Genomic DNA, 56,837 nt, shown 5'->3' on the forward strand with positions numbered 1-56,837 from the left:
TGGCCAAAGCAAACGAGGAGAAGTCGGGAGACAAGCTGGCGGGCATCGCCGCCGAGAACGCTGAGGAGCGGGTGGCGGCCAAGGTGGTGGTAGCCAACCTCACCCTGGCCGACCTGCGCAGCCACCCCGCCGTCCCCTATGAGGAGGACGAGGTCACCCGCATCATTCAGGACGACGTGAACGAAAAGATCTATGACCAGATCAAAAACTGGACGGTGGCCGAGCTGCGGGAGTGGTTATTGGCGGAAAACCACGACGGCGACGCCATCCGGTGGGTGAGCCGTGGCCTGACAGCCGAGATGATTGCCGCCGTGGCCAAGCTCATGAGCAATATGGACCTGATCTACGCCGCCAAGAAGATCAAGGTCACCGCCCACTGCAATACCACCATCGGCCTGCCGGGCACCCTGTCCTGCCGGCTCCAGCCCAACCACCCCACCGACGACCCGGACGGCATCCTGGCCTCCCTGCTGGAGGGCCTGACCTACGGGGCGGGTGACGCGGTGCTGGGCCTGAACCCGGTGGACGATTCGGTGGAAAGTGTGCGCCGTGTGCTGGACCGGTTCCACGAGGTGAGAAACCGCTGGAACATTCCCACTCAAATCTGCGTGCTGGCCCACGTCACCACCCAGATGGAGGCGGTGCGCAAGGGGGCCCCCTGCGACCTCATTTTCCAGTCCATCGCCGGGTCCCAGAAGGGCAACGAGGCCTTCGGCCTGGACGGCAAACTCATCGAGGAGGCCCGGCAGCTGGCTCTGAAGGAGGGGACCGCCGTGGGGCCCAATGTGATGTATTTTGAGACAGGCCAGGGCTCCGAGCTGTCCTCCGAGGCTCACCACGGGGCGGACCAGGTGGTGATGGAGGCCCGGTGCTACGGCTTTGCCAAGCGGTTCCAGCCCTATCTGGTAAACACGGTGGTGGGCTTCATCGGGCCGGAATATCTGTATAATTCCAAGCAAGTAATACGGGCTGGATTGGAGGACCACTTCATGGGCAAGCTCACCGGCATCCCCATGGGGTGCGACGCCTGCTACACCAACCACATGAAGGCCGACCAGAACGACATTGAGGATCTGGCGGTGCTCCTCACCGCCGCCGGGTGCAACTACTTTATGGGCATCCCCCACGGGGACGATGTGATGCTCAACTACCAGACCACCGGCTTCCATGAAACCGCCGCCCTGCGGGAGATGTTCGGCCTTACCGCCATCCCTCCCTTCCAGCGGTGGCTGGAGGACATGGGCTTTGTGGAGAATGGCAGGCTGACCCCCCTGGCGGGGGACGCGTCGGTGCTGCTGGGGTAAGGAGGTTTCTGCTTTGAATGAACAAGAACTGCGCTCCATGGTGGAGCGGATGGTGCTGGAGCTGGCAGGGAAGCCTGCTGCCGTGACCACGACCCGGCCCAACCCCCGGCAGGAGGATGTGAGCCAGGGCTGCCTGGAGGATATCACCCAGATCGACCTGCGGCGGCAGTATCTGGTGGACAATCCCCGCAGCGGCCAGGCCTTTCAGGATCTGAAATTAAAGACCCCCGCCCGGCTGGGGCTGGGGCGAGCGGGGGCCCGGTACCGGACCATCTCCATGCTGCGGATGCGGGCCGACCACGCCGCCGCCCAGGACTCGGTGTTCTCCCATGTGCCCGACGAATTTGCGGTGAACAACGGCTTCGTGCCCGTCCAGACCCTGTGCCAGACCAAGGACGAGTATCTGACCCGGCCCGATAAGGGCCGCCGGTTCGATGAGGAGAACCAGGCTATCATCAAAAAGACCTTTGGACAGAACCCGAAAATTGCCCTGGTGGTGGGGGATGGCCTCAGCTCCGCCGCCATCGAGGCCAACGCCGTGGACTGTCTCCAGGCGGTGCGGGCGGGCTTGAAGGCCTACGGCCTGGAGGGCGGCCCAGTGCTCTATGTGAAGTACTGCCGGGTGGGGGCCTCCGACCATATCGGCGATCTCACCGGCGCCGAGGTGGTGTGCATGCTGGTAGGGGAGCGGCCCGGCCTGGTGACGGCGGAATCCATGTCCGCCTACCTGACCTACAAGCCCCACATCGGCATCCCCGAGTCCAAGCGGACGGTGATCTCCAATATCCACAAGGGGGGCACCACCGCCGTGGAGGCGGGGGCCCACATTGCTGAGTTAATCAAGACCATGCTGGACAAGAAGGCCAGCGGAATTGATCTAAAGGGGTGATTCTATGACAGGCGATCTGATCCCGGTCAAGGTGCTGGCCACCCGCACCATCGCCAACGTCAGCGAGACCTTGGCCAGAAAGCTGGGCCTGCCCAAGGGGTACCGCTCCATCGGCCTCATCACCGCCGACAGCGACGACATGACCTACTGTGCCCTGGATGAGGCCACCAAGGCGGCGGTGGTGGAGGTGGTGTACGGCAAATCCCTGTACGCCGGGGCGGCCAATGCCTCCACCGCCCTGGCCGGCGAGGTCATCGGCATTCTGGCCGGGCCCAACCCGGCGGAGGTCCAGTCCGGCCTGCGGGCCTGCGTGGACTTTATGCGCAGCGGGGCAGGGTTCCGCTCCGCCAACCAGGACGACTCTGTCATCTACTTCGCCCACACCGTCTCCCGGACGGGCACCTACCTGTCCAAGACGGCGGGGGTAAAGGAGGGAGAGGCTCTGGCCTACCTGATCGCTCCGCCCCTGGAGGCTATGGTGGGACTGGATGAGGCCATGAAGGCCTCCGATGTGGAGCTGGTGGCCCTCTTCGAGCCCCCCAGCGAGACCAACTTCGGCGGCGGCCTGCTCACCGGCACCCAAAGCGCCTGCGACGCGGCGGCAGCCGCCTTTGCCGAGGCGGTGAAGGCCATCGCGGCTCATCCCAAGGAGGTGTGATCCTATGGAATTTGATAAAGACCTGAGATCGGTTCAGGAGGTCCGGCACCTGCTGGCCCAGGCACGCCAGGCTCAGAAGGCCCTTGCCGTCATGACTCAGGAGCAGCTGGACGCCATCACGGCGGCCATCTCCCGGGCCGGGGCCCAGCACGCCAAGCGGCTGGCCGACATGGCGGTGGAGGAGACCGGATTTGGCCGGAAAGAGGACAAGGAGATCAAAAACCGCTTTGCGGCGGTGACCTTATACGAGGCCATCCGGGACCAGAAGACCCACGGTATCCTGGCCGAGGACAAGGAGCACCGGACGGTGGACATCGGGGTGCCGGTGGGGGTGGTGGCCGGGCTGGTGCCCTCCACCAATCCCACCTCAACGGTGATCTACAAGGCCATGATCTGTATGAAGGCGGGCAACCCCATCGTGTTCTCCCCCCATCCGGGGGCGGCCAACTGCATCCAGGAGACGGTGAATGTGATCCGCCGGGCGGCGGAGGAGGCAGGTGCCCCGGCGGGTGCCATCTCCTGCATCACCACCCCCACCATTGAGGCCACCAACGCCCTCATGCGCCACGACATCACCCGGCTCATTCTGGCCACCGGCGGCGCGGCCATGGTGAAGGCGGCCTACTCCTCCGGTACCCCCGCCATCGGCGTGGGTGCGGGCAACGGTCCGGCCTATATCCACCACACCGCCAACGTGGAGCAGGCGGTGAAACGCATCCTGGACTCCAAGACCTTCGACAACGGCACCATCTGCGCCAGCGAGCAGAGCGTCATTATGGAGGCCCGGATGGAACCGGCGGTGAAGGCCGCCCTCCGGGCCCAGGGGGCTTACCTGCTGGATGAGGAGGAGACCCGCCAGCTCTCCCGCTTCATCCTGCGCTCCAACGGCACCATGAATCCGGCCATCGTGGGCAAGAGCGTGGCTACCGTGGCCCAGCTGGCGGGCCTGGATCGGGTGCCCCCCTCCGCCCGGGTGCTGGTGGCCCGGGAGACCGGGGTGGGCAAGGGCCACCCCTACTCCAGCGAGAAGCTGGGCCTCATTCTGGGCTGCTTCGTGGAGCGGGATGAGGAGGCGGTGCTCAACCGCTGCATTGAGATCCTGGAGTGGGAGGGCGCGGGCCACACCTTCTCCATCCACACCGAGGATGAGACCGTGGCCAAGCGCTTCGCTGCCGCCGTGCCCGCCAGCCGGGTACTGGTGAATACCCCCTCCGCCCTGGGCGGCATCGGGGCCACCACCTGCCTGTTCCCTGCCCTCACCCTGGGCTGCGGCGCGGTGGGAGGGTCCTCCAGTTCCAACAACATCGGGCCCCTGGATCTCATCAACATCAAGCGGGTGGCCTGGGGCGTGAAGGAGCTGGAGGAGCTGCGGGGCGGCAGTCCTGCGTCCGCCTCCTGCACGGTGGACGAGGCCCTGCTGAGCCGCCTGGTGGAGCAGATCATGGGGAGGCTGAGATAAGATGAGCGAGGTCAACGCCGATGGCGTGCTGCTGGACCCCCATGAGGCCATCCTGCAGGAGGCCCAGAACCTGACCAATTCCCTGCTGGCAGAAAAGCCCCAGGGCCTGGAGGAGGATATGGGGTCCCCCGTCCGCTCCGGCAACGGGGAGGAGGCGGGGGAGGCCGGAGGAGCCCCCCACATGCCGGTGGAGGCAGCCCTGGCCGCGCCGGAGCACAAGGGAGCGGGCAGCGGCAGCTACGCCGCCCAGCATCCCCCGGAGGCCACCAAAAAGAAGGCCCGGACGGGCCGCGGCAGAGCAAGCAAACCGGCTTCCGCCCAACCGGCGGAGCCTATGAAACAGACGACTGACAGGAGGAAACAGAACATGGCTAATACAAACGCGCTGGGTATGGTGGAGACCAAGGGACTGGTGGGGGCCATTGAGGCCGCCGACGCCATGGTGAAGGCTGCCAACGTACAGCTGGTGGGCAAGGAGCAGGTGGGCGGTGGCCTGGTGACCGTCATGGTCCGGGGAGACGTGGGGGCCGTCAATGCCGCCACCGATGCTGGGGCTGCCGCAGCTGAGAAGGTGGGGGAGCTCATCTCCGTCCATGTCATCCCCCGTCCCCACGCCGAGGTGGACCACATCCTGCCCCACGCCGGCGAGAGTATGAGCGAGTAAATGGAGCTGCTCACCCGTGAGGATGTCCGCCGTATGTCGGACAACGGCACCCGGGGGCCGGTGGTGGTCAATCAGGACCAGAAGCTGACCCCCGGGGCCCGGGACTGGCTGGCCGCCCACAAGATCCAGGCGGTGTTTCCTGTAGGGGGCGATGCCCACATCGCCCCGCCGTCCACGCCCCAGTACCGCACCCTCTTTGGGGCCACCCTCAACGAAAAGCCGGAGCACATGACCCACCTCAAGGGCAACATCCTGGTGCGCAAGGACCATCCCCGCATTGCCTTCCGGGGGATGATCGACGCCCTGGAAGGGGAACTGCTGCTTGCCCAGCAGGCGGCGGAAAGTTATCCCAAGCTGGTGGCCGAGCTGGGGGAGGCCCTGGACCTGGTGCGGCGGCTCATCCGGTGCGACGTGCTGGACGAGCCGGTGGGGGAGCTGCACCTGTGCGGCTATGACGCCGGGCAGCTGCGGGAATACTCCCACTACCCGGACAAGCACCTGGGCCAGCCCCACTTCCTGCCCGCCTATACCGACGGCCCCGCCCTGCTGGCGGTGAACAAGGTGCGTACCCTGGTGCGGCAGACCGAGCTTTCGGCCTATGCCGCTTTTAAGGACGTGGAGGGCAACGTGACCCGGGGGGACATCATCCTGGCCCTGAACCGGCTGTCCTCCCTGATGTGGATTCTCATGATCAAGCTAAAGGCGGGACAATATGAACACGCTTAATACCATCAATATCGAAGCCCTGGCGGAGCAGATCGTCAGCCGCCTGACGGTGGAGGTGGAGGCCAGCGGCCGCCATGTCCACCTGAGCCGGGCCCATCTGGAGGCCCTCTTCGGTCCCGGTGCCCAGCTCACCCGGGTGAAGGATCTGTCCCAGCCGGGACAGTTCGTGTGTGCCCAGCGGGTGACCCTGGAGGGGCCCCGTGGGTCCATCCCCAACGTGGTGGTGCTGGGCCCCGAGCGGAAGGAGAGCCAGGTGGAGATCTCTCTCACCGACGGGGTGGCCCTGGGCATCACGCCTCCGGTACGGCTGTCGGGGGACATCGGGGGCACCCCCGGCGTCACCCTGCGGTACGGAGACCGGGCGGTGAGACTGGACCACGGCCTCATCGCCGCCAAACGCCACGTCCACATGACCCCGGCCGACGCCGCCCGCTTCGGGGTGGAAAACGGCCGGGAGGTGCGGCTCAAGTGCCTCACCGACCGGCCCCTGACCCTGGAGGGGGTGGAGGTGCGGGTGTCACCCCAGTTTGCCACCTTCGCCCATATCGACTACGACGAGGCCAACGCCTGCGGGTTTCATAAGGGTGACCGGGCGCTGATTTTGCCGTGAGGCTGGAGTGGCGGGGACGTACCCTGGTCATTACCTGGCTGCCGGTGGGGGCAATGGGGCGGCTGGCCGCCCTCTCTCCCGCCAGTCCGGGGGAGACCGAGGTGCTGGCCGCTCTGCTGGCGGGGGCCAGGGTGTGCCTGGAGCGGCGGGCGCTGGAGTACCGGCTCTACCGCCGCACCGCCCCGCCGTCAATCTATCGCCGCTGCCTGGCTCTGGAGCGGCAGCTGAGGGAGATGGGGATCTGTGTTGCTGGGACAGGTGGCCGGTAAGGTGTGGGCCACAAAAAAAGCCCCCAATCTGACCGGACAGACCTTTCTGACGGTGCGGGTGGGGGACAGTATGCTGGTGTGCGCCGACTGCGTGGGAGCAGGGGAGGGCGAGACCGTCCTTATCGCCACCGGCGGAGCAGCCCGCATTGCCGCCGGGGCACAGGTGCCGGTGGACGCCGCCGTCATTGGGATCATTGATCCATAGGGAGCGGCCGATCTGCCGCCCCGTTTTCAAAAAGGGAGGGACAGCAAATGTCCATCAACGAGATCATCGTCTATCTGATGGTGCTCTTCATGGCCCTGGGTGCCATCGACCGGATTCTGGGCAACCGGTTCGGCCTGGGGGAGAAGTTTGAGGAGGGCATCATGGCCATGGGCTCTCTGGCCCTGGCCATGATCGGCATCATCTGTCTGGCCCCGGTGCTGGCCAACCTGCTGCGGCCGGTGGTGGTGCCCTTCTATCAGGCTCTGGGAGCCGACCCGGCCATGTTCGCCGGTACTATCCTGGCCAACGATATGGGGGGCGCGCCCCTGGCCCAGGAGCTGGCCCTGACCGAAGAGGCGGGGCAGTTCGGCGGCCTCATCGTAGGGTCCATGCTGGGCCCCACCATCGTCTTTACCATTCCGGTGGGCCTGGGCATCATACAGCCGGAGGACCGGCCCGCCCTGGCCACCGGCGTGCTGGCCGGCGTCATCACCATCCCCATCGGCAGCTTCGTGGGCGGCCTGGTGGCGGGGTTTCCCCTGATGATGGTGCTGCGCAACCTGCTGCCCATCGTGCTTTTCGCGGTGCTCATCGCCCTGGGCCTGGCCTTTGTGCCCAGTGGTATGGTGAAGGGCTTCCAGGTCTTTGGCCGCATTATCGTCATCATTATCACCATTGGCCTGGCTGCCGCCATCATTGCGGCGCTCACCCCCCTCACGATCATTCCCGGTCTCAATTCCATTGACGAGGGCATCGGTATCGTGGGTGACATTGCCATCGTGCTGGCGGGGGCCTTCCCCCTGGTATACGTCATCACCAAAGTGTTCAAAAAGCCCCTGATGAAGCTGGGGAGCCTGCTGGGTATGAACGACGTGGCGGCGGCGGGCCTGGTGGCCACCCTGGCCAACAACATTCCCATGTTCCAGATGCTCCACGACATGGACCGCCGGGGCAAGATCATCAACGTAGCCTTTGCCGTGTCGGCGGCCTTTGTATTCGGCGACCATCTGGGCTTTACCGCCGGCTTTGACTCCACCATGATCTTCCCCATGATCGTGGGCAAGCTGGTGGGGGGCGTCACCGCCGTGGCGGTGGCCATGTTCCTCACCCGAAAGGAGACCGCTCATGGACAAGCATAAGCTGGAAGAGATCATCCGCCAGGTGCTGCTGGAGCAGCTGGGGGGCGGGGTGCAAGCGGTACGAGTGCCTGCCCTCACCGTCACCGAGGCCCACCGGATGAACACCGGCAATCCCGGTGACAAGGTGTACACCCGGGATCTGTTCACCCTGGAGCAGTCCCCCCGGCTGGGGGTAGGCATCATGGAGATGACCGACACCACCTTCCCCTGGACCCTGAACTATGACGAGATGGACTATGTGGTGGAGGGGCGGCTGGACATCCTGTGCAACGGCCGGCATGTGTCTGCCGGGCCGGGGGAGCTGATCCACATCCCCAAGGGAAGCGAGATCCAGTTTTCGGTGACCGGCCACGCCCGGTTCCTCTACTTCGTCTACCCCGCCGACTGGCAGAACCAGCAGTAAAAAACGTCCGGCCCTCAGGGCCGGACGTTTTTTTAGAATTTGATCTTGGTGAGGAAGGAGATGACGATGATGACCACTGCCAGGACCCGGGTGACCTGCACAGCCCGCTCCGGGCCGTAGCGGCGCTGGAAGGAACGGGGCGGAATGGGGAAGATCAGGAGAAACACGCCCAGAACTGCGCCGGACACACTGGCCAGCAGACCGCTTTTGATGGTCTGCATATTGATCATGAGCAGCACAAAGAAAAAGGTAAACCAGATAAAGAAGAGCTTGGGAAAGGTCAGATTCTTAAAATGTTTGTTCACGCTTGCTATACCCCTTTTGCCTATCATACTCCAGACGGGAAGGCGCGTCAACCGCTGTGTTGTCCGGGCGGGCATAGCGGGGGACAAACCTGCATATACATGCCACAGCTACTGAAAACAGGCAGGAGTGTGGATGGATATGCAGACAGGATGGAACGAGAACCGGGCACTGCTCCGGGGTACCGCCGCGGCGGATCCGGTGTGGTCCCATGAGACCCACGGCGTTGTGTACGACACCTTTCCCCTTACGGTCCTCCGGCTGTCCGGATCGGAGGACACCATCAACGTCATCGTCCCCCGGGAGATGCTGGAGGGGTGCCCGGTCACGGCGGGGATGCCGGTGGAGGTGGAGGGGGAGGTACGCTCCTTCAACAACAAGAGCGGCACCGGCAGCAAGCTGGTGATCACCCTCCACGCCAAGAGTCTCCGGCCGGGGGAGGGACCCAACGAAAACCGCCTCACCCTGGCGGGGGTGCTGTGCAAGCCGCCGGTGCTCCGGCGTACCCCTCTGGGCCGGGAGATCTGCGATCTTATGCTGGCGGTCAACCGTAAATACGGCCGGGCGGACTACTTACCCTGCATCTCCTGGGGGGCCCTGGCCCGGTGCTGCGGCGAGCTGGAGGTGGGGGACGGCGTGCGGCTGGAGGGCCGCCTCCAGAGCCGGGCCTACACCAAGTTGGAAAACGGCGAGAGCCGCCAGCGCACCGCCTTCGAGGTGTCGGTGATGCGTCTGGAGGGGGTGTAGTGCTGAGAAAGGGAAGAATGGGCGGACGCCGCGGCTGCGCGGCGTCCGCTTCAGTTTGTCGATTCACTCTGCCCGCCAAAGGATTCGGAGGGAAAGATAGTGTGAAAGAAAACCGTCAGGGTTGTCTTTCGCGTCCAGTCAAACACTGATTGAACCTTTTTAAAGGTTCAATCGGTTCCCCAGCTTGTCGAAAAAGCTTTTTCGACAAGCTGGGGAATTGGCGGTATTTGGCCCGGTCCATTCCCTTGACTCTGACGGGAAACATGATATAATACCGAACCGATATGGATTGTCGGGAAATAAAAACGGCCCATATTGCTCAATTTTGATACATTTTGGAGGAAATTACCCATGCAAGCAAAGAAACCGTTAGCCCTGCTGCTGTCCCTGTCCATGGGACTGTCCATGGGCAGTCCCGCCCTGGCGGCTGCCCGTGAGACCAAGCTGCCCGATGTGAGCCAGAGCTGGGCGTCGGAGTCCATCCACCGCTGGCTGGAGGCCGGTCTGGTGGAGGGGGACGATCAGGGCCTCTTCCGGCCTGCGGCCAACCTGACCCGTGGGGAGCTGGCCACCATTTTCGTCCGGCTGCTGGGCTTGACCGAGAAGGCGCCCAACCGCTATGCCGACCTGAAGGGAGACGAGTGGTATGCCGACGCCATTTTGAAGTGCACCGCCGCCGGTATCCTGGAGGGTGACGGGGCCAACTGCAACGCCACCCGCACCATCACCCGGCAGGAGACCATCGTCATGTTTGCCCGGGCCATGGGGGTCCGGCAGGACCGCACCCCCGATCTGAGCCAGTTTGTGGACGGCAAGGATGCCGCCGACTGGGCCGCCGGCTATCTGGCTCCCCTGGCGGAGCTGGGCATCCTGTCCGGTGTGGAAGACGGCTCCCGCCTGGCTCCTCTGGCCAACATCGACCGGGCCTCCACCATGGCCCTGCTGGATAAGGCGGTGAGCGACTACATCACCGGCTCCGACCAGGTGAATGCCAAGGATGAGGACCGCTTTGTGGTGGTCAATGCCGGTTCCGCCTCCCGGAGCGGCGCCCAGGTGGAGGTGTCCGGCCAGACCGCCGGTCTGGTGGTGGCCCCCGGCAGCGCCGGGGCCAAGGTGACCGCCCGGGATCTGACCGCCGGTACCGTGAAGGTGGACGCCCCGGTGGACCTGATTCTGGCCGGCAGCAGCGCCGCCGGTTACATGAGTGTCAACGAAGAGGCCAGCCTCACCGTGGAGGCGGACGCCTCCGTGGAGGAGCTGGAGCTCAACGCCGCTGCCCGGGTGGACAACCAGGGTACCATCGACTACGCCGGCGTCAATGCCGACGGCGTGGTGCTGGACGGCAATCTGCCCGGTGAGCTGGATGTGGCCGCCGGTGTGGACCAGCCCACCGACAGCGAGGGCAACCCTGTGGGCGGCTCCGACGAGGGCGACGGCGACAACAACGGTGACGGCGATAACGGCGACGGTGACGGCGACGGCGAGGTGCCTCCCGCTCAGTCCGGCCCCGCCATCTCCCAGGTGACGGAGGAGGAGGGCAAGGTGACCATTCGCTTTGACCAGGCCCTGTACACCAAGGAGGAGGGCGAGCTGACCAAGATCGGCAGCTCCTCCGCCCCCGAGGGTGACGCTGTGAACAATGAGGCCCTGGAGGCTGCGGGCTATGCCATCTCCGGCAGCGTCCAGATCACCAACCTGTATGTGGACAACGAGACCGAGTTTGTGTGGACCTTTGACTTCAACAGCGCCAAGCTGGGCGACGGCATGCGCTACGACAAGGAGCTCTTTGACGCCGAGGGCAACTCCGCCGGTTACCTCACCGCCCGCCGCCACGTGGCTCTGAAGGACGATGAGGGCCGTACCCCCTACTACGTCTGGACCGTGGCCTTTGAGCAGGAGGCCCAGGCCGACATCTCCGCTCCCGTGCTGGACAAGGAGAGCGTGACCCTGCTGGGCGACGACGATACCCTGACCCTCACCGTGCCGGTGTCCGACGACGGCCAGCTGGCTTATCTGGAGATCGACCACAGCCTGGAAGCCAGCTTCCCCGAGTTTACCGTGGAGGCCAAGAGCTATGACTTCCTGGACGAGGAGAGCGGTCTGGGCTACTCCGTTCAGTTTACCGACACTGTGGGCGAGCAGAAGTGGGAGATCATCCTGAACCCTGCCGCCACCGCTCTGCTGCGGCAGGCCGCTGACGGCAGCCCCATGACCTTCTACTTCTCCGTGAAGGATCAGGCGGGCAACCAGTTTGGCTCCATGTACTTTGTGGAGGAGGAGATGACCGTCTCCGACGTGTCCGTGCCTCTGGACACCACCGCCCCCACTGTGGTGGACTTCGCCATCGACGGCCAGAGCGTGGAGAACGGCGCCACTGTGAACTTTGATGAGGGCGCGGAGTTTACCACTCTCACCGTTACCCTCAGCGAGGCGGTGGAGGCCGGGGAGGAGACCCAGCACATCACCATTGACGGCCATGAGTTTGGTACCTTCGTCATTGATGAGACCGACCCCACCAAGCTCCATATCACCGTCACCAACCACAACGGCAACCAGTATGTGGAGGGCACCTTCCAGTTCGACCTGGCCGCCGGCGCCCTGAAGGACGCCTCTGGCAATGAGAACGAGGAGCAGTCCTACACCATCCATTTTACAAAGAACCCTGTTGAATAAGTGACACAAAGCCCCCCTTCCGCCAATAAGATGGTGGGAGGGGGGCTTTTGATGCAAGATACGGCGTTGCGGGAACAGATCAAAACGGCGGACCGGTCCCTGTTTTTTCTGGCGGTGCTGCTGGGGGCCATCTGTCTGTCCTGGCTGGCCCTGGACAGACAGCGGCAGGGGCTGTGCTCCACCGGGCAGGCGCCCGATGTGACGGGGATCCGGCTGGTGAGCTCGGTTCTGGTGGTACTCTCCCTGGGTTGGTTTTTCTGCCTGGGGGTGCAGGGCAGGCAGGAGAGCACCCGGAGCGGAGAGGTCAACTTCTGGGCCTCCCTGCTGGTGCTGCTGGCCGCCCTGCTGCGGCTGTGGGATCTGCAGCAGGAGTAAAAAGCGGCCGCGCTGGATCATTAGATCAGCGCGGCCGTTTTCCTGTTAAAAGGGGGCGTCCTCCACCCGCATCTCCTTGGCGAAGAACGTATAGGTGCCGGTGGCCACCGTCTGACCCTGATCGTTGGTCAGGACGGCATCATAGACCAGAATGGTCTTGCCCAGCTTCTTGGGGGTGGCCAGGCAGTGGATATAGCTGCCGGTGCCGGGGGCCAGGTACTGCATGGAGCAGTCCAGGGTGACGCAGATCTGGCCGGAGGTGAAGGCGGCGCAGCCCGCCACCGTGTCTGCCAGGGCCACCAGAGCACCGCCGTGGACGATGCCCATGGGGTTCAGGCTCTCGGGCCGGATCTCCATGGTGCCCTCGGCCTCCCGGCCCTCGATGCGGGTGACGACAATATGATTGTAGGGAGCAAAGTGGCCCTCGCCGTTGACCACCCGCTGAATATCACTGAAGGAAGCCATCCAGAATCTTCTCCTCCGCCTCCTGCTCCGTCAGACCCAGGGTCATCAGCTTGAGGATCTGGTCTCCGGCGATGCGGCCGATGGCGGCCTCGTGGATGAGCTGAGCATCCACATGGTTGGCCACAATGGCGGGGATTGAGGAGATCTTGGCGGTGCCCATGATGATGGAGTCACACTGTACGTGCCCGAAGCACTTGGTATTGCCGGTCATTTTGGGGTAGAACACCTGGACGGAGTCGTCCTGGGCCACGGACCGGGAGATGACCCGGCCGGTGGCGTCCTCGCCGTCCAGAATGATTTCCATGTCGCTCTCGGCGGTCTGCTGGCCGTGGGTGAGCAGCTTTTCGGTGATGACGGCCTCGGCGCCCTTGCCCACCACGATGCGGGTTTCCCGCTTGGTGGAGTCCACGCCCCGGATCTGGGTGGACTCCATGTTCAGGGAGGCCCCCTCCTCCAGGTAGACCACGGTCTGGGGGTTCATGATCCGCTTGCCGGTGCCCTCGCCGTCGCCGTAGTGGCGCTCCACATAGCGGACCTTGGAGTTCTTGCCGATGTGGAAGGTGTGGACGCCGTCGTGCTGGCTGGTCTCGCAGCCAGTGTTGTGGATGCCGCAGCCGGCCACGATGTCGATGTCGCAGTCCTCGCCGATGAAAAAGTCGTTGTACACCATCTCGGAAAGACCGGTCTGGCTGATGATGACGGGGATATGGACCGACTGGCCCTTGGTGCCCGGCTTGACGGTGATGTCGATGCCCGACTTGCCCGGCTCCTCCTTGGTGGTGATCTCAATGTTGGCGGTGTTGTTCCGGGAGTCCAGCTGTCCGTTGCGGCGGATGTTGTAGGCCCCCTGAGGGGTCTTCTCCAGGTCCGCGATCTCCTTGAGGAGCTTCCATTCCGCTTGATCCATCTTACTTCGCTCCTTCCGACAGATAACTGCAAGAGGTCCTGGTGTTGGCCAGGATCTGGGGGAAGATCTCATCCTTGGGGCCGTGGCGATGCACCTTGCCGTCGGCGATCATGACAATCTCGTCAGCCAGGTCGATGATGCGCTCCTGGTGGGAGATGACGATGAGGGTGGCCTCCCGCTTCTGGTGGATGAGCTTGAAGGTCTCGGTGAGCTTGGCGAAGGACCACAGGTCGATGCCGGCCTCGGGCTCGTCGAAGATCATAAGACCGGTTTTGCGGGCCAGGATGGTGGCGATCTCAATGCGCTTGACCTCGCCGCCGGACAGGGAGGCGTCCACCTCACGGTCGATATAGTCCCCGGCGCACAGGCCCACCTTGGTGAGGTACTGGCAGCCCTCCTCCCGGGTCAGCTTTTCGCTGCCGGCGGCCAGGGCCAGCAGATCCTTCACCTTCAGGCCCTTGAAGCGGGGGGGCTGCTGGAAGCCGTAGCTGATGCCCAGCCGGGCCCGGCCGGTGATGTCCAGATCGGTGATATCGGTGCCGTTCCAGCGGATGGTGCCGCCGGTGGGCTTAACCAGGCCCATGATAGCCTTGGCAAGGGTGGTTTTGCCGCCGCCGTTGGGGCCGGTGATGACCACAAACTGGTGGTCCTTGACAGAGAGGGAGACGTCGTTGAGAATGCCAAGCTCCTGGCCTTCCTCTCCCTCCACCTGATAGCTGAGATGATTGATCTCCAGCATAGACGGTCTCTCCTTTGTATATGGTTCATTCCATGAGCTATTATTTTATCACGGGGGGATGGAAAATACAACCCTGAGCGGGGCAAATCTTACCGGGACGGCATAGAATGGGGGGAAACGATACCGAAACAGGAGGCAATGCGTATGGATCAGGAATGGCTGCCCAACTGTGACCGGGAGGTATTTGCCCGGGTGTGGAAGCGGGTGATGCCCGACCGGCGGGAGGACTGCCCCTTTGAGGTGGTGGAAGCAGCTCAGCAGTCTCTGCCCGCGGTGGTGGTGCCTGACCCGCCGGTGGCGGAAGAGGAGGGCGCGGTCTGCCTGGGAAGCGCTTCGGCGGTCCACGGCCCCCAGCTCCAGCAGTACATCGATCAGGAGCTGGCGGCCCACCGCTGCTGCCAGACTCTGGCCCGGCGGGTGCCGGGCAGCGGCGGGCGGATGCTCTCCACCATGGCCGCCGAACAGCGGCGGCAGGCAAAACGGCTGAGCACCGCCTATTTTCTCATCTCCGGGGTACGGTACTGGCCTGCCGACCGGAGCGGAAGTCCTGTCAACGGACCGGTGACCGCCGCCCTGCGGGAACAGTTCCAGGCCATGCAGCGCTATGCGGCCTGCTACCGGGCGGCCGCTGCCGGTACCGCCGACCCCTGCCTGGAGGCTCTGTTCCACCAGTCGGCGGAGGAGGCGGAGGCCCACGCCTGGGTCATCCGCAACGTGCTGGAGCAGATGTAGCAATCAGTCCCGGCGGAACACGTGGATGCGGAAGGAGGCCTGTACCGTCAGCACGTCCAGGGCTGCCAGCCGGGCGGCTCCCTCCTTGGGGGTCTTCCAATAATAGGGGGTCATCTGGAACAGGTGGGGCAGGTCCTCCCCTGCCACCTCCATGAGAGAATCCACCGGTACCACCTCCAGGTAGGAGAAGCCCTCATAGGGGATGTCCTGCTCCTGGTTGGGGTAGGGGGTGTCGTAGAGCACCTGCTTGAGCTCCCACAGGTGGTTGGCGGCAGGCACTACATAGAGGAAGAGCCCGCCGGGGCGGAGCACCCGGCGAAATTCCTCCAGGGCCAGGGGGGAGAAGCAGTTGAGCAGCAGGTCCACGCTCCGGTCCGCCACCGGCAGGTGGTAGGCTGAGGCCACGGCAAACTCCCCCGCCGGGACCCGCTTGGCGGCCAGCCGCACCGAGGGCTTGGACAGGTCGATGCCCGCCAGTTTCACCTCCCGGCCCGCCCTGGTAAGGGCGGCATGGATACCGGCGGTGTAATAGCCCTCCCCGCAGCCCGAGTCCAGTACCGATACCTGTGCTCCGGTGTATTTCAGGGCCAGGGCACACAGGGCGTCCCTCAGGGGGGCGTAGTACCCCCTGGACAGGAACTGATTGCGGGCAGTGACCATGCCTTTGTCGTCCCCGGGGGACTTGGAGTGTTTTTTGTTGGCGGGGAGCAGGTGGACATAGCCCTCTTTGGCCACATCAAAGCAGTGGCCGTTGGGGCAGGTATAGGAGCGCTCCGCCCGGTCCAGGGGGGAGGCGCAGAGGGGGCAGGTAAACAGGCTCAAAAGAACCCACTCCTTCCAGAGGGAATACCAGTATCATATCAGTTTGCCGGGAATAAAACAAGGGCCGCGCCAATGGCGCGGCCCTTTGCTGTGGGGGATTTACTTGGTGGTGATGGTGAGAATGCCGTCGGTGACGGTCCAGGTGGCCCCCAGGGCATCCAGCAGAGGACCGGGGGAGACGTAGTAGTTGCCGCCCAAGGTGGTGTTGTGGAGCAGCGCATCCATGGTGCAGTAGGTGTCGCCCACGTAGCCGGAGATCTGAATGACAGGCAGGCCGTCGGGAGCGGGAGCTTCCACGGAGAGCTTGTTGGTCTCAAAATAGGGCTGGCCGGCGTCAAAGTATACCGTCTTCAGCCAGCCCACGTTGAACTGGGCGTCGGTGCCGCTGAGGGCGGCGGCCAGGTTGCGCAGGCGGTAATAGGTGTTGCCGTCGGCACCGGTGGCGGTGGGCACCAGCTTGGCCACCCCGTCCACGGTGACGCCCGCCTTGGCCGCGGCCTGGGCTGCCAGGGCGTCATAGTCGGCCAGATTGTAGCTGGCGGCGTAGGGGGTGTCTAGCAGACCGGCGTTGATGTAGCCGATGAGCTCGGCCCGGCGGGGATCATCCTCATTCAGGTCCACGCCCACGATCTTCCAGTTGTTGTCCACCTGGGGCGCCACGGGGGAGTGCTCTGCGAAGTAGGCCACGATCATGTCGCGGATGGAGTTGGAGGACTCCCACTCCTTGGTGCCGGAAATCAGGTTCTGGCCCTTCAGGGCGGAGGAGTAGCGGTAGTTGTTCACCGCCAGGGTGAGGATCTGGTCGTCCTTGAGGGGCTCGCCCTTGAACATGACGTTCTGGATGCGCTCCCCCTTGGGCTGGGACAGGTCGATCTCGTAGTCCACACCGGCGAACATATCATAGAGGTAGTCGGGGTACTCGGGGTCGAAGGAGATGTTGATGTCCCCCTCCTTCCACTGGTTGTAGCACTCGGCGGACCACTCCATGTAGGCTTTCAGCTCGGCGCCGGTGACGGTGACCCGGTAGAGGGTGTTGTCAAACTTGTAGATATCGAAGATGTTGCCGTAGTTGATGTCCCCGGCGGGCAGGTCGCTGGTGTTCTTGAACAGGGCGGCGGCGGACACGTCGGCCCCGGAGTTCTCCAGCTGAATCTGGTTGATCAGGTCCATGACGGCGGTATCCTCCAGCTTGCCCTGGGGCAGACCGGCGATCTCGTTCTCCGGCTGGAACTTGGCGGTGGTGGTGCCCAGTGGGGGGAGGGGCTCGCCGCTCTCATCGGTGCCGCCGGCGATGAAGTCGATGGTCTCCTGATGGGCCTTGGCCACCAGAGGGATCTCCCGGATCTCCTGGCTGGGGGTCACGCCCGCCATGTCCACGATCTCCACGGAGGAATCCACGATGTTGTTGTCCTTGTCCAGAGTCAGGTCGAAGCGGGCGATGTCACGGCCGCCGTTGCGGGCGCCGCCGATGACCACGCTGCCCTGCTTCTCGTTGACCACCACATGGTCGTGGGCCACCTGGAGCACGTCGATCTCGGGATTGTCGTCCAGGATCTTCTGGGCGGAGTCGGAGCCGCCCTCCTCGTCAAACTCGGCGTACATGCCCATGTGGGCGGACACCACGATCACATCGGCCTGGTCGCCGATCTCGTCGATGGCCTTGCCCACGGCCACGTTGGCGGCCTCAAAGGTGGCATCCTCGATGCCCTCCTTGCCGCCGTCCCAGATGGGCACGTCGGGGGTGACCACGCCGATGACGGCCACCTTCACGCCGCCCTTCTCCACCATAGTCCAGCCGGCGCCGGTGACCGGCTTGCCGTCGGTGCCGGTGACATTGGCGGCCAGTACGGGGAAGTCGGCCTGACCCAGGATGGTCTGCATGGTGGGGATGCCCCAGTTGAACTCATGGTTGCCCAGGGTCATGGCGTCATAGCCCATGTAGTTCATGGCGGTGATGACCGGGTGGGGCTCTTCCGGGGTCTTGTTGTACAGGTCGTCGGTCATGATGGTGCCCTGGATATCATCACCGGCGTCGATGAGGATGGTGTTGGGGTTTTCAGAGCGCACCTGCTGGATGTAGGTGTACAGACGGGCCATGCCGTTGTTGTCGGTCTCCTTGTTGTCCTCATAGGAGTAGCCCCAGATATTGCCGTGCATATCGGAGGTGCCAAGGATGGTGATGTGCTTCTCACCGTCAGCAGCAAAGGCGGCGGGCATCAGGGATATCAGCAGCGCCCCGGTTGCCAGCAGAGAGAGCAGCCTGCGGAAATGGCCTTTCTTCATAGGTAATCCTTCCTTCCAACCCATTTTTTACCGAGTAGTTTACTCGGTTTTCGCCTTCATAGTAGCACGGCGGGACGGGGAAGTCACCATTTTTTCAGGTTTTTTACAGAATATTTTCAAACAGGCATCCTTTTGCCGGTTTATGGTTTGTTTTTTTCTTATTCTATGGTATACTGTACACTTACGAAGATTTTCCCGGCGCAATCCCGGGCTGAACAAAAAGGAGTACGACATGATCACTGTTTCCGATCTGACCCTGGCATACAGCGGCCAGCCCCTCTTTTCCCATGTGGACCTGCAGTTCACCAAGGGCAACTGCTACGGCATCATCGGCGCCAACGGCGCCGGCAAGTCCACCTTCCTGAAAATCCTCTCCGGTGATCTGGAGGCCACCTCCGGTGAGGTGTCCATCCTGCCCAAGACCCGCATGTCCGTCCTCAAGCAGGACCAGAACGCCTACAACGCCTATTCCGTCATGGACACCGTCATTATGGGCAATAAGCGTCTGTACGACATCGGCAAGGAGAAGGACGCCCTCTATGAGAAGGAGGAGATGACCGAGGAGGACGGCATCCGGGCCTGTGAGCTGGAGGAGGAGTTTGCCGAGCTGGGCGGCTGGGAAGCCGAGAGCGACGCCTCCCGCATCCTCCAGGGCCTGGGTGTGGGCACTGAGTTCCACCAGACCTCCATGGAGACCCTGGACGCCCGGCTGAAGGTGAAGGTGCTGCTGGCCCAGGCCCTGTTCGGCAACCCCGACATCCTGCTGCTGGACGAGCCCACCAACAACCTGGACATCAACGCCGTCAACTGGCTGGAGGACTTCCTGCTGGACTTTGAGGGCACCGTCATCGTGGTCAGCCATGACCGCCACTTCCTCAACACCATCTGCACCCACATCGTGGATATCGATTACAACAAGATCAAGCTGTATGTGGGCAACTACGACTTCTGGTACGACGCTTCTCAGCTGATGCAGAACCTGATGAAGAACCAGAACAAGAAGAACGAGGAGAAGGCCCAGGAGCTGAAGGAGTTCATCTCCCGGTTCTCCGCCAACAAGTCCAAGTCCAAGCAGGCCACCGCCCGCCGGAAGCTGCTGGAAAAGATCACCCTGGAGGAGATCCCCGCCTCCTCCCGCCGCTATCCATGGGTTGCCTTCTCTCCCGACCGGGAGGTGGGCAAGGACATCCTCTTCGTCACCGACGTGTCCAAGACCATCGACGGGGTGAAGGTGCTGGACAAGGTGTCCTTCATCGTGGGCCACGGGGACAAGATCGCCTTCGTGGGCGACAACGAGAATGCCCAGACCGCCCTCTTCAAGATCCTCACCGGCGAGATGGAGCCCGACGAGGGCACCGTCAAGTGGGGCCAGACCGCCACCTTCTCCTACTTCCCCAAGGACAACACCGAGTTCTTCAAGGACTGCGACGACAACCTGGTGGAGTGGCTGCGCCAGTGGTCCTCCGATCCCCACGAGGCCTACCTCCGGGGCTTTTTGGGTCGGATGCTCTTCTCCGGCGACGAGGTGTATAAGCCTGTCAAGGTGCTCTCCGGCGGTGAGAAGGTGCGGTGCATGCTCTCCCGCATGATGCTGTCCGGCGCCAATGTGTTGCTGCTGGACCAGCCCACCAACCACCTGGACCTGGAGTCCATCGCCGCCCTGAACAACGGCCTGGAGGCCGTCAAGTGCAACGTGCTGGTGGCCTCCCACGACCATCAGCTCATCCAGACCGTGTGTAACCGGGTGTTCGACTTCACCTCCGATGGTCAGCTCATCGACCGCAAGATGACCTACGACGAGTATCTGGAGAGCCAGAAGGCGGACGTATAACAATAAAAACAGCGGGACGGCCCAGCCGTCCCGCTGTTTTTATTGCTCCATGCTTTTCACCGGGCGGAGGCGGTAAAAGAGCAGTCCCGCCAGGTCGGCTAGGCCCCACCCGATGGGCACCGCCCACCAGATGCCCTTCAGGCCGATGGCCGGAATGGGGGCCAGGAGATAGGCCAGGGCCACCCGGGTGCCCAGGGAGATCACCGTCAGCACCACCGACACCCCCGGCCGCCCCAGTCCCCGGAACAGACCGTAGAATAAGAAGAGGATACCGATGCCGCAGTAGCACAGCCCCTCGATGCGCAGGTACTCCACCCCGATGGCGATGATCTCGGTCTGGCCGGGCTCCACAAAGAGGGCCATCAGGGGGGCGGCGAAGAGGCACACCAGCAGGGAGCTGATCACGCAGAAGAGGATGGACACCCACACGGCGGAGCGGATGCCCCGGCGGATGCGGTCGGCCTTGCCCGCCCCGGTGTTCTGGGCCACGAAGGTGGAGAAAGCGCTGCCGAAGTCCTGGACGGGCAGGTAGGCGAAGGCGTCGATCTTGACGGCGGCGGCAAAGGCAGCCATCACGTTGACTCCGAAGGAGTTGACCAGTCCCTGGACCATCAGGATGCCGAAGTTCATCACCGACTGCTGCACGCAGGTGAGCAGGGAGTAGTGGATGATGCGGCCCAGCTCTCCCCGCCGGAAGACGCAGTGCTCCCGCCGGAGGCGGAGCAGGGGCAGGCGGAACCAGCCGTACAGGGCGATACCGGCGGCGGATACCCCCTGAGCCACTACGGTGGCCCAGGCCGCCCCCGCTACGCCCCAGTGCAGGCCCAGCACGAACCACAGGTCCAGGCCGATGTTGAGCAGGGTGGACAGGGCCAGAAAGACCAGGGGGGTGGCCGAGTTGCCCACCGAGCGCAGCAGGCAGGCAAAGTAGTTGTATAAAAAGGTGAAGCATACCCCCAGCAGCACCACCCGCAGGTAGGCGTGGGTGTCCTCCCAGGCCTCCGCCGGGATGCGCAGCAGGGTCATCACCGGCTCCAGCAGCAGAAGCACCCCCACATTGAGGACCACCGCCACCGTGCCGATAAAGAGGAAGGAGAGAAAGAGGCAGCGTTTGAGCTCATCCTCTCGCCGGGCCCCGTGGAGCATGGACCACAAAGCTCCGCTGCCCAGGCACAGCCCCAGCAGCACCGAGGTGAGGAAGGTCATCAGCGTGAAGGAAAACCCCACCGAGGCCAGGGCAGAGGGACCCAGGGCCCGGCCCACGATGAGGGTGTCGGCAATGTTGTAGCACTGCTGCAGCAGGTTGCCGGCAATCATGGGTCCGGCAAAGCACAGCATGGGGCGGGTGATGCCGCCCCGGGTCAGGTCGATCTGCATGGTGATTCCACATCCCTTTCCTGGGCATGATAACAGGCCGGGGGAAAAAATACAAGTGCGCCCTTGCCTTTTGGGCGTGGAAACGGTAAGATAGAGGGTACAAAAAAACCGTGCCTTTTCTGTGAAATCGTGCTATACTACATATTTGAACTCACTTCATCCGGAAAGGATGCTGACAATGCGAAAAGAGATTCTTCTGCCTGCTGTGGCGGTGGTGGGCGGCCTGGCAGGTTTCGGCCTGCGCTGGTGGGAGCTGGCCACCGCCTTTGAGCCGGACACCGGCCTGCCCATTGCCGGGGCGCCTGCCACCTATACCCCCATCGCCTTCTCCGTGGTGATGGCGGCTGTGCTCCTGATCCTGAGCCTGACGGTCAAGTACCCCCAGTTCCAGGGCTACGGCCAGGCCTTTGCCGCCAAAAACAACACCCTGTACGCCACCGTGGGGGTGCTCTCCGGCTTCCTGCTCATCGGCGCCGGCGGCCTGATGGTCTATGATTTTGTTACCGGCGGCAATCCCGTCTACACCCGCCTCATTGTGGCGGTGATGGCGGTGGCCTCTGGTGTGTGCGTCATGACCACCGTGCGGGACAACTTTAAGGGTACGGGGGGCGGCAAATACAGCGTGCCCCTGCTCATCCCGGCCTTCACCTTCTGCGTGTGGCTCATTGCCGCCTACCAGGTGCGGGCGGGGGACCCGGTGCAGCTGGACTATGTGTACGAGCTCTTTGCCATCATCGCCGGCCTGCTGGGGCTGTACTTCATCGCCGGCTTCTCCTTTGACAAGGGCAAGTGCGCCCCCGCGGTATTCTTCTGCCTGCTGGGTGTGTATTTTTCCATCACCACCCTGGCCGACCAGCACGACTGGGGCACCCTGCTGCTCTATGCCTTTACCATCCTCTACCTGCTGACCTCCAGCGCGCTGCTGCTGTACAATGCCGCCCGGCCTCTGCCTGTGGAGCCGGTCGAGAACGATACGGAGGGATCCTCTGATGTCTGAGAAAAAGAAATTCTATATCACCACCCCCATCTACTACCCCTCGGATAAGCTCCACATCGGCCACGCCTACTGCACTGTGGCCACCGACGCCATGGCCCGCTACAAGCGGCTGTGCGGCTATGATGTGATGTTCCTCACCGGTACCGACGAGCATGGCCAGAAGATCGAGGACAAGGCCAAGGCCGCCGGCGTCTCTCCCAAGGAGTACGTGGACAATATCGTGGAGGGCCCCCAGGGGGTCAAGGACCTGTGGAAGCTGATGAACATTTCCAACGACCGGTTCATCCGTACCACCGACGATTACCATGTGGCCGCCATCCAGAAGATCTTTAAGAAGATGTACGAGAAGGGCGATATTTACAAGGGCAAGTATGTGGGCAAGTACTGCAAGCCCTGCGAGTCCTTCTGGACCGAGAGCCAGCTGGTGGACGGCAAGTGCCCCGACTGCGGCCGGGAGGTCCAGGACGCCGAGGAGGAGGCCTACTTCTTCCGGCTGAGCAAGTATGCCGACCGGGTCCAGGACCTGCTGGAGAACACCGACTTCCTGGAGCCCCGCAGCCGCGTCAATGAGATGGTGAACAACTTCATCAAGCCCGGCCTGGAGGACCTGTGCGTCTCCCGTACCTCCTTCCAGTGGGGCGTGCCGGTGGACTTCGATCCCGGCCATGTGGTGTACGTGTGGATCGACGCCCTCTTCAACTACACCACCGCCCTGGGCTTCATGAACGACAAGTACGACGACTTTAAGAAGTACTGGCCCGCTGACGTCCACTTCATCGGTAAGGAGATCGTCCGCTTCCACTCCATCATCTGGCCCGCCATGCTCATGAGCATGGAGATGCCCCTGCCCAAGAAGGTGTTCGGCCACGGCTGGCTGCTGCTGGACGGCGGCAAGATGAGTAAGTCCAAGGGCAACGTGGTGGACCCCTACCTGCTGGCCCAGCGCTATGGTGTGGACTCCCTGCGCTACTTCCTGCTGCGGGAGTTCCCCTTCGGCACCGACGGCAACTTCTCCAACGAGACCCTCATCGGCCGCATCAACACCGACCTGGCCAACGATCTGGGCAACCTGGTGAGCCGCACCACCGCCATGGTGGGCAAGTATTTCGGCAATAACCTGCCCGCCGGCTGCGGCGCCACGGAGGACGAGAAGGACCTGGCCAACATGCTGGCTCAGTCCCGGGGCAGCGTGGACCTGGCCGCCAACTTCCCCGAGGACGATCCCCGGAAGTTCGACGTGGAGCTCATCGCCCTGGCTGCCGGGCTGCGCAATACCTACGAGGACAAGATGGAGCAGTACGCCTTCCAGGATGCCCTGATGGAGGTCTTCAAGCTCATCGGCCGGGCCAATAAGTATATCGACGAGAACAAGCCCTGGGCTCTGGCCAAGGATGAGGCCCAGCAGGACCGTCTGGCCCACGTGCTGTACAACCTGCTGGAGTGCGTGCGTATTTCCGCCGTGCTCCTCACCCCCTTCATGCCCGAGACCTGCGAGAAGATCTTTGCCCAGATCGGCGCCGGCGACAGCCAGCGCACCTGGGAATCCGCCGCCGTGTGGGGCGCCCTGTCCACCGATGCCCAGGTGAGCAAGGGGGAGAACCTGTTCCCCCGCATCGACGCCGCCAAGGAGCTGGAGGAGCTGGCCGCTCTGGAGGAGGCCGCAAAGGCCGAAGCCGCTGCCAAGGCCGAGCCCGAGTATATCACCATCGACGACTTTGCCAAGGTGAAGTTCGTCACCGCCAAGGTGCTGGCCTGTGAGGCGGTGAAGAAGAGCAAGAAGCTGCTCCGCTTCACCCTGGACTGCGGCGAGGGGCAGACCCGTCAGATCCTCTCCGGCATCCATGAGTACTATGAGCCCGAGGACCTGGTGGGCAAGACCGTGGTGGCCTGTGTCAATCTGGCTCCCCGGAAGATGATGGGCCTGGAGTCCAACGGCATGCTCATCTCCGCTGTGAAGGAGGGGGCCGAGGGCCACGAGGAGCTCCACCTGCTCATGCTGGACGACAAGGTGCCCGCCGGCTGCACCCTGGGCTAAACGCTCCCAAAAGACCAGGGGTCTTTTGGGAATAAGATGCATGACAGACAGGGTTCGATTTTTATAAAATTGTCACCCTGTCTGTCATGAGCAGTGTTCTTTCCGAGGCGCATGTCCCCGGAAAGAACAGATTCTGATTTGTTTTCACCGCCTGCGGGCGGTGAAACTCTGTGAGACAAGCAAAAAAGAAGGCGCTGCGTAAGCAGCGCCTTCTTTTTTGTGTCTTTACCGCTGATCCAGGGGCACGAAGGGCCGCATGGGGGCCACCGCCTTGTAGGCGGGGCGGATGATGCGGTTGCCGGGCTGGTAGACCTCCTCGATGCGGTGGGCGCACCAGCCCACGATGCGGGCCACGGCAAACAGGGGGGTGTACAGCTCCTGGGGGATACCCATCATCTTGTACACCATGCCGGAGAACAGGTCCACGTTGGCGCACACCACCTTGTCCTCCCCCTTGACGGAGAGCAGGACCTCGGGGGTGAGGCGCTCCACGGTCTCGTACAGCTCGAACTCGTCCAGCATGCCCTTGGTCTCGGCCAGCTTCTTGGCAAACTTCTTCAGAATGACGGCACGGGGATCGGACAGGGTATAGATGGCGTGGCCCATGCCGTAGATAAGGCCAGACTTGTCGCCGGCCTCCTTCCGCAGCAGCTTGCCCAGGAAGGCCCGCACCTCGTCCTCGTCCTTCCAGTCCCGCACTGCGTCCTCGATGTAGCCAAACATCTCCATGACCTTCTTGTTGGCGCCGCCGTGGCGGGGACCCTTCAGGGAGCCTACGGCAGCGGCGATGGCGGAGTAGATGTCGGTGCCCGAGGAGGAGAGCACCCGGCAGGTGAAGGCGGAGTTGTTGCCGCCGCCGTGCTCGGCATGAAGCACCAGGCACAGGTCCAGCAGCCGTGCCTCCTGCTCGGTGAACTGGTTGTCGTGGCGGACGGAGTAGAGGAAGTTCTCCGCCACGCTGAGCCCCGGCTGGGGCCGGTGGAGGTAGAGGGACTCATCGTCGTAGTAGTGGCGCTTCACGGCAAAGGCGTGGGCCACGATAACGGGTACCCGGGCGATGAGCTGGATGGCCTGCCGCAGCTGATTGGGCAGGGACATGTCGTCGGGATTATCGTCATAGGAATACAGGGCCAGCACCGACCGGGCCAGCTTGTTCATCACGTCGGGGCTGGGGGCCTTGATGATCATATCCTCGGTGAACATATGGGGCAGGGTGTGGTTGTCACTGAGCATCTGCTGGAACCGGGTGAGCTGTTCCCGGGTGGGCAGGGTGCCGAAGAGGAGCAGATAGGCGGTCTCCTCAAAACCGAACCGGTTCTCGCTGACGAAGCCGTCCACCAGCTCCTCCACGTCGATACCCCGATACACCAGCTTGCCGGGGGCGGGGAAGCGCTCCCCGTCCTGCAGATAGTAGCCCAGCACGTTGCCGATCTGGGTCACGCCGGCCATGACGCCGGTACCATCAGCGTTGCGCAGGCCCCGCTTGACCCGGTAGCGCTCATAGTAGGCGGGGTCGATCTGGTTATGTTTCTTATATTCCTCGCATAGACTCTCAATGAAGTCCATGGACGTGTTATTCTCCAGACTTTGCATTTTTGGCCTCTCCTTCTCCCAAATTCTTTTACACGGTATTGTACAACCATTTGGAAGGACAGTCAATATGGAAATTGCCAGATCAAGAAAATGAAACAAAAAATATGAGAACTTGCAAAAAGGAGGTGGCGCGGGTGAAACAGGTGGCGGTGGCCGCCCTGGCGCTGCTGTTGGCGCTCTTCCTGCTGCCCCTGGTGCTGGTGCCCCAGGGAGAGGGGGAACTGCCGGTGGAGAGCGGCAGTCTGCCCATTGACCGCACCGTGGTCACCCCGGGGCCCTCCCTGGACAGCGCCCGGCAGGTGAAGGTGAAGCTGGCGGACGGAACGGTGGAGGCCATGGCCATGGACGACTACCTCTGGCGGGTGGTGGCGGCGGAGATGCCCGCCGCCTTTGAGCCGGAGGCCCTGAAGGCCCAGGCGGTGGCGGCCCGTACCTATACCTTTTCCAAAATGGAGCGTACCACCGCCGCCCATCCGGAGGCCGACGTGTGTACCGACGTGAACTGCTGCCAGGCCTACCGCACCCAGGAGGATGCGGCGGTCAGCTGGGGGAGCAACGCCCAGATGTACACCGAAAAGATTGCCGCGGCCGTGGCGGATACCGACGGCGTGGCGGCCCTCTATGACGGCAGCCCCATTCAGGCCGTCTTTTTCTCCTCCGCCGACGGGCGGACGGTGGACGCGGTGGAGGTGTGGGGCAATTCGGTGCCCTATCTCACCGGAGTGGACAGCCCTGAGGGGGAGGAGGTGCCCAACTACCACTCCACCGTCACCGTGACGGCGGAGGAATGTAAGACTACCCTGCTGGCCAAGTACCCCGGGGCGGACCTGTCCGGCGACCCGTCCGGCTGGTTTTCCAATACGGTGTCCAACTCCGCCGGGGGGGTGAGCAGCGTGGATGTGGGGGGCGTGACGGTCAGCGGGCAGGACCTGCGCACCCTCTTCTCCCTGCGCTCCACCAGCTTTACCGTGACGGCGGGGGCGGAGGGAGTGACCTTTTCCGTCACCGGCTACGGCCACGGGGTGGGCATGAGCCAGTACGGCGCCAACGCCCTGGCCCAGGAGGGCAAAAGCTATGAGGAAATTTTAAAGTGGTACTACACCGGCGTGGAAGTAACACAATATACCCCTGAGCAGTCCTGAAAGGATCGCTCAGGGGTATTTTTTATGCTGTCAGGTGCTTGATATTGGCCTCGTTCAGCTCATACCACGCCGCGTCCGGCTTTTGGGCCTGGGCCTCCAGGGCGGCCTCATACTGGGTCTCGGAGACGGGCTGGTGGTCCACCTCATAGGCGGTATCCCCTGGATCCAATGTACAGCGGATATGGGTCTCCAGCATAAGGCCCTCCTCTGAAAAGCGGGCGGAGGCCACCCCCTCCTCTGTGCCGGTCAGGCTGGAGTAGGTAAAGGTACCGTCGGTTTTCAGCTGCCAGAAGGTGCGCCAGTGGCTGGGATAGCCCCGGATTTCGTTCCCCTCCTGACGTAAAACCACATAGCCCCCCATGTCGTTTGCCACGTCGGTGACCTGGAGGACGACCTCCCGGCTGCCGTCGCCGTCCAGATCCAGCACGGCAAACTCCGTCACGGTGGCATAGGAGCTGTAGGGGCTGAAGGCCAGGGGAATATCCGGGAGAAGGGTGGGAACTTCCTGGCCAGAGCCGTCCACACAGAGGAAGGGTGTGTTGCCCAGCAGGACGTCCTGATAGGCACGCACCCCGCTGCCTGCAAATGGGGTGTAGGGGAGGGAGACGCCGGACTTCATCCAGCCTTCCCCAATGGCAATGGCCCCTTCGCCGTCCTCCGGCTGGGACACCCGCTCCAGCTCTACCAAAAAGCCCTCCGCCGATGGGTCAAACCGGTACTGACGCCACACGGTCCGTCCCGCGCCGCTGGAGCCGCAGTTGCAGAAGATGCCGTCCTCCCGTACCACATAGAGGTTCCGCTCCCAGCCCTCCACCGCCAGGACGGGCTGGCCGTCCACCAGGGTGTAGACGGCAAAGACATAGCCTTCGTCCAGATTCCAGAACTCGTTGCCTACCCAGCCCAGCAGCAGCTCCTCCGAGCCGTCCCCGTCCAGATCCCGGCGGGAATAACCGATCTGATGCTCCTGCCCCCAGTAGGGGGCAATCATGGCAGATACCAGGTCCGGGTAGGCGTCAGGCTGCTGCTGGAGAAAGGCCGATTCATACTGGATCAGAAGGGACTGATACGGGTCAGATTCCCCGGTAGTAGCCTGGGGCTGAGGATCTATGTCGACCACTGTGCAGGCACAGCAGACCACCGCCAGACCCAGAGTCAGAGAGAGGCAGAACGCCGCCCGGCCCGGCCTGCGATAACCTTTGATGCCCAGAAGCCGGGCCTTTAGCCGCTTCCCCTCCTGGCAGAGGGGGGCGGCCATCCAGGGAAGGGCCCTTCCGGGCCGGGCGGCCAGCATTAGCAGCATATCCCCGTAGGCCATCCGCTGCTGGGGCTCCAGGGAGCGGATCACCGCCTCGTCGCAGGACAGCTCGCAGTCCAGGGCGATCTGCCGCCCCATCCAGTGGACCAAGGGATTGAACCAGTGGAGGCTGGTGACCAGCACCGTCAGCCACTTGTAGAAAATATCCCCCCGCCGGGCGTGGGTCAGTTCATGGCGGAGTGCGGCGGACAGAGCCTGCCCCTGGAGGGGCGGCCCGCCCTGGGGCAGGACGGTCACCGGTCGGAAGGCCCCCAGCAGTATGGGGGCCTCTACCTGGCTGCTCTGGGCCAGTCTCACCCGGCGGCCGGGGTGTAGTTCCTCAAACAGGGCAAGCGCATCTGCCGTAGGCGGGGTAAGGGAGCCGCAGACCCGGTGGGAAAAGCGGGCGTAGGCGACTATATGCCAGCAGAAATAACACACGCCACCCGCCAGCCACAGGAAGAACAGTATGCCGGTCAGGGAAATGGCCGGGGCGGACGGCTGGACGGTCTCCGGCTGTTCCGCCGTGACCGGTTCCGACGGCGGGACGGCGGGATCTGTCTGTTGTATCTCTGTCTGCTCCTGACGGTCAGGGATCAGGGTTTCCTGCTGGATGGTCTCCCAGACGGGCTGAGGGGGCTGGGGCAGAGCTATGCCGTAGCCCAGGGGGATCAGAAAGCGGAGCAGCACCGCCAGCCAGAGGTAATAGGAGAAGGCCTTGGGTACTCTGTTGCGCAGTACGGGGCGGAGCGCCAGCAGCAGCACACACAGCAGGGAGCCGGACAGGGAGAGGGAGAGCAGGGTGAGCAGAACCTCTTTCATGTGGACTCCTCCTGATGGAACAGGGCGGACAGCTCGGCGATCTCGGCCTGGCTCAGCTGGCCGTCGGACAGCAGGGAGGCCACCAGCTTTTTGGCGCTGCCGTTGAACACCTTGTCCACCAGATGACGGGCCGACCAGCGGCCGTATTGGGCCTGGGTGATGACTGCCCGGTACATTCCCCGGCGCTCCAGCGTGACCGCCCCCTTTTCACAGAGGCGGCGCAGCAGGGTCTTGACGGTGGAGTCCTCCCAGCCGCATTGGGCGGACAGGGTGCGGCGGATCTCCGACAGGGGCGCCGGCTGGGGGAGACTCCACAGCACCTTCATGACCTCCAGTTCGGCGTCCTGGATCTTATCTGCACCAGTACACATAGCGACCTCCTAAAAAAGTTTACTGTTGTAGCCTAACATAAGGCTACAACAGTAAACTTTATTTGTCAAGAGGTCTTATACGCGGGTTGGACCATTTCCGACTCCGCCTTTATCTCCGGGAAACCCTGCGCCTGTCGGTAGGCGGTGAGCCAGGCCGGTTCATGGTAACCGTCGTAGCCGTCGGGGTAGGTGCCCAGTACAGAATCCAGGCTTCCGTCCTGGTGATAGAGGAATTCAAAATAGCTGTAGTTGTCCGGCGTGCCGCCCACCAGCACGTCAGGGATGAGGTCGTTGCCGTCCCTTACTGTCATCTGGCCGCCGGTGAGGTAGGTGGTGCGGCTGAGGATGCCGGATGCCGCCAGAGCCCCGATGGTCAGGATGACGGCCACAGCTGCGGCGGTAAGCAGATTGCGGCAGTGGTTCACCGTCACCTGAGCCAGCCAGGCCTTTTCCTTTCCCGGGGCGGGCGGGGCTTCCATCAGCTTGAGAAAGACCGACTGGCACACGTCCTCGGCATCCTGGGGCGAGCGGGTGTAGCTCAGGGCCAGGCCGTAGACCATGGACCGGTACCGGTCAAACAGGGGGAGAAACTCCGCTTCGGTCATCCCAACACCTCCTTTTTGCTGCGTATCGTGGCCACGCAGATAAGACAGGACAGCACCCCAAAATCTGACGGGAGAACCTGAAAAATTTTTAGCTTATCCTGGGGATGGACGTTGTCAAAAATGAGACTCTTTGGTATAATATCAAATTGGAAAGGTGTGTGCCATACCTTCCGAAATATGACGTAAAGTGAGAGATCGCACATGAACACACGGTATGACGTTGCTATTCTCGGCTGCGGCGAGGCCGGTATTTTCGCCGGGTATGAGCTGATGCACCGCAATCCCGGACTGAAGGTGGTGGCCCTGGACCAGGGGGCCGACATCTACACCCGCAGCTGCCCCATCGTGGCGGGCAAGGTAAAGGAGTGCATCCACTGCAAGGTGTGCGGCACCATGTGCGGCTTTGGCGGCGCCGGCGCCTTTTCCGACGGCAAATATAACTTTACCACCGCCTTTGGCGGCTGGCTCACCGACTTCATGCCCCGGGAGGAGGTCATGAGTCTCATCGACTACGTGGACTCCATCAACATGAAGCACGGCGCCACCGATAAGGTCTTCTCCACCGACACCCCGGCGGCTCGTGCTCTTGAAAAGCGGGCTCTGGAGCACGACCTTCACCTGCTCCAGGCCCGGTGCAAGCACCTGGGTACCGAAAACAACCTGCGCATCCTCCAGAGCATCTATGAGGAGTGCCGCAAAGGGGTGGAGTTCCGGTTCCACACCGCCGTCACCAAGATCGAGGATCTGAAGGGGGAGGGCTACCGTCTCATCACTGAGAAGGGGGACGAGATCGACTGCACCTGGCTCATCGCCGGCCCCGGCCGCTCGGGCGCCGAGTGGTTCTCCAACCAGTGCAAGGAGCTGGGCATCCAGCTCATCAACAACCAGGTGGACATCGGTGTGCGGGTGGAGCTGCCCGCCAAGGTCTTTGAGCATATCACCGACGTGGTGTACGAGTCCAAGCTGGTGTACCGTACCAAGCAGTACGGCGATCAGGTGCGTACCTTCTGCATGAATCCCTACGGCCATGTGGTGGCGGAAAACGTGGAGGGCATCAATACCGTCAACGGTCACTCCTACTCCGACCCCGCCCTCCAAAGTGAGAATACGAACTTCGCTCTGCTGGTGTCCAACCGGTTCACCCAGCCCTTCAACGAGCCCTACCGTTACGGCAAGCACATCGCCTCCCTGAGCAACATGCTGGCCGGCGGCGTGCTGGTCCAGCGCTTTGGCGACCTGGTCAGCGGCATCCGCACCAACGAGCACCGGATGAGCAAGTCCTTCGTCCGGCCCACCCTCACCGCCGCCGTCCCCGGCGACCTGTCCCTGGCTCTGCCCAAGCGGCAGCTGGACGATATCATTGAGATGATCTACCAGCTGGACAAGATCGCTCCCGGTACCGCCAACTACGACACCCTGCTCTACGGCGCGGAGGTCAAGTTCTACTCCGCCCGGCTGGCCCTGTCCGGTGAGCTGGAGACCTCCCTGCCCGGCTTCTTTGCCGTTGGCGACGGCGCGGGCGTCACCCGTGGTCTGGCCCAGGCGGGCGCCTCCGGCGTGAAGGCGGCTCAGGTGATTCTGAACCGGCTGAAGTAAGCCCGCCCGGAGCCTACACAATGCGAAGCATTGCCGCCGGCGGGATTCATTTCCGCCGTGCGAATTAAATCATCAGGGCTCCCGCGGGGCCTTGGCCCCGTGGGAACGACGGTGCGGGCGTCACCCGTGGTCTGGCTCAGGCGGGCGCCTCCGGCGTGAAGGCGGCTCAGGTCATTCTGAACCGGCTGAAATAAGATCAATAAAAAAACAGCTGCAAGCCCATGGCTTGCAGCTGTTTTTTTATTGATCGTTTATGCAGCGGAGGCGTCGGCGCGGACCAGCTGCTTCTGCTCGGGCTTCTTCACCAGGAAGGCCAGACGCTTGCAGAAGAACCGGGAGATAAAGCCCACCGTCAGAGCGCACACCACGGTACCCTCCCGCAGGCCGTAGATGGCCCCCAGGTCCAGCAGGGACAGCAGGGTGGCGGCAGCCACCATGGTCAGGTCAAAGCCGGTCTTGGTCTTGCCGAAGTCCCAGTGGAACTCCTGGCTGCACACCCGGACAAAGCCCTCGCAGGGGAGGATAAGCACATTGGGAATGACCTCCAGAGCCACGCCCAGACCCAGGCAGGTGCAGCCCATCAGCAGCACCACCCAGTGCCCGGCATAGGACTGGGGGATCAGCCCGGACAGCAGGGACATCCACAGGTCGATGCAGCAGGAAAACACAAAGGTGGCAGGGATCTGGAGCAGCTGGATGGGCTGGAACTTCTTGCGCAGCACCAGGATCTGGCCGCCCAGCATGACGCAGTTCACCACAAAGGTAAAGGTGCCCAGAGAAACGCCGGGGAACACATAGGTCAGCACATAGGCCAGACTGGACACCGCGGAGGTACCCATGCCTGCCAGGGTGATCAGGGAGATGCCCAGTGCCGAGCAAAGGACACCGGCGAAGAAAATGAGGTAGCGCCGGAGCAGTCCGGTATGAGACATGTGGTTCGCCTCCAAAAAATTATTTTTTAGCACTAAAAATAGTTTAGCACCATAAAGGAGGCGGTGCAAGAGACATGTTACCCAAAATAAAACCTATTTTTTTGTGGAATAAACAGGGAAGATCTGTCTGAGGGTGCCTTTTGCAAGGAAAAACGGGACGCCCGTGGGCGTCCCGCTGCAGGTGCGGATAGATTCAGGTTGGGTCGGGCTCCTCCACCGGGGCGGGGGCGGTGCGGGTGACGGTGGCCCACTCCACCCGGCGCTCGGACAGCTCCTCCACCCGGATATGAAGGCCGTAGATGTCCACCTCGGGGTGGCTGCCGTCCTCGGGGATCACCGACAGCTGGGCATACACCAGACCGCCCAGGGTCTCCGATTCCTCCTCCTCCGGCATTTCCATGCCCAGGGCCTCAAAAAGCTCCTCCAGCTCGGCGCTGCCCGCCACACGCCAGCGGTTTTCGCCCAGAGGGATGATCTCCAGGTCCTCCTGGGGATCAAATTCGTCGTAAATGTTGCCCACGATCTCCTCCAGCAGGTCCTCCATGGTGACCAGACCGGCGGTGCCGCCGTACTCGTCCACCACGATGGACAGGTGGACCTTGCGGCTCTGCATGTCCCGGAACAGCAGGTCGGTGCGCACCGACTGGGGCACGAAATAGGGGGGACGGAGCAGCTCCCGCAGGGGCTTGGGCTGGGGCTTCCGGGCGTTGATGAGCCACTCCCGGGTGGAGAGGATGCCGATGATGTCGTCGGCGTCCTCCTCATAGACGGGGAACCGGGACAGGCCGGACTCCTCAATGGTTTTTTCGATCTCCTCCTTGGCGTCCTCCGCCCACAGCATGACCATGTCGGTGCGGTGGACCATCACGTCGGCGGCGGTCATGTTGTTGAACTCGAAGATGTTTTCGATCATTTCCTTCTCTTCGGTCTCAATGGCGCCCTTTTCCTCGCTCAGGTCAATGAGCATCCGCAGGCCCTCTTCGGACACCTCATCGTCGTCCTCGTTGGGGTTGATGCGGAACAGCCACAGAATGCCGTTGGTGGAAACCGTGAGCAGCCAGATGAGAGGCTGCATCACCGCAGCCAGAAGACTGACCACGCCACAGGAAAATCGGGCCACTTCTTCACTCTTCTTCATGGCCACCCGCTTGGGAACCAGTTCACCGAAGACCAGCGTAAAGAAGGAGAGAATGACGGTGACCACAATGACAGACAAGGTGTGCACCGTGCCGACGACAGGCCCAGTCAGGTCAAAAACGGATATTACCCATTGGGCGAGGGGCTCGGACAGATTGTCGGCAGCAAAGGCGGAACCCAGGAAACCGGCCAGGGTAATGCCGATTTGAATGGTGGAGAGAAAGCTGGTGGGGACCTCAATGATCCGCAGCAGTTTGGCGGCCTTGCGGTCGCCGCCCTCCGCCTGCTTCCGGATAAAGCCTTCATTTAAGGAGAGCACAGCGATCTCGGTAGCGGCAAAATAGGCGTTGATGGCAATAAGTATAACCTGAAGGAATAACTGAGGCCATATGGGTGACAAAACAAACTCCTCCTTGGATGTATAGATAATGGAACTAGTATAACACACTATTGAAAAAAATCTATAAGGATAAGGAAAAAAGTTGGTATCCGTGTTATAATGGGGGCTGAAACCCAGGGCGGGCGGCGGGCCCGCCACAGTAACGGCTCCCGGATAGGGAGCCGCCGGAGTGTGAGAGAGATGGGAGAACCGATGGGACGCCGGTGGCTGGAGCACCCGGCCGCCTTTGCGAAATGGCTGATCTTCGGCGGGATCAGCGGTCTGCTGTGCGGCGGTGTGGCCACAGCCTTTTACTATGCCTTTTCCGCCGTCACCGACCTGCGGCATGAAAACCCCTGGCTGCTCTGGCTGCTCCCCCTGGGCGGCCTGGCCATTGTGCTGCTCTACCGGGCGTGCGGCATGGAGGGGGACCGGGGCACCAACTTTGTGCTGGTGGCGGTGCGGGAGAATCAGCCCCTCCGCCTGCGCACCGCGCCCCTGGTTTTTGTGTCCACCATGATCACCCACCTGGTGGGCGGCTCCTCCGGACGGGAGGGGGCGATCCTCCAGATCGGCGGCTCCATCTCCTCCAAGGTGGGCCGGCTCATGCGTCTGGACGACAAGGACAGCCGCATCATCACCATGTGCGGTATGTCGGCCGCCTTTTCCGCCCTCTTCGGCACCCCGCTGACCGCCGCCATGTTTGCCATGGAGGTCACCAGCGTGGGGGTGCTCTATTACGCCGCCATCGTGCCCTGTGTCCTGGCCTCCATCATCGGGCTGTGGGTGGCCCAGGCCTTTGAGGTGCCTCCCACCGCCTTTACCCTGGAGGGCATCCCCAACCTGAGCCCATTTACCCTGCTGCAGGTCATCGGCATGGGCATCCTCTTTGCCCTGCTGTCCATTTTCTTCTGCCGGATGATGCACGCCGCCCCCAAGCTGTACGACCGCTTTCTGCCCAACCATCTGGTGCGGGCGGCTGTGGGCGGCGGCCTGGTCATCGCCCTGACCTACCTGGTGTGGCTGTGGAATCCCGGTACTTACGACTACAACGGCGCCGGCGAGGCCATCATCCACGCCGCCATCGGCGGACAGGCCCGGCCGGAGGCCTTCTTCTTCAAGATGCTCTTCACCACCGTCACCCTGGGGGCGGGGTTCAAGGGCGGCGAGATCGTGCCGGTGTTCTTCACCGGGGCCACCTTCGGCTGCACTGTGGCCCCCATCCTGGGCCTCCACCCCTCCTTTGGGGCAGGGCTGGGCATGGTGTGCGTGTTCTGCGGCGTCACCAACTGCCCCATCACCTCCCTGCTGCTCTCCCTGGAGCTCTTTGCCGGGGACAGCCTGGGTATGTTCACCGGCCAGAGCCTGTGCCTGTTCGCGGGGTGTCTGGCGGTGTCCTACATGCTGTCCGGCTATTATGGGCTGTACAGCGAGCAAAAAATCGTTTATAGTAAACTGCGGCCTGAATTCATCAATAAAAAGGCCAACGAGGACCATGAGTAAAACAAAGAGCAAGGAGAACCACCATGCTGCAATTCAATCACTTCAATTTCAACGTCCTGGACCTGGAGCGGTCCCTGGATTTTTACCGTGAGGCCCTGGAGCTGACCCCGGTGTCTGAAAAAAACGCCGCCGACGGCTCTTTCAAGCTGGTGTACCTGGGGGACAGGGAGACCGGCTTCCGGCTGGAACTGACCTGGCTGCGGGACCGGACCGAGCCCTACGACCTGGGGGAGCAGGAGTTCCACCTGGCCTTCCTCACCGACCGCTACGAGGAGCTGCTGGAGCGCCACAAGGCCATGGGCTGCGTCTGCTTTGAGAACCCCGCCATGGGCATCTATTTCATTGAGGACCCGGACGGCTACTGGATCGAGATCGTGCCCGCCGCCCACAACGGATGAGCGGAGCGGCTACCTGACTGATTAAGGAGGCAACTGCGTGCTTTTTTCCAGTTCCATTTTCCTGTTTCTCTTTCTGCCCCTGGTACTGCTGATCTATTACCTGCCCCTGCGTAAATTCCGTCAGGGGCAGAACGTCTTTCTGCTGGTGGCCTCCCTGGGCTTCTACGCCTGGGGAGAGCCCTGGTTCGTGCTGGTGATGATGGGGTCCATTGTGGCAAACTACGGCTTCGGCCTGTGGGTGGACCGCAACAAGCGGACCGGCCGCAGCTGCCGTCTGCCCATCATCGCGGCGCTGGCCGCCAACTTTGGAATCCTGTTTGTATTCAAATATCTGATGTTTACCATGGGTATTCTGAATGGCCTGGGGATGCACCTGGTGGTGCCGGTGATCGAGCTGCCCATCGGCATTTCCTTCTTCACCTTCCAGGCCCTGAGCTATGTGCTGGATGTCCACCGGGACCGGGGGGAGGTGCAGCGCTCCCCTCTCAAGGTAGGGCTGTACATCTCCTTCTTCCCCCAGCTCATTGCCGGACCCATCGTGAAGTATGAGACGGTGGCCCAGCAGATTGACCACCGGCAGGAGAACTGGGCCGACTTTTCCGCCGGGTGCGCCCGCTTTGTGGTGGGCCTGGGCAAGAAGGTGCTGCTGTCCAATCAGCTGGCGGTGGTGGCCGACCATGCCTTCGGCAGCAGCGCCATCACCCCCGGCTTTGCCTGGCTGGGGGCCCTGTGCTACACCTTCCAGATCTATTATGATTTCTCCGGCTACTCGGACATGGCCATCGGCCTGGGCAAGATGTTTGGGTTCCACTTCCTGGAGAACTTCAACTATCCCTACATCTCCACCTCCATCACCGAGTTCTGGCGGCGGTGGCACATCTCCCTGTCCACCTGGTTCCGGGACTATGTGTATTTCCCCCTGGGGGGCAGCCGGGTAAACTCCAAGGCCAAGCACCTGCGCAATCTGTTTGTGGTGTGGCTCTTTACGGGCATCTGGCACGGGGCCAACTGGACCTTTATCTGCTGGGGCCTGTTCTACTTCGTGCTGCTGGTGCTGGAAAAGTTCTGCGGCCTGGGCCGGGGCTGGCCGGTGTGGCTCAAGTGGCTCTTCACCTTCCTGATGGTGAATTTTGCCTGGGTGCTCTTCCGGGCGGACAGTCTGACCCAGGCGGGACAGTACCTGCTGTCCATGTTCGGCCTGGGGCAGCCGGGGCGGCCGGATCAGGCGCTGCTCTACCTGCGGGAGAACTGGGCGGTGCTCATCGCCGCGGCGGTCTTCTCCACGCCGGTGGCCCTCAAGGTGCGGAAGTGGGCGGACGCCCGCAGGCCGGTGCTGCTGGACCTGGGCTATGCCCTGGTGCTGGCCGTGATTTTCGTGGTGTCCGCCAGCTTTATCATCAAGGGCACCTATAACCCCTTCATCTACTTCAATTTCTGATAAGGAGCCAAGGCATGAATCGACGCAATACCATAACGGCGGTGCTCTTTCTGCTGCTGATGACAGGGGGACTTCTGCTGCTGGCCACCTCTTTTTTCGGCCGGGAGGGCAGCTTTGAAACCCTGCTGAAAACCTTCGTCAGGGAAAAGGACCCCTCTGCGGTGCTGGAGGGGGCTGAGTCCGCCATCAACCAGGACCTGGACCGGGATCATCTGTTCATTCAGCTCTACGGCGGAGTACAGCGGATCACCGGCCGCCGGGTGGTGGAGGACATGGTGGAGGGCAACACGGTGGCCAAGCTGACCACCGGAGCCATCAACTTTGTTAATGTGAACGCGTCGGACTACACCCCCGACAGCGCCCAGCTCCACGCCCGGCAGACTGCAGACTTTGCCGAACAGCTGGAGGAGGCGGACATCCCCTACCTCTATGTCACCGCGCCCCAGAAGATCCAGCGGGGGACCCAGATGCTGCCCACGGGGCTGATGGAGTTCGGCAATGTGTGTGCCGACACCTTCCAGGCGGAGCTGGAGGCCCTGGATGTGCCCTATGTGGACCTTCGGCCCATGTTTGAGAGCAACGGTATCTATTCCGGCTGGTTTTTCAACACCGACCACCACTGGAAGCCGGAGGCCGCCTTCTTTGCCTGGCAGAATCTGGCCCAGATCCTGGATGAGCGGTACGGATTCCATACCCCCACCTACCTGACCCAGCCCTCCAACTGGACTACTACGGTGCTGGACGACTTTTTCCTGGGCAGCCAGGGCAAGCGGGTGGGCTCCCTCTACGCGGGGGTGGACGATTTCACCATCTATACCCCCAAATTTGAGACCAGCCTCACCTACAGCAGCCCCACCAGCAACTTTGAACGGACAGGCTCCTTCAATGAATCGGTGTGCTTCCCCGAGCGGGTGGAGGAGAAGGACTGGTTCAACGGTAACCCCTATACCTACTATTCCGGCGGAGACTATGCCCTGGCCACCATGACCAACCATAAAAACCCCAACGGCCCCAGGATCGTGCTGCTGCGGGAGTCCTTCTCCTGCGCCCTGGCTCCCTTCCTGGCCCTGTCCTGCTCGGAGCTGACCACCATCGACCTGCGCCATTTCCAGGGCGACCTGATGGAGACCATTGAGGGGCTGGAGCCCGATCTGGTGATGACCCTGTACACCGCCAGCACCACAGGGCTGGACAACATGTTTGCCTTTGAGGGGACGGAATAAGAGATTGGAAATGACGGAACTGAGGCCGTCGGTCAGACGGCTGGACTATCACTATATGGCCATGCAGGCGGGGTTTTGGGCCATGTTTGCCGCCATTGTGGCCTACCAGACCGCCCTGCTGCTGGAGCGTGGCTTCTCCAACAGCGAAGCGGGACTGATGACGGCGGTGCGCTGTCTGGCGGGTATTGTGTTCCAGCCCCTGCTGGGGGGCTTTGCTGACCGCCATCCCCGGCTTCCCCTGAAGCATATCGTCACCATCTCCATGGCCCTCTCCCTGGTTGCCGGGGTGTGGTACTGGCTTTCGCCGGGCATGGGCCTGTGGGAGACCACCCTGGTGTGGGTGGTCATCGGCGGACTGGAGGTGTCCTCCTATCCCCTGATGGACGCCATGGCGGTGCAGTTCATCAACGAGGGGGTGCCCATCCGCTACAGCCTGGGCCGGGGCATCGGCTCCCTGGCCTACGCGGTGGTGTGTGTGGTGCTGGGCTTCCAGGCCGGACGTCTGGGGCTGGAGAGCACCCTGGTGACCCATCTGGTGCTGGTGGTGCTGGAGATCCTGCTGGTGGCTACCTATCCGGCCTACCGGGGCAAGGTCCGCCAGACGGGGGAGGAGGGGCCCAAACCCCAGTCCGCCCTGTCCCTGCTGCGCAGCAATCCCCGGTTCACCCTTATGCTGGCCGGTGTATTTTTAGGCCTGACCGGCATCATGCCCCTGTCCAACTTCCTGGTGAACATCGTCACCAGCCGGGGAGGCAGCGAGGCCGATCTGGGCATCGCCCTCTTCCTCATGGGGGCCTCCGAGCTGCCCACCGCTTTCTTCTTCCAAAAGCTGCTGCGGCGGCTGGGCAGCGGAAGGCTGCTGCTGCTGAGCATGATCTTCGGCACGCTAAAAGGGGTGCTGCTGCTGCTTACCTTCAACTGCCTGGGCGTGCTGGTGGTGCAGCCCATCCAGGTGTTGGGCTACGGCCTGTTCACTCCGGCGTCGGTATATTTCGTCAACGAGTCGGTGCCTGAGGCCGACCGGGTGCGGGGCCAGACCGTGATGATGGTGGCCTCCAACGGCCTGGGCGGCATGATGGGCGGCGTGCTGGCCGGCTGGACCCTGGATCTGGGGGGCGCCAACCTGATGCTCGTCGCCTGCATCGCCTCCGGCTGTCTGGGGGCCCTCCTCTGCCTGGCCTCCCTTGGGCTGGGCGGCGGAAAGAAAAACCGGGCAGTACAGGCGGAAAGACCCTGAAAAAGCAAAACAGACGCAAAAAAAGCAAGAAAAAAGGACTGTCTCCAAGTTGCGAGATAGTCCTTTTTTGCTGATTTTTGAGAACTTTTTCTAAAAAATTATGATGGAAAACTCCGGAAATCGGGCAAAATGAAAATTACCTCTATGCAAAACGGAAAGATTGGTGTATGATAGTCCCGGTTTTGAAGAGTCATATTTGTATACCTGTTATGGAGGTAGGAAATGAGAAAGACAAAAATCATCTGCACCTTGGGCCCCGCCGTGGACAATGAGGAGACCATCCGTCAGCTGATCCTGGGCGGCATGGACGCTGCCCGCTTCAACTTCTCTCACGGTACCCACGCCGAGCAGCTGGCCCGGCTGACCATGCTGAAGTCCGTCCGGGATACCCTGGGCCGCCCTGTGGCCACCATCCTGGACACCAAGGGACCCGAGATCCGTATCAAGTCCTTTGTGGGCGGTCCCATCACCCTGGAGAAGGGCCAGAGCTTTATGCTGAGCACCGACGAGGTGGAGGGCAACGAGAAGCAGGTGTCTGTTACCTATCTGAATCTGCATGAGGAAGTGGGCCCCGGCTGCCGCATTCTGGTGGACGACGGTCTGATCGAGCTGCTGGTGGAGAAGGTGGAGGGACACAACATCTTCTGCACCGTGGAAAACGGCGGCCCCCTGTCCAACAATAAATCCATCAACATCCCCGATGTGAGCATCATGCTGCCCTCCCTGACCGACAAGGACAAGGACGACCTGAAGTTCGCCGCGGAGAACGACTTTGACTTTATCGCCGCTTCCTTCGTCCGGAAGGCCAGCGACGTGGAGGATATCCGTGCCGAGCTGCGCAAGCACGAGGGCGGCGAGAACATCCGCATCATTGCCAAGATCGAGAACCGGGAGGGCGTGGACAACCTGGAGTCCATCCTTGAGGCCGCCGACGGCGTCATGGTGGCCCGGGGCGACCTGGGCGTGGAGATCCCCGCCCATGAGGTGCCCATCCTCCAGAAGAGAATGATCAAGGCCACCATCCGTCAGGGCAAGCCCGTCATCACCGCCACCCAGATGCTGGACTCCATGATCCGCAATCCCCGGCCCACCCGTGCCGAGGTGTCCGACGTGGCCAACGCCGTGTTTGACGGCACCTCCTGCGTGATGCTCTCCGGCGAGACCGCCTCCGGCAAGTACCCGGTGGACGCCCTCCACACCATGGTGGACGTGGTCACCTCTGCTGAGAACTCCATCAGCTACTGGCGCCGCTTCCGGGAGCGCAACCTGCTGCCCGAGATCGGCGGCATCAACGACGCCATCACCCACTCCTGCTGCCTGACCGCTATGGACCTGGACGCCACCGCCATCCTGGCCGCCACCAAGTCCGGCTACACCGCCAAGGTGATCTCCCGCTTCCGTCCCGCCTGCCCCATTGTGGCCCTGTGCCAGAGCGAGTCTACCCGCCGCCAGCTGGCCATTTCCTGGGGCGTGAAGCCTCTGCTGTCCGGCGAGGTGGATTCCACCGACCGGATGTTCTCCCTGGCTGTGGACGTGGCCCGCAAGGAGGGCGTCGTGAAGCCCGGTGAGACCGTGGTCATCACCGCCGGTGTGCCTCTGGGCAAGTCCGGTACCACCAACCTGATCAAGGCTGAAGTGGTAAGCGAGCCTGTGTAAGGCCCGCCCCTTCCCAAGCATAAAAAGCAGCCCCTGCCATGCGGCAGGGGCTGCTTTTCATTTGGAGGATCAATCGAGCCGCCGGACCAGATAGGGGATGGCTCGCTCAAATTCAACGCCGTACCAGTTGGCGTCGGGGGTATCCAGGGTCATCCGGATGGATTCCACCGTGTAATCGGCGGCCAGAGCCAGGGCGTCCCCCAGCGCCATGCCCCGCATGAGGCCGCCCACGCAGGTGGAGGCGAACACGTCGCCGGTGCCGTGGAAGCTGGCGGGCAGGTGGTCGGCAAAGTAGCTGCCGTATACGCCGGTCTCCTTGTCGTAGTACATGACGCCCAGCTTGCCCGGCTCAAAGCTGACGCCGGTGAGGGCCACGTACCGGGGCCCCAGAGCGGCCAGAGCCTGGAGCATCTCCTTGATATAGTCCTCGTCCTGTTCGGTGCGGTAGGGCAGGCCGGTGAGCAGGCTGGCTTCGGTGAGGTTGGGGAGGATCAGGTCGGCCTTGGCGCACACTCTGGCCATCTGGGCGGGGAAGTCGGGGCCGAAGGCGGGGTAGAGCTTACCGTTGTCCGCCATCACCGGGTCCACCACAATGAGGCTGCCTTCCCGGCGAAAGGCGTCGAAGAAGGCGGACACGTCGTCGATCTGCTGGGCGGAGGCCAGATAGCCGGTGTAGATGGCGTCAAAGCCCAGCTCACGCTCCTGCCAGTGGGCGGCAATGGGGGAGATCTGGTCGGTGAGATCCTTGCAGGTAAAGCCGGAGAACATGGTGTGGGTGGACAGCACCGCCGTGGGAAGAATGGAGCACTCCACCCCCATGGCCGAAATGATAGGCAGGGCCACCGTCAGGGAGCACTTGCCCACACAGGAGATGTCCTGAATACTGACGATCCGTTTCAAAAACCGCACTTCCTTTTCAATATCGTTGGGTGCAGTATAACAGAGAAACTGACCTGATTAAAGTGTCACATATCGCTTTTTTAATAAGGCCAGATATGGAAAAAACAGCGATATCTGCCCTTTCAGCGGTTGCACATCGCAGTTCAGACGTATATAATAAATAAGATCGGTTGAAAAAGCCGAATCTCAGCGGAAAATCCTACTATTCTATTACCATTTCCCCCCTTTGGACCGGCAGGCAAGGAACCGGACGGGGGAGAGGAAGGAAGGAAACAGAGGCATGAAGAAGCCTGTTCTTGTGGTCATGGCCGCCGGCATGGGCAGCCGCTACGGCGGTCTCAAGCAGATCGACCCCGTGGGGGGCCACGGTCAGATGATCATTGACTACTCCATCTATGACGCCCGACGGGCGGGATTTGAGACGGTGGTGTTTGTCATCAAGCACCAGATCGAGGATACCTTCAAGGCCGCCATCGGCGACCGGCTCAGCAAGGTCATTGACGTGAAGTACGCCTACCAGGAGCTGGACGACCTGCCCGAGGGCTACGCCGTGCCCGCCGGCCGGGTGAAGCCCTGGGGTACCTGCCACGCGGTGCTGGCCGCCCGGAAGATTGTGGATGGCCCCTTTGCTGTCATCAACTCCGACGACTACTATGGCCCCCAGGCTTTTAGGGAGATCTACCAGTACCTGGAGAGCCATCCCGACCAGCCCGGCTGCTATGAGTACGCCATGGTGGGCTACCGCCTGGGCAATACCGTCACCGAGCACGGCCATGTGGCCCGGGGCGTGTGTGCCGAGGAGGGGGACCACTACCTGAAAGAGGTGGTGGAGCATACCCACATTGAGAAGGACGGGGAGGACGCCCGCTATACCGAAGATGACGGGGCCACCTGGACCCACCTCAGCGGCGATACCATCGTGTCCATGAACCTGTGGGGCTTCACGAACAGCTTCCTCACCGAGGCCCAGGCCCGGTTCCCCGCCTTCCTGGACAAGACCCTGGCGGAAAACCCGGAGAAAGGGGAGTACTTCCTGCCCAGCGTGGTGACCCAGCTGCTGGAGGAGGGCAAGGCCCGGGTGAAGGTGCTGCGCAGCGCCGACAAGTGGTACGGCGTCACCTACCGGGAGGACAAGCCGGTGGTGGTGGCGGCCGTCAAAGCCATGACCCGGGCCGGACTCTATCCCGATGATCTGTGGGGAGCGTGTACCAATGGCGCCTGCTGAACAGTACTTACAGAAGGCTTTGGATGCCTTTGACTTCGGCGGCCAGGTGGTGGGGGCCGTGCGCTTCGGCTCCGGCCATATCAACGACACCTTCTGCGTCCATACCCAGCCGGGGGAGGACCCCTGCCGCCGGTTCATCCTTCAGCGGATCTCCCCCAGCGCCTTCCACCATCCCGAGCAGGTGATGGCCAACATCGCCGGGGTGACCAGCCATCTGAAAAAGGAGATCGCCGCCCAGGGGGGCGACCCGGAGCGGGAGACCCTTTCCCTGTGTCAGGCCAGGGACGGCAGATGCTTCTATACCGATCCGGAGGGGGGCGCCTGGCGGGTGTATCCCTTCCTGGAGGGTACCATGTGCCTCCAGTCCGCCGATACCCCGGAGCGGTTTGCCGCCTCGGCCCGGGCCTTTGGCAAGTTCCAGCGGATGCTGAAGGACTATCCCGCGGACACCCTGTATGAGACCATTCCCCACTTCCATGACACCGAGGCCCGGTTGGCAAAGCTGAAGGAAGTGGTGGCCGCCGACCCCATGGGCCGGGTGAAGGATGTGGGCCCTGAGCTGGCCTTTGTGGCCGCCCGTGAGGGGGATTGCTCCGTGGTGCTCCAGGCCCTGCGCAGCGGAGAGCTGCCCCTGCGGGTCACCCACAACGACACCAAGCTGAACAATGTGCTGCTGGACCGGACCACCGGCGAGGCGGTATGCGTCATCGACCTGGATACCGTGATGCCCGGCCTGTCCATCAACGACTTCGGCGACTCCATCCGGTTCGGGGCCAACCACTGCGCCGAGGACGAGACCGACCTGGACAAGGTGAATTTTGACTTAAACCTCTTTGACGCCTACACCCGGGGCTTCCTGGAGGGAGCAGAGGGGGCCTTTACCCCCGCCGAGCTGGACTACCTGCCCTGGGGCGCCCGGCTCATCACCCTGGAGTGCGGCATCCGCTTCCTCACCGACTATCTGGAGGGGGACCACTACTTCCGCATCCACCGGCCCGGCCAGAACCTGGACCGGTGCCGCACCCAGTTCAAGCTGGTGGCCGATATGGAGGCCTGCTGGGACAAGATGTGCTCTGTAGTGGACCGGTATCGGTAAGAAAAATGAAAACCCGTTGTTTTATCCGACTTGGATAAAACAACGGGTTTTGCGTTTTACAGAGAATCAGGCCAGTTCCAATTCCGGGAAGGGCTGTTCCACCAGGGAACCGGCGCAGTAGCGGGCGGCAATGTTCCGATCGTCCCCGTCATAGAGGAACTGTTCCAGCCGCTCAAAGGGGGTGCGCTCCACCAGGGCGTCCAGCGCAGAGGGGCGGAGCACCAGGGCGTCAAAGTCAAAGCCGGGCAGGAAGGCCCCCACGTCCCCGAAGAAGGAGCCCGCTCCCCGGGTGGCCAGATAGAAGGCCTCTGTCAGAGAGAGGGAAGACTGGTCGGGATGATGGAGCCAGTTTAGCTTGGAGGTCTGCACGGTGGCAGTGATGCTGCGAGCCAGGTTGGCGGTGTGGCCGCCGGCCACGTCGCTGGCCACGCAGCACCGCAGGCCCAGGCTCAGGTTCTGCCGCAGGGGCATGATGCCGCTGGACAGGTTGGTGTTGGACAGGGCGCAGTGGGCCAGCATGACCTCCTTCTCCCGCAGCAGATCCTTCTCTCTGTCGGACAGGTGGATGGCGTGGGCCATAATGGTCCTGCCCCGGGGCAGCAGGCCGTAATCTTCATAGACCTGGGTGTAGGTGGGGATATCCGGGTGAAGCTGGGCCACCCAGGCCACCTCGCTGGGGTTTTCCGACAGATGGGACTGGACAGGCAGGGCGTACCGCTCCGCAAGGACGCCCAGGCCGTCCATCAGCATGGGGGTGGTGGAGGGGACGAACCGGGGGGTGAGGATGAAGCCGGTGTGGCGCAGCTCCTCCCGGCTGCGGCAGATCAGTTCCTCCGTGTCCGCCAGGGAGGCCATGGTGTCCTCCTTTAAATCGTCAGGGGAGTTGCGGTCCATGTTCACCTTGCCGATGAGGCCCCGGAGACCGGATTGCTCGGTCAGCTCCATCAGGCGCCAGGCGGCCTCCTTGTGGATGGTGGTAAAGGCGGAGAAACGCAGGGTACCTACCGCCCACAGGTGATTGAGGAAGGCCTTCCACGCCCGCTCGGCAAAGGAGAGGTCCCCGAAGCGGCCCTCCGCCGGGAAGGTGTAGGTCTCCAGCCAGGGCAGCAGCTCCTTGTCGTAGCCGATGCCCCGGTTGATGATCTGGGGGGCGTGGATGTGCAGGTCGGTAAAGGCGGGGATGATGAGGGCGTCCCCCCAGTCGGTCACCGGCTGTCCCTCATATTCCGGGGGCAGAGTGTCGTACAGTCCCACCACCCTGGCGCGGTCGGTGATCAAAAAGGCGTTGGGCCGGATCTCCAGCGCCCCCAGGGCGGGGGTGTGGAGAAAGGTTCCTTTCAGGATCATGGGATACTCCTTTCCAGAGTCAGGGGACCAGCTCCACGGTATAGCCCAGTTCACGCAGACCGCTGACAATGCCGCCGGGGTCCACCATGTGGCCGGCGCCCACCGCCAGGAAGTAGGTGTGGTTCCCCTCAGTCTCCAGATAGTTGGCGGCGGCCTGGATCATGCCGGGGTCCCGCTCGGTAAAGAGCTTGGAATTAAGCTCGTCGGTGCTGTTGATGATGGCCTCCTTGCCATAGACCTGGGAAAAGGCCTCCGGGTCCCGGTCCTTCCAGGCGGCAAACATGCCGGAGAGCATTTCCTCCTGCTGCTGGAGGGCTTCCTCCATTTCAGGAGAGCTGGTGCCGGACAAGGCGGCCTCCAGAGCGGACAGGGCGGAGTCCAGGTAGGCCTCCTGATATTCGGCGGAAAGCCCATCAAAGATGCCGCCCTGGAAGGCGTAGGTCTCCACCGCGCCGATGGCCTTGCCGGAGTTGACCGCCGCGGCGTTCACATAGCTGTCGATGGCCATGGCGTTGCTGCTGGTGGAGTCGTCCATCATACTGAGGGTGGAGAAGGTGGAGGCAAGAGCCCAGGGCTTGTAGATGTCCAGCGCGCCGGCTTCCATGCCCAGGGCCGCGGCGGCGGACTGCACCCGCTGATAGAGCTCGGGGCTGATGTGGTCGGCCAGGGTGGTGCCGTCGCTGTAGGTCTGCATGCTCTGGAGCAGGGCGATGCCCTCCTGGTCGTTCAGATCCAGCTCAAAAATGACCTCCTCGGAGGCCTGGATGGCGTCCCGCAGGGATCTGTGGAGAGGATAGACGTTGTCCCGGTCCAGATGTATGGTGCCCAGCAGGTACAGGGTATTATTCCCGTTGGTGGCCTTCCACAGCAGACCTCTGGAGCCGGCGTCCTGCTGATCGTAAACTGCCAGGATCAGCCGGTTGGCCATGACCATGGCCTCCTGATAGGTACAGGTGCGCTCCAGCGCCAGATCACCGGCGGAATCCCCCTGGACGACCCCCAGACCGGTGAGGAAATCCACGGTCCCATTCTCCACGTCAGGCAGTTCGTAGGCGGCAGCCTCCTGATAGAGGGCGTTCATGACGCCGCCACGGGTGGTGTCCACCACCAGACCCACGGCGTCCGCCGCGCGCTGGTCCAGCTCCAGCAGGGCCAGCTTGGCGGCTACCACGTCGGCCATGGATTCCAGCTGCTCCATGGTCACCGGGCTCTGGATGTAGGTGGTGTAGTTGTCGTCCACCAGCCCCAGAGCGTAGCTGTCGGCCAGCTGACTGACGGCCCAGGAGGCGGGCTGCTGGGGCTCTGCCGCCAGAGCGGGAAGGGAGAGCAGGGCGGCGGACATCAGTCCGGCCAGGATCTTTTTCAGCAGGTTTCTTTTCATAGGGATACTCCTTTCCTTGTGGTGGGGCATGGATGGTTTATGCCAGACTGAGGCTGGCGATGTACTGCTTGGCGGTTCTGGGTGTCCGGCCCGGGTGGCGCATCTCCCAGCGGTCGGCGCCGGTGCGCAGGGCCTGTTTGTCCATGGTGATGCCGGACTGGGCGGCCATCCGCTCCACCAGGTCCAGGAAGTCGGCCTTGTTCAGGGCCAGATAGGGGATACGCAGGCCGAAGCGCTCGGCCAGGGAGGTTTTTTCCTGGATGGTCTCGATGGCGTCCACCTCGTCCCCTGCCCGGTCGGAGAAGGTCTGCCGCACCAGATGGCGGCGGTTGGAGGTGGCGTAGATGGCCACGTTGGCGGGACGGCGCTCCAGGCCGCCCTCCAGAATGGTCTTCATGACGGAATAGGTGGTGTCGTCCTGGTCAAAGGCCAGATCGTCGATGAACAAGATGAACTTGAGCCGCCGTCCCCCCAGGGTGCGGATGAGCCGGGGCATGTCAGCCAGTCCCTCCTTCTGTACCTCAATGAGCCGCAGATCCTCAAAGCCGGGCCGGGAGAGCAGGCTTTTCACCGTGGCCGACTTGCCGGTGCCGCTGTCGCCAAAGAGAAGCACGTTGTTGACGTGGTGGCCCTCCAGCAGGGCCTGGGTGTTGGCAATGACCTGATCCCGCTGGAGCTCGTAGCCCAGCATCTCGTCGGGGCCGGGGCAGTCGGGCTGGTCCACCGGGAAGAGCTCCCCGTCCTCCCACAGGAAGGCCCGGCTGCGGGCAAAGAGCCCGGAGCCGTGGGTGCGGTAGAAATCGGTCAGCTCCTCAAAGGTAAAGGGGCAGCCGGCGGGCCAGCGGGGCAGACCCTCCAGCACCGGCAGCAGGGCGGCGCCCGCCTGCTCCGCCATGGCGGAGATGAGCCGGCCGCAGTCCAGCTTGCACAGCTGGGCAAAGAGCTCCACATCCCGGCGGGCCGCTCCCTCCAGGGCGGGGTCGGAGCCTCCCTCCTCGGCCAGGCGGGCGTAGGGGGATTCGGTGTAACGCAGCTGGTCGTGGAGCCACTCCCCCAGGCCGGTGTAGTGGTCCGCCCGCAGGGCGAAAAACAGGGCGGCGTAATCCTCCGCGGCGCCGGCGCTGTCCTGTCGGGCCAGCTTGTCCAGCAGGGAGCGGACCAGGCGGAGCTGGGGGGTATCCAGAATGTGTCGGTAAGCGGCAACGCCGCTCAGGGCAAAGCGCAAGGTTTCCATGGTCATAGGGACGTCCTCCTTATCTGTGTCCATTTTATGCGCGGGGGTGCCCGATGTCAATGCAAGGCTTGACTTGGACGTTCATTTTCCGTATGCTTGAAAGAAAGCGGATATGGAAAGGAAGTCTTGTGTATGCTGTTACAGGAGCAGCGGGAGCTGGTGGTGGAGTACGGCAAACGCCTGGTCACCACCGGCCTGACCGACGGTACCTTCGGCAACCTCAGCGTATTTGACCGGGAGAGCGGCCTTATGGCCATCAGCCCCTCCGGCATGGATTATTTCCTCACCACGCCGGAGGACGTGGTGGTCACCGACCTGGAGGGTAAGGTAGTGGAGGGTAAGCGGAAACCCTCCAGCGAGCTGGACCTCCACCGGCTGTTCTACCAGCGGCGGCAGGATGTGAACGGGGTGGTCCACACCCACTCCACCTTTGCCACCGTGCTCTCCTGTCTGCGCTGGCCCATTGAACCGGTCCACTATCTGGTGGCCTATGCCGGGCGGCAGGTGCCCTGCATCCCCTACTATCCCTTCGGCTCCCTGGAGCTGGCCGAGGCGGCCTGGGAGGGCATGGGGGAGGAGTACAACGCCTGCCTGCTGGGCAATCACGGCCTGCTGGCGGTGGGAGGCAGCCTGTCCTTTGCCTTTGACGCTGCCCAGCAGCTGGAGTTTCTGGCCAAGGTCTACTACTACACCAAGCAGGCCGGCGGCGGGGTGAATCTGACCCCGGCTGAGCTGGAGGCGGTGCTGGGCAAGTTTCAGAGCTACCGCCAGGCTTAAAGCCTTGCAATTTGCTGCCGTTGAGGGTACAATCTGGACTGGAATCCAAAAGAAAGAGGAAGTGAACCAATGGATCGGGAGGAAGCCTTTGAATTTCTGGACCGCACAGCCCGGGGGATCGCGGAGATGTTCGGCTCCACCTGCGAGACTCTGGTCCACGACATGGGGGACCCCAGACACCCCATTCTGTCCATTTATAACGGCCATGTGTCCGGGCGGACGGTAGGCTCCACCATGGATATCCTGGGTACCGCCAAGGAGTTGGACCGGGACGCTCTGGTCACCGACTTTGTCAACCTGTACGCCACCACCCCCTCGGGCCAGCAGATCAAAAGCAGCACCTTCCACCTTATCGGGGAGGACTTCAACCTGGCCCTGGGCATCAACTTTGACTACAGCTCTCTGGTGTACGCCAACCGCATCCTGGTGGACCTGATGAGCGCCGAGGCCGACCTGCAAAGCGCCATGTGGCACGGCGGGGAGGGCCAGCTGACCCAGATCTTTGAGGAGTGTCTGGCGGCGGTGGGCAAGCCGGTGAACGCCCTGACCAAGCGGGACCGGATGAAGATCATCGCCCTGCTGGACCAGAAAAACGCCTTCTCCTTCCGCAAGTCGGTGCCCTTTGTGGCCAAGCGGCTCCAGGTGTCCCGGTACACGGTGTACAAATACCTGGGAGAGCTCACCGGAGCCGCCGGTGAGGAGGAGCAACCAAAGGAGGATTAAGACCTATGTATCAGGATAAGATCAACGCCTATTTTGACGACCCGGCCCGCCGGCAGCAGCTGGTGGAGTGTATCTCCCGGCTGGTGCGCATCCGCAGCGTCCGGGAGGAGGCTCAGCCCGGCATGCCCTTTGGCCCCGGCCCTGCCGCCGCCCTGGCGGAAGCTCTGAAGCTGGCCGGAGAGCTGGGCTTTGCTACCAAGAACTACGACAACTACGTGGGTGCTGTGGACTTCAACGACCAGGAGACCCAGCTCCACATCCTGTGCCACCTGGACGTGGTGGGGGAGGGCACCGGCTGGACGGTGACCCAGCCCTATAAGCCCATCGAGGTGGACGGCATGCTGTATGGGCGGGGCACCGATGATGACAAGGGCCCCGCGGTGGCCGCCCTGCTGGCCATGCAGGCCGTCCGCGACCTGGGCGTGCCCCTGAAGAAGAACGTCCGCCTGCTGCTGGGCACCGACGAGGAGAGTGGCTCGGAGGACATCGCCTACTATTATAATAAGGAGCCCTACGCCCCCTGCACCTTCTCTCCCGACGGCGAGTTCCCCGTGATCAACCTGGAGAAGGGCAGCTACAAGCCGGTGTTCACCAAGACCTGGGCGGCGGAGAGCGCCACCCCCCGGGTGACCGAATTCCACGGCGGCTTCCGCATCAACGTACTGCCTCCCGAGGCCTCCTGCGTGGTGGCAGGGCTGTCCGACGAGGCGGCCCGCCCCTACTGTGAGACAGCCGCCGCTGAGACCGGCGTCACCTATGAGCTGACCCAGCAGGGGGATGACCTGCACATTCTGTGCAAGGGCAAGGGCGCCCACGCCTCCACCCCGGAGGAGGGCGTCAACGCCATCACCGGCCTGATCCATCTGCTGTGTGCCCTTCCTCTGGCCAAGGTGGGCTCCACCGCCGCCCTCCACGTTCTCAATGCCCTGTTCCCCCACGGCGACTGCGCCGGCAAGGCCCTGGGCATCGCCCAGGCCGACGAGATGTCCGGCCCCCTGACCCTGGCCTTCTCTCTGCTGGAGATGAGCGACACCGGCCTGTCCGGCCAGTTTGACAGCCGGGTGCCGGTGTGCGCCAATGAGGATAACTGCAAAAAGGTCACCGAGGCCTCCTTTGCCAAGTTCGGCTTTGCCGCCGAGGGCGGCATGCAGGAGCCCCACTACACCCCCGCCGACACCCCGCTGGTGACCACCCTGCTCAAGTGCTACGAGCAGTACACCGGCAACAAGGGGGAGTGCCTGGCCATCGGCGGCGGAACCTATGTCCATGAGATCCCCGGCGGCGTGGCTTTCGGCTGCGCCATGCCCGGCTTCAACGGCAACATGCACGGTCCCGACGAGCACACCTGCATCGCCGACCAGCTGACCGCCGCCAAGATTTTTGCCCAGGCCATCATTGACCTGTGCGGCTGAGTGGTTCTCAAATAAAAATACGGCAGGATCGTTTCGATCCTGCCGTATTTTTATTTAATTGTCCGTTTCTGTGGATTCGGAGGAGTCCTTGCGAACCTGGGACAGATAGCGGTAAATGGTGGCCTGGGAGCATTGCAGGGTGTCCGCCACCTCCTTGACCGCGCCCTTCAGGAGGAAGATGCCCTGGGGCTCCAGCGCGGCCACGATGCCCAGCCGCTCGTCGGCGGTGAGCCGGTCGGCGGTGAGACCCATTTGGCTCAGCTCCCGGGAGACCGCATCGCCGGCCACACCGTGGATGGAATTATGGAAGCGTTCCGCTGCGGCGGAATTTTGCCGGATGTCGTTCATCCGCCCCTCGTCAAACTGAAAGCTGGTTTCCACAAAGCTGTTGGGGTGGCACAGCTGGAGAATCTGTTCGCTGACCGACCGGAAATGGCTGTCGTCAAAGTTGATGCACAGCATACCCACCAGCTCTTCCCCGTCCTTGATAAACAGGGTGGAGGAGCGCAGCGACTTCCCGGAGGCGGACACCCCGGGGTAATGGAGCATGTAATCGGTCTGTTCGTAGCTTTTGTCCTTCAGCACCTTTAAAGCAACATTCGTCAGGGGCGCCCCCACTTCCCGGCCGCTGACATGGTTGTTGGCGATGGCAATGATGGAGCAATGGTTGTCCGTCAGGTCATGGAGCGCAACCTCGTAGTCCGGACCCAGAACGCGGCCCAGAAACTCCGTCAGCCTTACATAATAGGAAAGCAGTGCGCTGCCCATACGATCACCTCAATCCTTTTTTGGGGGGGTGCGGCGATGGTACGTGCCGCAGGATCACTGATAGTTATCTATAGTATACCTTATTTTTGAGAGGTGCGCAAAAAGTTTTAATAATAATTTCTCACAAGAAATGAGAAAAAATTCTGAGCACTTTGCCGATGTTTCTAACAAACTGCCAAAAAAGAAGGTTGTCAAAATGTTTGTTAGCATAAAATAAACAAAAAGTGGTTGACATTTGGGTCCGACGGTGATAAATTTATCTCGGAAAAAAGAAGGGAGGTTAGCAAAATGAAGAAAATTATCAACACTGATAAGGCTCCCGCCGCCATCGGCCCCTACGCTCAGGCTGTTGAGATCGACAATCTGGTCATCACTTCCGGCCAGCTGCCCATCGATCCCGCCACCGGCGCGTTCCCCGAGGGCATCGCGGAGCAGACCCGTCAGTCTCTCACCAACGTGAAGTCCATCCTGGCCGAGGCCGGCCTGGGCATGGACAAGGTCGTTAAGACCACCGTTTTCCTCAGCGATATGAACAACTTCGGCGCCATGAACGAGGTGTACGCCACCTTCTTCGGCGAGGGCGGCTATCCCGCTCGCTCCGCTGTTGAGGTTGCCCGTCTTCCCAAGGACGCCCTCGTGGAGATCGAGGTCATCGCAGTTAAGTAAGCCACACAGCCCTGCACGTACACAACATTCGGAAAGGTTACTGTCCGCCTGTTGCAGGAGCCGGAAAGGCCGGCTCCCGACGACCGGGGTATCCTCTAATAAAATGATGGCGCCAAGCGCCTAAAATTATGGAGGTAAACAAAATGGACAAGAATGTGAAGCACTACCCTCTGGCTCAGGATGTTGAGATGCCCCAGCACTGCGCATTTGCGGTGCGCGACCTGCCCCAGGCCACTGTTGAGCAGCGTGAGCGTGCCCTGAATGCCACCCACTGGAACGAGTTCTCCTTCCCCTCCGGCCTGCTGACCGTCGACATGCTGTCTGACTCCGGCACTACCGCCATGACCAACCAGCAGTGGGCTACCCTGTTCCTGGGTGATGAGGCCTATGGCCGCAACACCGGTTACTATGTCCTGCTGGACACCTTCCGCGACATCTTTGAGCGCGGCGGCGAGAAGAACTGGAAGAAGAGCATCGACCTGGTCCGCACCGACTGCCGCGACCTGGAGAAGATGATGGACGAGCTGTTCCTCTGCGAGTACGAGGGCGGCCTGTTCAACGGCGGCGCCAAGCAGATGGAGCGCCCCAACGCCTTCATCATCCAGCAGGGCCGTGCCGCTGAGTCCGTGCTGATGGAGATCGTGAAGAAGATCCTGACTGCCCGTCATCCCGGCAAGGTCTTCACCATCCCCTCCAACGGTCACTTCGACACCACCGAGGGCAACATCAAGCAGATGGGCTCCATTCCCCGTAACCTGTACAACAAGGAGCTGCTGTACGAGATCCCCGAGGGCGGCAAGTACGAGAAGAACCCCTTCAAGGGCAACATGGACATCGAGAAGCTGGAGCAGCTGATCAACGCCGTGGGCGTGGAGAACGTGCCCCTGATCTTCACTTGTATCACCAACAACCCGATCTGCGGTCAGCCTGTCTCCATGGCCAACATCCGCGAGATCAACCGCGTGGCCCACAAGTATGACATTCCTCTGGTCTTCGACGTGGCTCGCTGGGCTGAGAACGCCTACTACATCAAGATGAACGAGGAAGGCTACGCCGACAAGTCCATCGCTGAGATCGCCACCGAGATGTTCTCCTACTGTGACGCCTTCACCATGTCCGCCAAGAAGGACGGCCACGCCAACATGGGCGGCATGCTGGCCTTCCGCGACAAGGGCCTGTTCTGGAAGAAGTTCTCCGACTTCAACGAGGACGGCACTGTGAAGACCGACGTGGGCGTGCTCATCAAGGTCAAGCAGATCTCCTGCTACGGCAACGACTCCTACGGCGGCATGTCCGGCCGTGACATCATGGCTCTGGCCGCCGGCCTCTATGAGTCCTGCGACTTCAACTATCAGCATGACCGTGCCATGCAGTGTGAGTACCTGGCTCAGGGCTTCTACAAGAACGGCGTTAAGGGTGTCGTTCTGCCCGCCGGCGGCCACGCTGTGTACATCAACATGGACGAGTTCTTCGACGGCAAGCGCGATCACACCACCTTCGCCGGCACCGGCTTCTCCCTGGAGCTGATCCGCCGCTATGGTATCCGTGTGTCCGAGCTGGGCGACTTCTCCATGGAGTACGACCTGAAGACCCCCGAGCAGCAGGCTGAGCTGGCCAACGTGGTCCGCTTCGCCATCGACCGCAGCCGCCTGACCAAGGAGCACCTGGACTACGTCATCGCCGCTGTGGCTCAGCTGTACAAGGACCGCGAGTCCATCCCCAACATGCGCATCGTCTGGGGCCACAAGCTCCCCATGCGTCACTTCCACGCTTTCCTGGAGCCCTACCCCAACGAGGAGAAGTAAGATCTTCCCCCCAAATTCTGGACAATTTCGCGTGACTGCATGACGTGGTAACGATGCGGCCAATCTGGCGGGACCGGCGCCCAACAAACAGAATAGTCCGTTTGTTGGGCGCCGTCTCTTTTGCAATGCAAAGGTTTTGTCCCGTTGCCGCTCCTCCGGGAACGGCGGCGGGAGAATGAGAGGTGTAATTTATGGCAACTCCCGATACGCTGCAAAATCAAGATGGCTTTAAGTCCCAATTTGGCTTTATCATGGCCGCTGTGGGCTCCTGCGTGGGCATGGCGAACGTGTGGCGCTTCCCCATGCTGGTCTCCCGGTACGGCGGTTTGACCTTTCTGATCCCCTACTTCATCTTCGCGGTCATCATCTGCCAGTCCGGTATGATGGAGGAGTTCTCCTTGGGCCGCTGGGCCAAGAGCGGCCCCTCCGGCGCTTTTGGCAAGGCCATGGAGAACGGCGGACATTCCAGACGTTTGGGTGAGTGGATTGGCGGCGTTCCCGTGCTGGGTTCCCTGTTGCTGGCCATCGGCTACTCCGTGGTCATGGGCTGGGTGTTCTACTACGTCAAAATGGCCATTACCGGCGAGTTGACCGCTATGGGCACCGACATGAACGTCATCGGCGGCACTTTTGGTGCTGTGGCCCCTGAGGCAGATAGCCTGCCCGAGGCCTTGCAGATGACCTTCTCTACCGGCGGCGCCAACAACCTGTGGATCATTATCGGCATCGTGGTCTCCCTGCTCATCATGCTGGCCGGCGTCTCCGGCGGCATTGAGGCCTCCTGCAAGATCATGCTCCCCATCCTGTACGCCCTCTTCGTGGTGTTGGCTGTGGTTATGATCTTCATTCCCGGCACCTCCGGCGGCTACAGCTACATCTTTACCTTGGACCCCAAGGGCCTGCTCAATCCCGAGGTGTGGGTCTACGCCTTCGGCCAGTGCTTCTTCTCCCTGTCGGTGGCAGGCTCCGGCTCCGTGGTGTACGGCTCCTACCTGGGCAAGGATGTGAAGATCCGCCAGTCCGCAATCATCTGCGCCATTCTGGATACCTCCTGCGCCCTGCTGGCCATGCTGGTCATCATCCCCGCCATGGCCTCCACCGGCACGGTGGACCTGGGCAACGGTGGCCCCGGCCTGATGTTCATCTATGTGCTCCCCGTGTTCAACAGCATGGGCGGCATTGCCAGACTGATCGTGATTTTCTTCTATGTGGCCATCCTCTTTGCCGGCGTCTCCTCGGTTATCAACCTGTTTGAGACTCCCGTCAACTTCCTCCAGCAGCAGTTGCACCTGAAGCGTTGGATGGCGGTCGGCCTCATCCATGTTGTGGGCGTGGTGGTAGCCCTGCTCATCCAGCCCTGGACCTCCCAGTGGATGGACATGGTCTCCATCTACATCCTGCCGCTGGGTGCGCTCACCGCCGGTATTATGTACTTCTGGGTCATGAAGAAGGATACCGCTCTGGCTGCCGTCAACGAGGGTTCGCCCAAGCCTGTGGGCGGATGGTTCCTCCCCTTCGGCAAGTATGTCTTTGTTCCTCTGTGCGTGCTCTGCTTCGTGCTGGGC

The 56,837-nt window shown here is 62.4% G+C and carries 52 protein-coding genes (2 of these 52 cut by a window edge); 34 read left to right on the forward strand and 18 right to left on the reverse strand.

Features of this window, described 5'->3' with window-relative positions:
- From B5G34_RS06385 to B5G34_RS06435, 11 genes are all read left to right on the forward strand, one after another.
- Nucleotides 1–1,304: the 3' portion of an ethanolamine ammonia-lyase subunit EutB gene (locus B5G34_RS06385; protein WP_087335346.1), read on the forward strand. It extends 61 nt beyond the left edge of the window; 1,304 of the gene's 1,365 nt are visible here — the last part of the coding sequence; the start codon falls outside the window, past its left edge; it ends in the stop codon at nt 1,302–1,304.
- Nucleotides 1,305–1,317: 13 nt separating this feature from the next.
- The gene (eutC, locus tag B5G34_RS06390; RefSeq protein ID WP_087335348.1) at nt 1,318–2,193 is read left to right on the forward strand and encodes an ethanolamine ammonia-lyase subunit EutC; all 876 of its coding nucleotides are present in this window, start codon (nt 1,318–1,320) and stop codon (nt 2,191–2,193) included.
- A 4-nt stretch (nt 2,194–2,197) separates the two neighbouring features.
- Nucleotides 2,198–2,851, forward strand: coding sequence for an ethanolamine utilization microcompartment protein EutL (gene eutL / locus B5G34_RS06395; RefSeq protein WP_087335350.1), 654 nt, complete (start codon nt 2,198–2,200; stop codon nt 2,849–2,851).
- Between the two features lie 4 nt (nt 2,852–2,855).
- Nucleotides 2,856–4,310, forward strand: coding sequence for an acetaldehyde dehydrogenase (acetylating) (locus tag B5G34_RS06400; protein WP_087335353.1), 1,455 nt, complete (start codon nt 2,856–2,858; stop codon nt 4,308–4,310).
- Between the two features lie 367 nt (nt 4,311–4,677).
- Nucleotides 4,678–4,974, forward strand: coding sequence for a BMC domain-containing protein (locus B5G34_RS06405; RefSeq protein WP_087335605.1), 297 nt, complete (start codon nt 4,678–4,680; stop codon nt 4,972–4,974).
- Nucleotides 4,975–5,700, forward strand: a complete 726-nt coding sequence (locus tag B5G34_RS06410) for an ATP-binding protein (protein WP_087335356.1) — start codon at nt 4,975–4,977, stop codon at nt 5,698–5,700. It abuts the gene before it with no gap.
- Nucleotides 5,687–6,310, forward strand: a complete 624-nt coding sequence (locus tag B5G34_RS06415; protein ID WP_087335358.1) for a phosphate propanoyltransferase — start codon at nt 5,687–5,689, stop codon at nt 6,308–6,310. Before B5G34_RS06410 ends, B5G34_RS06415 begins: the two co-directional genes overlap by 14 nt.
- Entirely contained in the window at nt 6,307–6,579 is a 273-nt protein-coding gene (locus B5G34_RS06420) for a hypothetical protein (RefSeq protein WP_087335360.1), read from the forward strand. Before B5G34_RS06415 ends, B5G34_RS06420 begins: the two co-directional genes overlap by 4 nt.
- The gene (locus tag B5G34_RS06425) at nt 6,554–6,784 is read left to right on the forward strand and encodes a EutN/CcmL family microcompartment protein (protein WP_087335362.1); all 231 of its coding nucleotides are present in this window, start codon (nt 6,554–6,556) and stop codon (nt 6,782–6,784) included. The genes B5G34_RS06420 and B5G34_RS06425 overlap by 26 nt, the downstream gene beginning before the upstream one ends.
- A 47-nt stretch (nt 6,785–6,831) precedes the next feature.
- Nucleotides 6,832–7,923 (forward strand): ethanolamine utilization protein EutH, encoded by a 1,092-nt coding sequence (gene eutH / locus B5G34_RS06430; RefSeq protein WP_087335365.1) that lies wholly within the window; start codon nt 6,832–6,834, stop codon nt 7,921–7,923.
- Nucleotides 7,910–8,326, forward strand: coding sequence for a cupin domain-containing protein (locus B5G34_RS06435; RefSeq protein WP_087335367.1), 417 nt, complete (start codon nt 7,910–7,912; stop codon nt 8,324–8,326). Before eutH ends, B5G34_RS06435 begins: the two co-directional genes overlap by 14 nt.
- 32 nt (nt 8,327–8,358) lie before the next feature.
- Here B5G34_RS06435 and B5G34_RS06440 read toward each other — a convergent pair whose 3' ends face one another.
- On the reverse strand, nt 8,359–8,631 hold the full coding sequence (locus tag B5G34_RS06440; RefSeq protein ID WP_087335369.1) for a hypothetical protein: 273 nt from the start codon (nt 8,629–8,631) through the stop codon (nt 8,359–8,361).
- 139 nt (nt 8,632–8,770) lie between these two features.
- Here B5G34_RS06440 and B5G34_RS06445 point away from each other — a divergent pair, with 139 nt between their 5' ends.
- From B5G34_RS06445 to B5G34_RS06455, 3 genes are all read left to right on the forward strand, one after another.
- On the forward strand, nt 8,771–9,376 hold the full coding sequence (locus B5G34_RS06445; RefSeq protein WP_242956891.1) for a single-stranded DNA-binding protein: 606 nt from the start codon (nt 8,771–8,773) through the stop codon (nt 9,374–9,376).
- 351 nt (nt 9,377–9,727) lie between these two features.
- A complete protein-coding gene (locus B5G34_RS06450; RefSeq protein WP_087335373.1) occupies nt 9,728–12,049 on the forward strand; it encodes an S-layer homology domain-containing protein in 2,322 nt (773 codons plus the stop codon).
- Between the two features lie 51 nt (nt 12,050–12,100).
- Nucleotides 12,101–12,424, forward strand: coding sequence for a hypothetical protein (locus B5G34_RS06455; protein ID WP_087335375.1), 324 nt, complete (start codon nt 12,101–12,103; stop codon nt 12,422–12,424).
- A 45-nt stretch (nt 12,425–12,469) separates the two neighbouring features.
- Here the strand turns inward: B5G34_RS06455 and B5G34_RS06460 are convergent, their stop codons facing one another.
- The 3 genes from B5G34_RS06460 to B5G34_RS06470 are packed head-to-tail and all read right to left on the reverse strand — an operon-like array spanning nt 12,470 to nt 14,535.
- Complete coding sequence (locus B5G34_RS06460) at nt 12,470–12,889, reverse strand: PaaI family thioesterase (protein ID WP_087335377.1); 420 nt, start codon at nt 12,887–12,889, stop codon at nt 12,470–12,472.
- Nucleotides 12,873–13,796 carry a SufD family Fe-S cluster assembly protein gene (locus B5G34_RS06465; protein ID WP_087335378.1) on the reverse strand — a complete coding sequence of 308 codons (924 nt, stop codon included), beginning with the start codon at nt 13,794–13,796 and terminating at the stop codon, nt 12,873–12,875. Before B5G34_RS06465 ends, B5G34_RS06460 begins: the two co-directional genes overlap by 17 nt.
- A gap of 1 nt (nt 13,797) precedes the next feature.
- Nucleotides 13,798–14,535 carry an ATP-binding cassette domain-containing protein gene (locus B5G34_RS06470; protein WP_087335380.1) on the reverse strand — a complete coding sequence of 246 codons (738 nt, stop codon included), beginning with the start codon at nt 14,533–14,535 and terminating at the stop codon, nt 13,798–13,800.
- A 144-nt stretch (nt 14,536–14,679) separates the two neighbouring features.
- Here B5G34_RS06470 and B5G34_RS06475 point away from each other — a divergent pair, with 144 nt between their 5' ends.
- Entirely contained in the window at nt 14,680–15,267 is a 588-nt protein-coding gene (locus B5G34_RS06475) for a hypothetical protein (protein ID WP_087335382.1), read from the forward strand.
- 3 nt (nt 15,268–15,270) lie between these two features.
- Here B5G34_RS06475 and B5G34_RS06480 read toward each other — a convergent pair whose 3' ends face one another.
- Both B5G34_RS06480 and B5G34_RS06485 read right to left on the reverse strand, forming a co-directional pair.
- The gene (locus B5G34_RS06480; protein ID WP_087335384.1) at nt 15,271–16,089 is read right to left on the reverse strand and encodes a putative RNA methyltransferase; all 819 of its coding nucleotides are present in this window, start codon (nt 16,087–16,089) and stop codon (nt 15,271–15,273) included.
- 99 nt (nt 16,090–16,188) lie between these two features.
- Nucleotides 16,189–18,372 (reverse strand): 5'-nucleotidase C-terminal domain-containing protein, encoded by a 2,184-nt coding sequence (locus B5G34_RS06485; RefSeq protein WP_087335386.1) that lies wholly within the window; start codon nt 18,370–18,372, stop codon nt 16,189–16,191.
- A 232-nt stretch (nt 18,373–18,604) separates the two neighbouring features.
- Between B5G34_RS06485 and B5G34_RS06490 the strand changes: the two genes are divergently transcribed.
- A complete protein-coding gene (locus tag B5G34_RS06490) occupies nt 18,605–20,203 on the forward strand; it encodes an ATP-binding cassette domain-containing protein (RefSeq protein WP_087335388.1) in 1,599 nt (532 codons plus the stop codon).
- A gap of 39 nt (nt 20,204–20,242) precedes the next feature.
- On the opposite strand, the gene B5G34_RS06495 is transcribed toward B5G34_RS06490, so the two are convergent.
- Nucleotides 20,243–21,580: an MATE family efflux transporter gene (locus B5G34_RS06495; protein ID WP_087335390.1), complete on the reverse strand. Its 1,338-nt coding sequence runs from the start codon at nt 21,578–21,580 to the stop codon at nt 20,243–20,245.
- Nucleotides 21,581–21,758: 178 nt separating this feature from the next.
- Here B5G34_RS06495 and B5G34_RS06500 point away from each other — a divergent pair, with 178 nt between their 5' ends.
- Both B5G34_RS06500 and metG read left to right on the forward strand, forming a co-directional pair.
- A complete protein-coding gene (locus B5G34_RS06500) occupies nt 21,759–22,577 on the forward strand; it encodes a hypothetical protein (protein WP_087335392.1) in 819 nt (272 codons plus the stop codon).
- Complete coding sequence (metG, locus tag B5G34_RS06505) at nt 22,570–24,612, forward strand: methionine--tRNA ligase (protein WP_087335393.1); 2,043 nt, start codon at nt 22,570–22,572, stop codon at nt 24,610–24,612. The genes B5G34_RS06500 and metG overlap by 8 nt, the downstream gene beginning before the upstream one ends.
- 225 nt (nt 24,613–24,837) lie before the next feature.
- Here metG and B5G34_RS06510 read toward each other — a convergent pair whose 3' ends face one another.
- Nucleotides 24,838–26,205, reverse strand: a complete 1,368-nt coding sequence (locus B5G34_RS06510; protein WP_087335395.1) for a citrate/2-methylcitrate synthase — start codon at nt 26,203–26,205, stop codon at nt 24,838–24,840.
- A gap of 134 nt (nt 26,206–26,339) precedes the next feature.
- On the opposite strand from B5G34_RS06510, the gene spoIID reads away from it, so the two are divergent.
- Nucleotides 26,340–27,347 (forward strand): stage II sporulation protein D, encoded by a 1,008-nt coding sequence (gene spoIID, locus B5G34_RS06515; protein ID WP_087335399.1) that lies wholly within the window; start codon nt 26,340–26,342, stop codon nt 27,345–27,347.
- Nucleotides 27,348–27,369: 22 nt separating this feature from the next.
- Here the strand turns inward: spoIID and B5G34_RS06520 are convergent, their stop codons facing one another.
- The 3 genes from B5G34_RS06520 to B5G34_RS19095 all read right to left on the reverse strand — a co-directional run bounded on the left by B5G34_RS06520 (nt 27,370) and on the right by B5G34_RS19095 (nt 30,439).
- Entirely contained in the window at nt 27,370–29,463 is a 2,094-nt protein-coding gene (locus tag B5G34_RS06520) for a M56 family metallopeptidase (protein WP_087335402.1), read from the reverse strand.
- Nucleotides 29,460–29,834 (reverse strand): BlaI/MecI/CopY family transcriptional regulator, encoded by a 375-nt coding sequence (locus tag B5G34_RS06525; protein ID WP_087335404.1) that lies wholly within the window; start codon nt 29,832–29,834, stop codon nt 29,460–29,462. The genes B5G34_RS06520 and B5G34_RS06525 overlap by 4 nt, the downstream gene beginning before the upstream one ends.
- 65 nt (nt 29,835–29,899) lie before the next feature.
- The gene (locus B5G34_RS19095) at nt 29,900–30,439 is read right to left on the reverse strand and encodes a sigma-70 family RNA polymerase sigma factor (protein ID WP_242956893.1); all 540 of its coding nucleotides are present in this window, start codon (nt 30,437–30,439) and stop codon (nt 29,900–29,902) included.
- Between the two features lie 201 nt (nt 30,440–30,640).
- Here B5G34_RS19095 and B5G34_RS06535 point away from each other — a divergent pair, with 201 nt between their 5' ends.
- Nucleotides 30,641–32,035, forward strand: coding sequence for an NAD(P)/FAD-dependent oxidoreductase (locus B5G34_RS06535; RefSeq protein WP_087335406.1), 1,395 nt, complete (start codon nt 30,641–30,643; stop codon nt 32,033–32,035).
- Nucleotides 32,036–32,286: 251 nt separating this feature from the next.
- Here the strand turns inward: B5G34_RS06535 and B5G34_RS06540 are convergent, their stop codons facing one another.
- Together B5G34_RS06540 and B5G34_RS06545 are read right to left on the reverse strand one after the other, a co-directional pair.
- A complete protein-coding gene (locus tag B5G34_RS06540) occupies nt 32,287–32,967 on the reverse strand; it encodes a DUF6198 family protein (RefSeq protein WP_087335408.1) in 681 nt (226 codons plus the stop codon).
- A 193-nt stretch (nt 32,968–33,160) separates the two neighbouring features.
- Complete coding sequence (locus tag B5G34_RS06545; protein ID WP_087335410.1) at nt 33,161–34,504, reverse strand: hemolysin family protein; 1,344 nt, start codon at nt 34,502–34,504, stop codon at nt 33,161–33,163.
- 180 nt (nt 34,505–34,684) lie between these two features.
- Between B5G34_RS06545 and B5G34_RS06550 the strand changes: the two genes are divergently transcribed.
- From B5G34_RS06550 to pyk, 6 genes are all read left to right on the forward strand, one after another.
- Complete coding sequence (locus B5G34_RS06550; protein ID WP_087335412.1) at nt 34,685–35,986, forward strand: chloride channel protein; 1,302 nt, start codon at nt 34,685–34,687, stop codon at nt 35,984–35,986.
- 23 nt (nt 35,987–36,009) lie between these two features.
- Nucleotides 36,010–36,384 carry a VOC family protein gene (locus tag B5G34_RS06555; RefSeq protein ID WP_087335414.1) on the forward strand — a complete coding sequence of 125 codons (375 nt, stop codon included), beginning with the start codon at nt 36,010–36,012 and terminating at the stop codon, nt 36,382–36,384.
- Nucleotides 36,385–36,421: 37 nt separating this feature from the next.
- Nucleotides 36,422–37,822, forward strand: coding sequence for an MBOAT family protein (locus tag B5G34_RS06560; RefSeq protein ID WP_087335416.1), 1,401 nt, complete (start codon nt 36,422–36,424; stop codon nt 37,820–37,822).
- A 14-nt stretch (nt 37,823–37,836) separates the two neighbouring features.
- Complete coding sequence (locus tag B5G34_RS06565) at nt 37,837–39,045, forward strand: DHHW family protein (protein WP_087335419.1); 1,209 nt, start codon at nt 37,837–37,839, stop codon at nt 39,043–39,045.
- A 10-nt stretch (nt 39,046–39,055) separates the two neighbouring features.
- On the forward strand, nt 39,056–40,282 hold the full coding sequence (locus B5G34_RS06570; RefSeq protein ID WP_242956895.1) for an MFS transporter: 1,227 nt from the start codon (nt 39,056–39,058) through the stop codon (nt 40,280–40,282).
- Between the two features lie 222 nt (nt 40,283–40,504).
- Nucleotides 40,505–41,938: a pyruvate kinase gene (pyk, locus tag B5G34_RS06575; RefSeq protein ID WP_087335421.1), complete on the forward strand. Its 1,434-nt coding sequence runs from the start codon at nt 40,505–40,507 to the stop codon at nt 41,936–41,938.
- Nucleotides 41,939–42,007: 69 nt separating this feature from the next.
- Here pyk and B5G34_RS06580 read toward each other — a convergent pair whose 3' ends face one another.
- Nucleotides 42,008–42,847 carry a pyridoxamine kinase gene (locus B5G34_RS06580; protein ID WP_343286555.1) on the reverse strand — a complete coding sequence of 280 codons (840 nt, stop codon included), beginning with the start codon at nt 42,845–42,847 and terminating at the stop codon, nt 42,008–42,010.
- 271 nt (nt 42,848–43,118) lie between these two features.
- Between B5G34_RS06580 and B5G34_RS06585 the strand changes: the two genes are divergently transcribed.
- Both B5G34_RS06585 and B5G34_RS06590 read left to right on the forward strand, forming a co-directional pair.
- Entirely contained in the window at nt 43,119–44,063 is a 945-nt protein-coding gene (locus tag B5G34_RS06585) for a sugar phosphate nucleotidyltransferase (protein WP_087335425.1), read from the forward strand.
- Nucleotides 44,050–45,159: an aminoglycoside phosphotransferase family protein gene (locus tag B5G34_RS06590; protein WP_087335428.1), complete on the forward strand. Its 1,110-nt coding sequence runs from the start codon at nt 44,050–44,052 to the stop codon at nt 45,157–45,159. Before B5G34_RS06585 ends, B5G34_RS06590 begins: the two co-directional genes overlap by 14 nt.
- 66 nt (nt 45,160–45,225) lie before the next feature.
- Here B5G34_RS06590 and B5G34_RS06595 read toward each other — a convergent pair whose 3' ends face one another.
- The 3 genes from B5G34_RS06595 to B5G34_RS06605 are packed head-to-tail and all read right to left on the reverse strand — an operon-like array spanning nt 45,226 to nt 49,127.
- Nucleotides 45,226–46,506, reverse strand: coding sequence for an amidohydrolase family protein (locus B5G34_RS06595; RefSeq protein WP_087335430.1), 1,281 nt, complete (start codon nt 46,504–46,506; stop codon nt 45,226–45,228).
- Nucleotides 46,507–46,525: 19 nt separating this feature from the next.
- A complete protein-coding gene (locus B5G34_RS06600; RefSeq protein ID WP_087335432.1) occupies nt 46,526–47,887 on the reverse strand; it encodes a TraB/GumN family protein in 1,362 nt (453 codons plus the stop codon).
- 37 nt (nt 47,888–47,924) lie between these two features.
- Complete coding sequence (locus B5G34_RS06605; RefSeq protein ID WP_087335434.1) at nt 47,925–49,127, reverse strand: DUF815 domain-containing protein; 1,203 nt, start codon at nt 49,125–49,127, stop codon at nt 47,925–47,927.
- 126 nt (nt 49,128–49,253) lie between these two features.
- On the opposite strand from B5G34_RS06605, the gene B5G34_RS06610 reads away from it, so the two are divergent.
- The 3 genes from B5G34_RS06610 (at nt 49,254) to B5G34_RS06620 (ending at nt 52,033) form a co-directional block, all read left to right on the forward strand.
- Nucleotides 49,254–49,898: an L-fuculose-phosphate aldolase gene (locus B5G34_RS06610; protein WP_087335437.1), complete on the forward strand. Its 645-nt coding sequence runs from the start codon at nt 49,254–49,256 to the stop codon at nt 49,896–49,898.
- A 69-nt stretch (nt 49,899–49,967) separates the two neighbouring features.
- A complete protein-coding gene (locus tag B5G34_RS06615) occupies nt 49,968–50,621 on the forward strand; it encodes a helix-turn-helix transcriptional regulator (protein WP_087335439.1) in 654 nt (217 codons plus the stop codon).
- A gap of 5 nt (nt 50,622–50,626) precedes the next feature.
- The gene (locus tag B5G34_RS06620) at nt 50,627–52,033 is read left to right on the forward strand and encodes a Sapep family Mn(2+)-dependent dipeptidase (RefSeq protein WP_087335441.1); all 1,407 of its coding nucleotides are present in this window, start codon (nt 50,627–50,629) and stop codon (nt 52,031–52,033) included.
- Between the two features lie 54 nt (nt 52,034–52,087).
- On the opposite strand, the gene B5G34_RS06625 is transcribed toward B5G34_RS06620, so the two are convergent.
- A complete protein-coding gene (locus tag B5G34_RS06625; protein WP_087335443.1) occupies nt 52,088–52,801 on the reverse strand; it encodes a PAS domain-containing protein in 714 nt (237 codons plus the stop codon).
- A 288-nt stretch (nt 52,802–53,089) separates the two neighbouring features.
- On the opposite strand from B5G34_RS06625, the gene B5G34_RS06630 reads away from it, so the two are divergent.
- From B5G34_RS06630 to B5G34_RS06640, 3 genes are all read left to right on the forward strand, one after another.
- On the forward strand, nt 53,090–53,467 hold the full coding sequence (locus B5G34_RS06630) for a RidA family protein (protein WP_087335445.1): 378 nt from the start codon (nt 53,090–53,092) through the stop codon (nt 53,465–53,467).
- A 143-nt stretch (nt 53,468–53,610) separates the two neighbouring features.
- Complete coding sequence (locus B5G34_RS06635) at nt 53,611–55,272, forward strand: tryptophanase (protein ID WP_162609439.1); 1,662 nt, start codon at nt 53,611–53,613, stop codon at nt 55,270–55,272.
- A gap of 191 nt (nt 55,273–55,463) precedes the next feature.
- On the forward strand, nt 55,464–56,837 hold the 5' portion of the coding sequence (locus B5G34_RS06640; RefSeq protein ID WP_087335447.1) for a sodium-dependent transporter. Its footprint extends 24 nt past the window's final position; 1,374 of the gene's 1,398 nt are visible here — the first part of the coding sequence; its start codon is at nt 55,464–55,466; its stop codon lies off the right edge, out of view.

Source organism: Flavonifractor sp. An82, from assembly GCF_002159265.1.
Lineage (GTDB): Bacteria > Bacillota > Clostridia > Oscillospirales > Oscillospiraceae > Flavonifractor.

Coding starts and splice junctions, on each gene's coding strand:
- B5G34_RS06435 (WP_087335367.1), top strand. CDS start 7,910: ATGGACAAGCATAAGCTGGAAGAGATCATCCGCCAGGTGCTGCTGGAG.
- B5G34_RS06525 (WP_087335404.1), bottom strand. CDS start 29,834: ATGTGTACTGGTGCAGATAAGATCCAGGACGCCGAACTGGAGGTCATG.
- pyk (WP_087335421.1), top strand. CDS start 40,505: ATGAGAAAGACAAAAATCATCTGCACCTTGGGCCCCGCCGTGGACAAT.
- B5G34_RS06400 (WP_087335353.1), top strand. CDS start 2,856: ATGGAATTTGATAAAGACCTGAGATCGGTTCAGGAGGTCCGGCACCTG.
- eutH (WP_087335365.1), top strand. CDS start 6,832: ATGTCCATCAACGAGATCATCGTCTATCTGATGGTGCTCTTCATGGCC.
- B5G34_RS06500 (WP_087335392.1), top strand. CDS start 21,759: ATGCGAAAAGAGATTCTTCTGCCTGCTGTGGCGGTGGTGGGCGGCCTG.
- B5G34_RS06595 (WP_087335430.1), bottom strand. CDS start 46,506: ATGATCCTGAAAGGAACCTTTCTCCACACCCCCGCCCTGGGGGCGCTG.
- B5G34_RS06590 (WP_087335428.1), top strand. CDS start 44,050: ATGGCGCCTGCTGAACAGTACTTACAGAAGGCTTTGGATGCCTTTGAC.
- B5G34_RS06615 (WP_087335439.1), top strand. CDS start 49,968: ATGGATCGGGAGGAAGCCTTTGAATTTCTGGACCGCACAGCCCGGGGG.
- B5G34_RS06470 (WP_087335380.1), bottom strand. CDS start 14,535: ATGCTGGAGATCAATCATCTCAGCTATCAGGTGGAGGGAGAGGAAGGC.
- eutL (WP_087335350.1), top strand. CDS start 2,198: ATGACAGGCGATCTGATCCCGGTCAAGGTGCTGGCCACCCGCACCATC.
- B5G34_RS06600 (WP_087335432.1), bottom strand. CDS start 47,887: ATGAAAAGAAACCTGCTGAAAAAGATCCTGGCCGGACTGATGTCCGCC.
- B5G34_RS06585 (WP_087335425.1), top strand. CDS start 43,119: ATGAAGAAGCCTGTTCTTGTGGTCATGGCCGCCGGCATGGGCAGCCGC.
- B5G34_RS19095 (WP_242956893.1), bottom strand. CDS start 30,439: ATGACCGAAGCGGAGTTTCTCCCCCTGTTTGACCGGTACCGGTCCATG.
- B5G34_RS06620 (WP_087335441.1), top strand. CDS start 50,627: ATGTATCAGGATAAGATCAACGCCTATTTTGACGACCCGGCCCGCCGG.
- metG (WP_087335393.1), top strand. CDS start 22,570: ATGTCTGAGAAAAAGAAATTCTATATCACCACCCCCATCTACTACCCC.
- B5G34_RS06445 (WP_242956891.1), top strand. CDS start 8,771: ATGCAGACAGGATGGAACGAGAACCGGGCACTGCTCCGGGGTACCGCC.
- B5G34_RS06460 (WP_087335377.1), bottom strand. CDS start 12,889: ATGGCTTCCTTCAGTGATATTCAGCGGGTGGTCAACGGCGAGGGCCAC.
- B5G34_RS06605 (WP_087335434.1), bottom strand. CDS start 49,127: ATGACCATGGAAACCTTGCGCTTTGCCCTGAGCGGCGTTGCCGCTTAC.
- B5G34_RS06535 (WP_087335406.1), top strand. CDS start 30,641: ATGAACACACGGTATGACGTTGCTATTCTCGGCTGCGGCGAGGCCGGT.
- B5G34_RS06630 (WP_087335445.1), top strand. CDS start 53,090: ATGAAGAAAATTATCAACACTGATAAGGCTCCCGCCGCCATCGGCCCC.
- B5G34_RS06610 (WP_087335437.1), top strand. CDS start 49,254: ATGCTGTTACAGGAGCAGCGGGAGCTGGTGGTGGAGTACGGCAAACGC.
- B5G34_RS06495 (WP_087335390.1), bottom strand. CDS start 21,580: ATGCAGATCGACCTGACCCGGGGCGGCATCACCCGCCCCATGCTGTGC.
- B5G34_RS06485 (WP_087335386.1), bottom strand. CDS start 18,372: ATGAAGAAAGGCCATTTCCGCAGGCTGCTCTCTCTGCTGGCAACCGGG.
- B5G34_RS06625 (WP_087335443.1), bottom strand. CDS start 52,801: ATGGGCAGCGCACTGCTTTCCTATTATGTAAGGCTGACGGAGTTTCTG.
- B5G34_RS06550 (WP_087335412.1), top strand. CDS start 34,685: ATGGGAGAACCGATGGGACGCCGGTGGCTGGAGCACCCGGCCGCCTTT.
- B5G34_RS06465 (WP_087335378.1), bottom strand. CDS start 13,796: ATGGATCAAGCGGAATGGAAGCTCCTCAAGGAGATCGCGGACCTGGAG.
- B5G34_RS06565 (WP_087335419.1), top strand. CDS start 37,837: ATGAATCGACGCAATACCATAACGGCGGTGCTCTTTCTGCTGCTGATG.
- B5G34_RS06455 (WP_087335375.1), top strand. CDS start 12,101: ATGCAAGATACGGCGTTGCGGGAACAGATCAAAACGGCGGACCGGTCC.
- B5G34_RS06540 (WP_087335408.1), bottom strand. CDS start 32,967: ATGTCTCATACCGGACTGCTCCGGCGCTACCTCATTTTCTTCGCCGGT.
- B5G34_RS06510 (WP_087335395.1), bottom strand. CDS start 26,205: ATGCAAAGTCTGGAGAATAACACGTCCATGGACTTCATTGAGAGTCTA.
- B5G34_RS06450 (WP_087335373.1), top strand. CDS start 9,728: ATGCAAGCAAAGAAACCGTTAGCCCTGCTGCTGTCCCTGTCCATGGGA.
- B5G34_RS06475 (WP_087335382.1), top strand. CDS start 14,680: ATGGATCAGGAATGGCTGCCCAACTGTGACCGGGAGGTATTTGCCCGG.
- B5G34_RS06415 (WP_087335358.1), top strand. CDS start 5,687: ATGAACACGCTTAATACCATCAATATCGAAGCCCTGGCGGAGCAGATC.
- B5G34_RS06635 (WP_162609439.1), top strand. CDS start 53,611: ATGGACAAGAATGTGAAGCACTACCCTCTGGCTCAGGATGTTGAGATG.
- B5G34_RS06570 (WP_242956895.1), top strand. CDS start 39,056: ATGACGGAACTGAGGCCGTCGGTCAGACGGCTGGACTATCACTATATG.
- B5G34_RS06410 (WP_087335356.1), top strand. CDS start 4,975: ATGGAGCTGCTCACCCGTGAGGATGTCCGCCGTATGTCGGACAACGGC.
- B5G34_RS06520 (WP_087335402.1), bottom strand. CDS start 29,463: ATGAAAGAGGTTCTGCTCACCCTGCTCTCCCTCTCCCTGTCCGGCTCC.
- B5G34_RS06555 (WP_087335414.1), top strand. CDS start 36,010: ATGCTGCAATTCAATCACTTCAATTTCAACGTCCTGGACCTGGAGCGG.
- B5G34_RS06490 (WP_087335388.1), top strand. CDS start 18,605: ATGATCACTGTTTCCGATCTGACCCTGGCATACAGCGGCCAGCCCCTC.
- B5G34_RS06405 (WP_087335605.1), top strand. CDS start 4,678: ATGGCTAATACAAACGCGCTGGGTATGGTGGAGACCAAGGGACTGGTG.